Consider the following 54,528-nt stretch of genomic DNA (forward strand, 5'->3'; position numbering starts at 1 on the left):
CTGATGGACGAGCAGGTCCCCTCCTCCGATCCGCGCTTCGACGTCGGGGCGACGGCGGTCGCCGTCCAGAACGGCACCGGGCGCATCCTCACGATGGTGCAGAACAAGCGCTACAGCCAGGACCCGGACGTGATCGCGAGCGGGCCGGAGTTCTCGGCGATCAACCTCAACGTCGACGCGTCCGCGGGCGGCGGCAACGGCTTCCAGACCGGCTCCGCCTACAAGGTGTTCACGCTCGCCGAGTGGCTCGACCGCGGGCACACCCTGCTCGAGCAGTTCGACTCGAAGCAGAAGAACTGGACCGGCTTCGCCGACAGCTGCGAGGGCACCTGGGACTACGACTCCTACAACCCCAAGAACGCCGGCGACGGCGGTTACACCGACACCCAGACGGCGCTGTACTCGACGATCTACTCGCTGAACACGGGCTTCACCGGGATGTCGCACCTGCTCGACCAGTGCGAGATCCGCAAGCAGGCCGAGGCCTTCGGAGTGCACCGCGCGGACGGGACCGCGCTCGTGCAGTCGCCGGGAGCGGTCCTCGGCACCAATGAGATCGCACCGCTCACCATGGCGACCGCCTATTCCGGCATCGCCGCGAACGGCACGACCTGCACCCCCGTCGCGATCACGGCGATCGTCGGAGCCGACGGCCGCGAGATCGAGCCGGTGGAGACGACCTGCAGCCGGGCGGTGTCGTCGAGGGTCGCCTCGGCGATGCAGTACACGATGCTCAAGGTGACCGCCGAGGGCACGGGTGTCGAGGACGATCCGAAGAACGGCATCCAGCACATCACCAAGACGGGCACCACCGACAACTCCGCCGACACCTGGGCCATCGGCGCCTCGACCGAGACCTCCCTCGCGGTCTGGGTCGGCAGCATCTCGGCACGCGCGGACGGCTCGAGGGTGAACCTCGACTCGATCGACTTCGACAGCGGCTGGGCGCCCTCGGCACGCCACCGGATCTGGAAGCCGTTGATGACGGCGATCGACTCCCGCTACGGCGGCTCCGACTTCCCGCAGGCCGACCAGTCGCTCATCGCGGCGCCGCAGGTCACCGTGCCGGACCTGTCGGGCCGGACCAGCGACTCCGCCGCGCAGGCGCTGATTGCCGCAGGGCTCACTCCCGGAGCGACGTCGCAGGTCGACTCGACGCAGCCGATGAACACCGTGGCCGGCACAGGTCCGGCCGCGGGCACCCGCGTGGACAAGGGCTCGGTGGTGGGCGTGCAGCTGAGCACGGGGAAGGCGCCGCCCGCTCCCGCTCCGGGCGGCTGACACCGCAGGTCAGCGACGTCGCCGGTCGGCGAGGATCTGCGACGGGAACGGGTCAGGGGGAACGGGTCAGGGAAGCCGGCTCAGGGCCCGACGGCGCCGGCGGGGAGCAGCCCGAACTCGACGAGCTCGTCGTCGGTGAGCAGTCGGCTGCGGATCATGAAGCGCTTTCCCTCGGGGGCTTCGACGCTGAATCCGCTGCCCCGTCCGTCGACGAGGTCGACGGTGAGGTGGGTGTGCTTCCAGTACTCGAACTGGGAGCGGGACATCCAGAAGTCGATCGGGTCCAGGCCGTCGAGCCGGAGCGATTCGACGAGCACGTCCGAGGCGCCGGTGCGGAACATCCCGGCGGGGAAGCACATCGGGGAGCTGCCGTCGCAGCATCCGCCCGACTGGTGGAACATGAGCGGCCCGTGCAGCGCCGTCATCCGGCGGAGCATGCTTGCCGCCTCCGCAGTGACGTCGACCCTCGTGGAGGTCATGGGTGGTGCTCCTTCGCTCGTGGTGCGGAATGTCTGTGTGCGCCCGACCGCTGACGGCGGACGCTCCTCCGGGCGGCGTCTCGATACGCCGCAGCGCGGACTACTCGATCAACATGAGGGGGCGCCCCCTCGTCCGATGCCTCGCCCGAAGAGCCGAGCACCGTTCTCCCGCGCGCCACCAGGTACCTCGCCCACAGGGCCGAGCACCGTTCTCCCGCGCGTCGTCAGGTGCCTCGCCCGCAGGGCCGAGCACCGTCCTTCCGCGCGCCGCCAGGTGCCTCGCCCGCAGGGCCGAGCACCGAACGGCGGATCCGCGTGCCAGCGGATCCGTCTCGGTGCGGACGCTCCCCGCTCCTCCCCACCCGGCCACGTCGGCGAGCCGACCGCGGCACGGGCGACGAGGAACGAGGAGCCCGTGCGAACCAGCACCGAACGGCGGATCCGCGTGCCAGCGGATCCGTCTCGGTGCGAACGCTCCCCGCTCCTCCCCACCCGGCCACGTCGGCGAGCCGACCGCGGCACGGGCGACGAGGAACGAGGAGCCCGTGCCAACCAGCTCAGAAGAAGCCCATCGGTCCTTCCGCGTAGGAGACGAGGAGGTTCTTCGTCTGCTGGTAGTGGTCGAGCATCACCTTGTGGTTCTCGCGTCCGATGCCCGACTGCTTGTAGCCGCCGAACGCCGCGTGCGCAGGGTACTGGTGGTAGGTGTTCGACCAGACGCGGCCGGCTTCGATGGCCCGGCCGGCGCGGTAGAGCTGGGCGCCGTTGCGGCTCCACACTCCGGCGCCGAGGCCGTAGAGGGTGTCGTTGGCGATGCCGATCGCGTCGTCGAAGTCGTCGAAGGAGGTGAGGGCGAGGACGGGGCCGAAGATCTCCTCCTGGAAGATGCGCATCGAGTTGCGGCCCTCGAACACGGTCGGGTTGACGTAGTACCCGCCGCTGAGCTCGCCGCCGAGGTCGGCGCGGTCGCCGCCGATGAGCAGCTTCGCTCCCTCCTGCTTGCCGATGTCCATGTAGGAGAGGATCTTCTCGAGCTGGTCGTTCGAGGCCTGGGCGCCGATCATCGTGGCGGTGTCGAGCGGGTTGCCCTGTTTGATCCGCTTGACCCGCTCGAGGCCGTCACCGACGAAGTCGTCGTAGATCGAGCGCTGCACGAGCGCCCGCGACGGGCAGGTGCAGACCTCGCCCTGGTTGAGGGCGAAGAACGAGAAGCCCTCGAGCGCCTTGTCGTAGAAGGAGTCGCGTTCCGCGGCGACGTCGGCGAAGAACACGTTGGGGCTCTTGCCGCCCAGCTCCAGCGTCACCGGGATGAGGTTCTCGCTGGCGTACTGCATGATCAGGCGGCCGGTGGTCGTCTCGCCGGTGAAGGCGATCTTGCGGATGCGCGGGTGGGAGGCGAGCGGTGCGCCCGCTTCGAACCCGAATCCGTTGACGACGTTGAGCACGCCGGCGGGGATGAGGTCGCCGATCAGGTCGAGCAGCACGTGGATGGACGCCGGCGTCTGCTCGGCCGGCTTCAGCACCACGCAGTTGCCCGCGGCGAGCGCCGGCGCGAGCTTCCACACGGCCATCAGGATCGGGAAGTTCCAGGGGATGATCTGCCCGACCACGCCCAGCGGCTCGTGGAAGTGGTACGCGATCGTGTCGTGGTCGATCTCGGAGACGCCTCCCTCCTGCGCGCGGATCGCTCCGGCGAAGTAGCGGAAGTGGTCGATGGCGAGGGGGATGTCGGCGGCGAGGGTCTCGCGCACGGGCTTGCCGTTCTCCCATGTCTCGGCGACGGCGAGCAGCTCGAGGTTCGCCTCCATGCGGTCGGCGATCTTCAGGAGCACGTTCGAGCGCTCGGCGGGGCTGGTCTTCCCCCAGCTCGCGAACGCCTTCCAGCCCGCCTCGACGGCGCGGTCGACGTCGGCGGCGGTGCCGCGGGCGATCTCGCAGAAGGGCTTCCCGGTGATCGGGGTGATGTTCTCGAAGTACTGGCCGCTCGCGGGGGCGACGTACTCGCCTCCGATGTAGTGGTCGTAGCGCGAGCGGAAGGAGGCGACGGATCCCTCCGTGCCTGGATTCGCGTAGACCGTGGAACCCGGCTCCTGCGGTGCCTGCTCGGCGACCTGGTCGGCGTACAGCGTCATGTGGACCTCCATCGACGTCGTTGTCGTGGGCGCGGGGTGGGCGCCCGGTCCTGACGCTACGTCGCGGGGGGTTGCACGACGTTGCACGGGTCGACGCACCGGCGGGAGCGGCGAGGACGGAGACCGGACCGGCCGGGCGGAGACGCGGCCGCCCGAGGAGGAGGGCCCCGCGGCCCGGACCTCAGACGCTCGCGAGCAGGCGCTGGGCGATCCGGCTCATGTAGACGCCGTAGGTCATCGTGGCCGCTGCGGCTCCCGCGCCGACCCAGGACCACACCTGCGGCCAGGCGGAACCGTCGACGAGGACCACGACGACTCCGATCGCTCCGACCAGCGTCGTCCAGGTGGCGAGCCAGAGGTCGAGGGTCCGGCCGAAGATCCTCGCCATCGGGTAGAAGTGCAGGCCCACGATCACGGCGATGGCCGGCACGAGGAACCGCTCGAGCCCGGTGCCGGTGAGGACACCCACCGCGACACCGATCAGCACGCCCTCCGCGGCGAAGACCGCTCCGAACAGCAGACCGTTCGGCTTCGCCGCGTGGTCGGCGTCGGTGAGCTCCACCGCCATCCTCCGCCGGGCGACGAGGAGGCGGACGGCCTGCACGGCGAAGACCACGGCCGCGAGCGCGCAGAGGGTCACGGCGGTCGTCGCCGCCGGTGCCGGCCAGCCGACCGTGGTGTCGCTCGCCCACCACATCGTGAAGACCGCCATCAGGAGCAGGCCCCCCGCGACTCCGCTCGCGAGGGCCCGGGGAGGTGGTGCGAGGGTGCTCATGCGTCGAGGCTAGCGAGGCGGCTCCGCGGCCGGACGGCTCCGGCGGCACTCCCGGGAGCGACCGGAACGGCTCAGCGCTGCTCCGCCTCGATCGTCTCGAGGTGCGCGGCGACACCGGCACGCCGGGGCGAGCGGGGCGGGAGGACGCGCAGGAGCTCCCGCCACACCTCCGCGTCGTCGCGGCCGTCAGGGCCCTCCGCCCAGGCGAGGAGGGTCGCGGGCGCCGCATCGGCGAGGACGCTCGCCCGCACCCGCAGGCGCAGCTCGCCGGCGATCGCCCGGATCCCCGGCGCCTCGGACGAGGGCAGCGGCGCGCCCCGGTAGGCGTCCAGGGCGAGGCGGTGGGAGCCGCGGTCGAGCAGGCCCAGCACCTGGCGGGCGTCGAGGTCGACCGGGCTCGCCAGGCGGTAGGGGCGCGAGAGGGGCACCAGGCGCGGGAGGGTCGGCTCGAGCGCGCGGCGCAGCCGCACCATCTCGGCGCGGACGGTGACCACCGCGTCGTCCCGGCCGTGGAGCAGGAGGGCGAGCTGCTCGGCCGAGAGCCCGGCCCGGTGCCAGGCGAGCAGGGTCAGGATCTCGGCGTGCCGGGTGCTCAGCTCGAGCGTCGCTCCGGCGGCCGTCACCAGGCCCGTCTCGCGCCCGAGGACACGCAGGCTCGGCGCCCGGGCCGCCGCCGTGCTCCGTGCGGCGGGCCGCCGCGGGCGGAGGAGCCGCTGCACCATCAGCTCGCTCTCGACGGCGGCGGCGGTCGCCTCCATCAGCGGGAGGGTCTGCGGGGCGACGACGTCGGCGCCGCCGGTGATGTCGATCACTCCGAGGATCTCGTGCGTCTCGGGGTCGTGCACGGGGACGGCGGTGCAGCTCCACGGGTGCACGAGCGAGGCGAAGTGCTCGGCGCCGTGGATCTGCACGCCGTGATCGAGCACGAGGGCCGTCCCCGGCGCGGACGTCCCGACGTCGGGCTCGGCCCACGCCGCGCCCTCGACGAACGACATCCCCTCGGCGAGGCTCTTGAGGTGCTGGTCCCCGTCGATCCAGAGCAGCCGCCCGAGCGCGTCGCCCACCGCGACGAGCACGCCGCTGTCCTCGTCGGCGTCGCGCACCAGCAGGCGGCGGATGACAGGGAGGACCGAGGCGAGCGGATGCCCGGTGCGGTACTCGCGGAGGTCGTCTCCCGAGAACGAGAGCGGTGCCGTCAGCCGGTCCGGATCGAGGCGCCGCCGCCGTGCGCGCTCCCACGACTCCTCGACCAGCGCGCGCCGCCGACCGCTGCCAGGGCGGGCCAGCCACGGGTTGGTCATGCGCTCCGCCTCGTCGTCGGGTCGGTGGGAGTCGACGCTACTCCGCGGAGCGCGGCGGCGCCTCTCTCCGCGCACCGGAGCGGCCGCGCCCCCGCACCGCCAGCAGCAGCACCGCCGCCACCAGCACCGCGACGCCCAGGACGGCTCCAGCGGTCAGCCGCTCCCCCAGCACCGCCACGCCGAGGAGAGTCGCGGTCGCCGGCTCCAGGAGGGTGAGCGTCGAGACGGTCGCCGCGGGAAGCGCTCGCAGGCCGCGCGCGAAGAAGGTGTAGGCCACGGCGACCGTCACCACTCCGAGCCAGAGCGCGGCCGGGATCGAGCCGGAGAGCCGCGACGGATCGCCCAGCAGCAGGAACGGGAGCGCGAGCAGCGCCGCGGCTCCGAACTGGGCTCCCATGGCGGCGACGGGGCTGAGCCCGCGCTCGAGCAGCAGCTTGCCGCAGACGGCGTAGAGCGCGTAGGAGGCGCCGGCGCCGGCCGAGGCGGCGAGGCCGGGGAGCGTCACGCCGCCGGATCCGCCGCCGCTGAGGAGCACCACGCCGACCGCGGCGAGCGCGGTCGAGGCGAACCAGCGCGGGCTCGGCGTCGTCCGCAGGACGAGCCACTCCAGCAGGCCGGTGAAGGCGGGAGCGGAGCCGAGGGCGACGATCGTGCCGACCGCGACTCCGTTCTGCGCGGTGCCGGTGAAGAAGGCGGGCTGGTACGCGGCGACGCCGACCGCTCCGAGCACGACGAGCAGCACGACGGCGCGGGTCGGGCGGGAGCGGCTCCGCCGGCGCAGAGCCTCCACGCCGAGGAGAGCGGCCAGCAGGGCGCCGCCGAGGACGATGCGCGCCGCCCCGAGGAGGAGCGGATCCACGCCCGCCGCTCCGAGGGCCTGGGCGGTCCCCGTCGTGCCGAAGCAGACGGCGGCGAGGAGGACGGCGCCGATCGCCGAGGTCCGGGCCCCGCTCATCCCGCCCCGCTCCCCCGGCCGCCTGATGACCGGCTCCCAGTGTCCCAGGGATGGGCGCGTGCTCTTCCGCCTCTCGCACCGGGGGCCCAGGATGGAGGGACCGGACTAGCGGAGGAGCACGACGTGGGCATCGCGGAACCGTTCGACCTCGAGGACCACCACCGCAGCGCGCACGGCGCCCTGCGCGAGCACTTCTCGGTGCGCGAGTTCGAGGAGGTGCCGCTGGACCGCGAGGCCATCGTCGCCACCGCGTACCTGCGGGCGATCGAGCACGCCACCGTGGCCCGGGTGCTCCCCCTCGCGCGCGCCCACCCCGACGAGCAGGTCCGCGCGTTCGCGTCCGTCTGGGCCGCCGAGCGGCACCGGATCGCCGACGCCCTGGGCGACGTGCTCGCGGCCTCGCCGCAGATCCGCGGCATCGACATCCGCCCGCCGGAGCCGACGGTGAGGTCGCGCCCGCTCCTCGACCGCGCCGCGGCCTCCCTCGCCGGCCCCGTCGCGCTGGCCCTCGCGGTGGACGCCCGGGTCGCGGTGCACGGCTACCGCCGGCTCGCCCGGCTCTCGCTGCACCCCGAGATGGAGCGCCTCGCCGAGACGGTCACGGGCATCCTCGAGCGGCAGGCCGACTTCTTCACGGTGCACGCGGCGGGACGCCTCGGACGCCCGCTGCCGCGCCGGGTGCAGGCGGCCGGCCTGCTCGCCGTGCTGCGCCTCCCGATCGGCGAGGCCGACCTGCCGGAGGCTCTCGCCCGCGAGGGTCGGGAGCTCGTCTTCGGCCGGGACGACGGCGGACTCGACGGGATCGACGCGGGCGTCGTCGCGGCGTTCGCGCTGCCCTGCACGGCGGCCCGGCGGCTCGTGCACCCGTACCGGCCGGTGTCGATCCGTGCCGCGCACCGCCTCGGACGGCTCGCAGCCGACACCCGCGCCGCCGTCACGACCCTGCTGGAGCAGGTGCGCGAGTAGCGGCGGCGCTCAGCCCAGCAGCTCGCGCACGTCCTCGGCGGTGATCCCGCCGGTGGCCGCCGCGCCGTCGTCCGACATGACCGCGGCGAAGAGCGCGGCCTTCGCCTCCTTGAGGGCCATCACCTTCTCCTCGATCGTGTCCTTCGCGACCAGGCGGTAGACCATGACCGAGCGGGTCTGCCCGATGCGGTGCGCACGGTCGACCGCCTGCGACTCGGTGGCGGGGTTCCACCACGGGTCGAGCAGGATGCAGTAGTCGGCCTCGGTGAGGTTGAGCCCGAAGCCGCCGGCCTTGAGCGAGATCAGGAACACGCCCGCCGCGCCCGAGCGGAACCGCTCGATGACCTCGTCGCGCTTCTTCGTCGCTCCGTCGAGGTAGGCGTACTCGATGCCCGCCGCGTCCAGCCGGCCGCGGACCCGGCCGAGGAACCGCGTGAACTGGCTGAACACCAGCACGCGGTGCCCCTCGCCGAGGGCGTCGCCCAGCAGCTCGTCGAGCAGGTCGAGCTTGGTCGAGGGCACGCTCTCGTGCGCCTCGTCGACCAGTGCCGCGTCGAGCGCGACCTGGCGCAGCACGGTCAGCGCGCGGAAGATCGCGAAGCGGTTCTTCTCGAAGTCGCCGATCAGGCCCAGCACGCGCTGCCGCTCCCGCGCCAGGTACGTGTCGTAGACCTTCCGCTGCTTCGGGCCGAGCTCGACCTCGAGGGTCTGCTCCTGCTTGGGCGGCAGCTCCTTGGCGACGAGCTCCTTGGTGCGCCGCAGCATCAGCGGGCGGATGCGCCGCCGCAGCTGCGAGAGCTTCTCGCTGTCGGCCTCGCGCTCGATCGGCTTCTGGTAGAACTCGACGAACCCGGCGGGCGAGGGGAACAGGCCCGGAGCGACGATCGACAGCAGCGACCAGAGCTCCATCACGTTGTTCTCCATCGGCGTTCCCGTGATGGCGAGCTTGAAGGGCACGTCGAGCCGGCGCGCGAGCTGGTGCGTCGCCGACTGGCGGTTCTTGACGAACTGCGCCTCGTCGAGGAGGAGCCCCGACCACTGGATGCCCGAGTACGACTCGTAGTCGAGCCGGAACAGGGCGTAGGAGGTGACGACCAGCTCGGCCTCGCCGATGACGCTGGAGAGCGCCTTCCGCTTCTTCTTCGACGTCTCGTCGATCCCGACGACGCGGAGGTCCGGGGCGAAGCGCTTGGCCTCGCCGACCCAGTTGGGCACCACGCTGGTGGGAGCGACGACGAGGAACGGGCGCGGCGAGGTGCCCGCCTCCGCGGCCGCGGCGCGCTGCTCCTGCATCACCCGGGTGACCAGGGCGAGGGACTGCACGGTCTTGCCCAGGCCCATGTCGTCGGCGAGCACGCCGCCGAGCTGGTTGTCGTAGAGGAACGAGAGCCAGTCGTAGCCGAGCTGCTGGTAGGGCCGCAGCTCCACGGCGAAGCCCTCGGGCAGGACCCGCGACTCCAGCGCACCGGTCGCGGTGAAGCCGGAGAGCCCCTCCACGGAGCGGCGCCACGCGGCGGCCTGCGCCTCCACGACGCCCAGCTCGACCAGCTCGTCCCAGAGGGAGGACTGGAACCGGCTGATCCGCAGGGTCTCGCCGGGGTCGTCCGAGAGCTCGCGGGCCTCGGCGATCAGCTCGCGGAGGCGGCCGAACCGCTCGTCGTCGAGGGCGAAGTAGACGCCGCTGGGCAGCACCATGTACTCGTCGCCGCGGGCGAGCGCGAGGAAGATCTCGGCCAGCGGGACCGCCTCGTCGTTGACGGTGACGGAGATCTCGAGGTTGAACCAGTCGCGGCTGTCGGGCTGGGCGACGGTCTGCACGGCGACCACGGGCGCGGTCTGCGCCTCGCGGTACTCGACGCGCTCGCCGATCTCCTCGATCTCGACGGTGCCGAGCTCCCGGAGCCGCTCGACCTCGCCGGTGAGGAAGCCGACGGTCTGCATGCCGCGCAGGTCGAAGGTGGGGCGCAGGCGCCTGCTCGACGGGGACACCAGGGCGGGCGTCGACTCCGGGTCGAGACCCGCTCCGACGAGGGAGTCGAGGATCCGCTGCTCGGCCTCGGGGTCGCGGTAGCCGGCGTCCTCGCCGACCCGCAGCGGGAGCCGCTCGGCGTCCACGCCGCCACGCGCTCCCTCCACTCCGTAGCGCCACCACCACGAGCCGCGCAGGCCCGCGCCGTCGGTGTGCTCGAGGGTGAGGCCGAGGCGCGGCTCGGGCACCGCCGGCGCCTCGAAGGAGCCGTCGCGGGAGACGATGTCGAACAGCCGGTGCAGCCGCTGGTAGTGCTCGGTGAGGAACGCCGACTCCTCGGCCACCGGGATGCGGATGGCCTCGCGGCTCCAGAGGAACGTGCGCGCGGAGGACAGCAGCGGCGCGGCGAACGGGATGAGCGTGACAGGGCGGGCGCGCATCTCGTCGCCGCCCTCCCACGTGTAGAGGCCGACGGCCGGGTCGCCGATGAAGCCGAACTCCTCGGGCGCCGGGTGGTCGCCGATCGCGACGAGCGAGCGCAGCTCGAGGCCGGCGGCGGTGCGCGTGACGTCGATGGAGGCGGTGGCCGTCGTGTCGAGGATCTTCAGCGGCGTCTGGTCGCGGTCGCCCATCACCAGGCCGATGCCCGCGCGGACGGCGCCGTGCAGTGCCGCCCAGATCGCCTCGCTCCGGCACTGGTCGAGGTAGAGCCAGGTGTCGGGCGAGTGGTAGCTGGAGGCGCTGTGCCCGGAGAGCAGGCCCTGCATCTCGCGGATCACGTCGATCTGGCGCTCGTCGTAGTCGTGGCTGTAGTGCAGGTAGCCGAGGTCACGCCAGCTGGTGCCGGTGCGGACCCAGCGATCGCGGTCGCCCATCCGCACCGGGCGCACGCCCAGGCGCGGGCGCGGCTCGGGCGGCGGCCGGTAGGAGTTGTAGCGGCCGGGCGGGCGACGCACGGGCTCGCCGGGCAGCAGCTCGAACTGCAGGCCGAGCGGGATGCCGGTGTGCGAGCGCTCCGCGCCGGCGAGGAGCGGGGCGAGCGCGCTGCGCCACTCGGGGACGGCGTCGACAGCGGCCTCGCCCGGGAAGGGACCGGCCACTCCGCCCTCGCGCTCGCGGCGCAGGGCCTCGATCAGGACGGCGGCAACGTGCTTGCACTCGTGCTTGACCGGGCAGCTGCAGGCGCCGCCGAGGAGGGTCCAGTGCTCGCCCTCGTCGCGGAGCTGCACGCTCACGGCGTACGGCGAGCGCCCGGATCCGCGGACCTGGCCGAAGAGGCGGGTGCGGCCGCCGAACCACTGCAGCTCGCGCACGCGGCCCTCGTCCGCGTACGCGGTGCCCTTCTCGACGGCGGCGGTTCCGACGAGGGCGCGGATGTCCTGCTCGGAGAAGGGCTCGTGGCCGGCGGTCACCGGCCCGGGTGCGGCCGACGGCAGCACCTCACCGGGGGGACTCTGGCGGGCCATGGACCTCACGCTCTCCGCGCTCGAACGAGCGCATCCGTCTATTCAACCCGATTCCGGAGGCGCTGCGAGCCGCGGGCCGGGATCCGTGGAGGACGCACGGCCGTCCCTACGATGGAGGGATGCCCCGTCTGGCCGTCGTCTCGGCGCACACCTCCCCGCTCGAGCAGCCGTCGACGGGCGACGCGGGCGGGATGAACGTGTACCTCGCGGCGGTGCTCCCGGAGCTGGCGGCGCTCGGCTGGGAGATCGAGGTGCTGACCCGCGGTGAGGGCGTCCGGATGCTCGCGCCGGGTGTGCGAGTGGTCGGCGTGCCGGTGCCGGCGGGCGACAAGTACGCGCTGGCGGCCGCGGCGCCGGACTTCGCGCGCGCCGCGGAGGGGGCCGACGTCGTGCACTCCCACTACTGGGTGTCGGGCCTCGCGGGGGCGCTCACCGGCAGGCCGCACGTGCACTCGATGCACTCGGGCTCGCTCGCGAAGAACGCCCGGCTCGCCCCGGGCGACGTCGCGGAGCCGCAGCAGCGGATCGACGCGGAGCGCTCCGTGCTCGCCTCCGCCGACGCGATCGTGGTGGCGGGCGCCTCGGAGCGGGAGGACGTCGTCAGCGGGTACGGCGCGGATCCGGACCGGGTCGTCGTGGTGCCGCCCGGAGTCGACGCGCGGTTCCGCCCGGGCGGCGGCGAGCGCTCCGGAGTCGTCCTGGTCGGCCGGGTGCAGCCGCTCAAGGGCCAGCTGCTGGCGGTCGAGGCGCTCGCGAGAATCGCGCCGGCGGAGCGGCCGGTGCTGCGGCTGGTGGGCGGGGCGGCACCGGGCCGGGAGTCGTACCTCGACGCGGTGCGCGCCGCGGCGGCTCCGCTGAGAGACCGCGTGCTGATCGAGGGGGCAGCCGACCGCGACCAGGTGGCGGAGCGGCTCCGGAGCGCGCAGCTGGCGCTCGTGCCCTCGGCGGCCGAGACCTTCGGGCTCATCGCGCTCGAGGCGGCCGGCAGCGGCACTCCCGTGCTCGCGCGCAGGACGACCGGCCTGGTGGACGCGGTGCGCGACGGCGGGAGCGGCGTGCTGCTCGACTCCGACTCCCCCGCGGCGTGGGCCGAGGCGATCCTGACCCTGCTGGGCTCGCGCGGTGAGCTGGCGCGTCTCGGCCGCGGCGGCGTCGACTGGGCGGCCGCCCACTCCTGGCCGGCCGCCGCCGCCCGGCTGGACGCCGTCTACCGCGGCCTGACGGCCCGCTGAGGGAACCGCGGACCCTCGATGAACCCAGCGCCTTCGGAATGCCACGACGGGTCGGGATTCCCTCGGTGCAGGGACGGGTGTCAATCGGCGATGGCGGGGGCCCCGGGGTCGAGGCGGGCGCCGCGGGTGGAGCGGTACCAGGGCGCGAGGCGGTCGGGCGAGACCGCGACCATCGCGGCGCCCGTGAATCCGGCGTCGTTGCCGAAGCGGGCGGGGACGATCTCGGTGCCGATGTCGAGGAAGCGGGCGAACTCGTCGAAGACGTGCGCCGCCGCGCCGCCGATCACGAACAGCTGCGGCGAGAGCAGCATCTCGAGGTGCCGGTAGTAGACGCTGAGGCGACCCGCCCACTCCTCGAGGGTGATGCCCTCGCGGCGGACGGCCGAGAAGCCGACCTGCGGCTCGAAGTCGGGACCGTCGATGTGCAGGTGCCCGAGCTCGGAGTTGGGGATCACCACGCCCTCGTGGACGAGCGCCGTCCCGATGCCGGTGCCGAGGGTGGTCAGCAGGAGGAGGCCCTCGCGTCCGCGCATCGCGCCGAACTCGCGCTCGGCGACCCCTGCCGCGTCCGCGTCGTTGACGACGACGACGTCGACCCCGGTCGCCTCCGAGAGGAGGGCCTGCGCGTCGAGCCCGACCCAGCGCTGCGAGACGTGGGTGGTCTGGCGGACGACGCCGCCGCGGACGATCCCGGGGAAGCCGACGCCCACGGGCGTGCCCGCGATCGGCGAGACGTCCCGGACGATTCCGGCGATCGCCTCGGCGAAGTCCTCGGGCTCCTTGCCCAGCGGGTTCGCGACCGCGAAGCGCCGAGCCGCCCGCTCGCCGGTGGTGACGTCGACGAGGGACGCCTTGATCGACGTCCCCCCGATGTCGACGCCGACGGCGAAGCGCGGGAGGAGGCCGTCGTGGGGCTGGGTCACGGATGCTCCGTCTGCAGTGGTGGGCGAGTGCGGGGACTCGCGAAAACGGTCGGCCCGTCGGATCCGGGATCGCGACGAGCCGAAGGCGATTCTACGAGCCGTCAGGTGCGCGCGGGCTCCGAGAGGGCGCGGAGGACGAAGTCGATCACCGGCTCGTAGAGGTGGACGGCCAGCCCGTCGTCGATCGGGACGACCACCTCGATCGAGCCCTGCGCCTCGGCGACGAACACCGCCGGGTCGTTGCAGTCGGCGATCGCGATGACCGGCAGCCCCCGCCGGCCGGCCGCGCCCGCGAAGCCGTGGTCGGCGACGACCAGGTCGGGGCGGATGCCGAGCTCGTCGAGGCGGTCGAGCAGCGCGTCCATCGGCTCCGGCGAGTGCGTGTGCTGCAGCCCTCCCCCGCGGTAGACGCAGGTGACCCCGCCGGTGCACCACAGGGCCTGGTGCTCGTCCGCGAGAGGAACGCGGATGCCGTCGGGGGCGGCGAACGGGAGCGCGTTCACGTCGATCACGCGAGCGCCCCGCTCCGTCGCGGCAGCAGCGAAGCGGCGGTAGACGTCCATCAGGGTCGCGGGGTGCGCGGTGGCGAACAGGAGGAGCGCCCCCTCGCGGACAGCGGCGGCGAACCGGTCGCGGTAGCGGGCGAGCCCCGCGACCGTCAGGCGGGCGTCGATCCGGTCCTGCCCGCTCTCGAAGGAGGGGTCGGTGCTGATCCCCACGCGCTCCCTCATCAGGGCGAGCAGGCTCTCGAGCGTCCAGTGCTCGGCCACGTCCACCCCGTAGAGGTGCGCGGGCTCGCGGGCGGCGAGCCGGCGGAGGTTGCCGAGGTTGCTCGCGCGGCCGGTGAGGACGTCCCCGGCGAGGAGGGAGGAGTCGAGGTACGCCTCGAGCTCGGAGTCGGGACGCGGCATGCGGGACCTCTCGATCGACGGGGAGCTCCCAGGCTACGGGCAGTTCAGGTGTTGACATCCGATCCGTCACCGATATATCGTTACTGCATCGCCGACAGATCGGGAGCAGCCGCTCCCGACGGGCGACCGGATCCGATCGAAAGGGATCCCCTCACGACAGAGAGCAGCACACCCATGAACTCCAGGACCTTCTTCTCCGACGACCGCCGCGACTCGTGCGACGGCGACCACTCCTCCCGCCACGAGCACCCCGGCCGCGGACAGCGCCGCGGACCCGGCGGTCACGGCCGCGGCTTCGGGCCCGGCTTCGGCTTCGGCCCGGGCTTCGGCCCCGGCTTCGGCGGCCCCTTCGGCCGCGGCGGAGGACGCGCCCGACGCGGTGACGTCCGCGCGGCCCTCCTCTCCCTCCTCTCCGAGAAGTCCTCGAACGGCTACGGCCTGATCAAGGCCATCGCCGAGAAGACGAACGGATCGTGGCGTCCCAGCCCCGGCTCCGTCTACCCCACCCTCCAGCAGCTCGTCGACGAGGGCCTCATCACGGCCGTCGGCGAGGGCCGCGGCACCGAGTACCAGCTCACGGACGCGGGCGGCACCTACGTGCGCGAGCACGCCGACGAGCTCGACGCGGCCTGGGAGGCCACCCCCGGCGCGAGCGACGCCGATCGCGCCTTCATGGAGAACGTCGGCAAGCTGATGGGCGTCGTGCAGCAGTTCCGCGGAGCGACCGAGGCGCAGCGCGCCGCCGCCTCCGCCAAGCTCGACGAGACCCGTCGCGCGCTGTACCTCATCCTCGCCGACTGACCTCGGCTCCCCTCCCGCGATCCGTCGCGGGAGCCCCGGACGGACGGGACCCCCTCGCCTCGGCGACAGGGTCCCGTCCGTTCCGTCGTCTCCGGACCCGGCGCCTCAGCGGGCGGCGGACAGGCGCGCCAGACCCTCGTCGAGGGTGACCGACGGGCTCCACTGCAGATCGGCGCGCGTGCGGCGCTGGTCGAACCAGTGCGCGGTCGAGAGCTGCTCGGCGAGGAAGCGGGTCATCGGCGGCTCATCGGCGCCGGGCCGCACGGCCCACACGCGCTCGACGAGCGAGCCCGCAGCGCGGGCGACGGAGGCGGGGACGGACCAGCGCGGCGGCTCGACGCCCGAGGCGCGGCAGATCCCGGCGAGCAGCTCGGCGACCGGGCGCGGCTCGCCGTTGGTGACGACGTAGGAGCGGCCGTGCACCTCCTCCGCCCGCCCGAGAGCGGCGACGATCGCCGAGGCGGCGTTGTCGATGTAGGTGGAGTCGATCAGCGCCTGGCCGTGCCCGAGGAGCGGCAGCCGGCCGGCGCGCGCCCGCTCGACGATGCGGGCGACGAGCTGGGTGTCGCCCGGACCCCAGACCAGGTGCGGGCGCACGGCGACCACCGCGAAGCCGGGGGCGTCGGCCGCGAGGGCCAGCAGCTCGGCCCGGGCCTTGGTGCGCGCGTAGTCGCCGCGGGCCCGGTCCGGATCGGCGGGCTCGGCGTCGTCGCCGGTGATCGAGGAGCCGGAGTGGGCGACGGAGGGCGACGAGATCTGGACGAAGCGGCTCACGCCGGCGCGGGCGGCGGCGGCGAGCAGACGCCGGGTGCCGTCGATGTTCACGCGGTCGAAGTCGCCAGGATCGCCGGCGAGCGAGACCTTCGCGGCGAGGTGCACGACGCCCTCGGCCGCGTCGACGGCCTCCTCGACCGCGCGCGGATCGGTCAGGGAGCCCCGCGCCTCCTCGACGCCCGCGACCCCGGAGGGCCGACGCTGGAAGGTGCGGACCTCGTGCCCCTGGGCGACGAGGCCCGCGGCCACCGCACCGCCGAGCAGGCCGCTCGCGCCGGTGACCAGGACCCTCACGGAGCCACCATCGGGCCGCCGGCGAGCACGCCCTCGGCCCAGCGCGAGAGCGCGGCCCGGTCGATCTTGGAGTTGTGGCGGATGTCGGTGGGCAGCGCCGGGACGACGAGCACCGCGGCGACGGGCCGGCCGACGGCCGCGCGCACCTCAGCGGCGAGGGCCTCCTCGGCCAGCACCACGCGGCGCGCGCCCGAGCGCAGCTCGACCACGGCGACCAGCTGCGCGACTCCGCGCGGGCCGGCTCCGACGATCGCGGCGCGGGCGACCGAGGCCACGCGCGCCTCGATCCGCTGCTCCGGTCCGACCGGCGTGACCACGCCGTCGGGAGTGACGACGACGTGCGGCATGCGGCCCTCGACCCAGAGGCGGCCGGCGGAGTCGATCCGCCCGACGTCCCCGGTGCGGTGCCAGCGCTCGCCCGGGACGGCGCCGACGCGGGCGGCACGGTCGGTGAGCCAGAGGCGCTCGTAGTGGTCCTCGACGTGACCTGCCGAGACGACGATCTCGCCGGTCGTGCCGGTGATCTCCTCCGGCTCGTCCGTGGCGCGGCCGTCGGCGTCGAGCGGGGCGATCCGCAGCCGGACGCCCGCGGCGGGCACGCCCACGCAGACGCCTCCGCGCGGATCGTCGTCGGACGCGGCCTCGCGGATGCCCTCCAGCGACGCGTCGGTGAGCAGCAGCCCCTCGGTCATGCCGTAGGGAGTGCGGGCGGAGGCGTTCGGCATGAGGGCCTGCGCCTCGCCGAGCAGTCCCGCCGAGACGGGGGCGCCGGCCGAGAGGAAGGTGCGCACGCCGGCGAGGGCCCGGTGGTCGTCGGCGTCGAGCGCGCCGGCGGTGGCCACGACGTTGGCCAGTGCGGCCGGCGAGAGGAACAGCACGGTCGCGTCGACCCGTGCGGCGGCCGCGGCGACGGCGGCCGCGGTGAGCGTCCGGGGCGCGGTGACGTCCATGTCCGGGGTGGCGGAGCGCGTGCCCAGCGCGGGACCGAGCAGGGCGAACGGCGCGAAGCCCGCGACGAGGCCGGTGCCCGGTCCGATCCCGTACTGGCGGGCGAGCGCGTCGCGGACGCCGGCGAGCTGGCGGTGCGTGTAGACGACGCCCTTGGCGGGGCCGGTCGAGCCGGAGGTGAACAGGATCGCGGCCACGGCGTCGGCGGCGGGCGCCTCGCCCAGCGCCTCCGGGTCGGCGGCCAGCTCGGCGCGGCCGAGCTCGATCAGCTGCCCGAGCGAGGTGTCGACCCCGAGGGCCGAGGCGGAGGCGCGGGGCAGGGTCTGCGTCGAGACCCGGCCGCCGGGCCAGCGGAGGGCCCGCGCGACGGTGAGGCCGGGCAGGGCGCCGACCACTAGATCCGGCCAGGCGCCGCGGACCGCGCGGGTGAGACCGCGCAGGCCCAGGCCCGCGTCGGCGACGACCACGACGGCTCCGATGCGCAGGCACGCGTAGAGCAGCGCCGTCAGGTCGGCGCCGGGCGGCACGAGGAGCGAGACGCGGTCGCCCGGGGAGACGCCGGAGGCGCGGAGCCCGGCGGCGAGCTCGCGGACCCGCTGCGAGAGCAGGCGCCACGAGACCGAGCGGGGCCCGCCGCCTCCGGGAGGCGCCATCTCGACCAGGGCGAGCGAGTCGTCCTGCGCGTTGCGGTCGAGGTGCGCCCAGAGCGGCTCGACCGGCGCGGTCGGGCGTCGGACGTCGGGGGCGGGGTCGCCGCCGAACGGCTCCTCGCCGTCGGAGAGGTCGCCCAGCCAGGTGAGGACGGCGGACGCGTAGTCGACGTCCTCGGCCACCAGGTGGCCCGCTCCCTCGTAGCGGTGGACCTGCGCGTGCGGGAGGCGGTCGACGAGGTCGTCGAGGTAGCGGTCGGAGAAGATCGGGTCCAGCGGGCCCCAGAGCATCAGGGCCGGCGTCGTCAGGGCGCTGACGCCCTCGGCGATGCGCTGCAGCTCTGGGTCGCTCGGGTGCGCGGAGTCGACCGGGATGTCGGCGACGAAGCCGCCCACTCCGCCGCGGCGCGACGCGGACCGGTAGGGCGCGCGGTACCCCTCCTTCACCGCGGAGGGCAGCGCGGGGTGCCCCAGCGCGAGGGTCGTCTCGAGGAAGGCCGGCGTACCGACCGTCGAGGCGCCGAGCACACCCGAGGCGAGCGCGAGCCGGAGCGGGGCCGGGATCGGCTCGTCGGCGCTCTGGTGAATCGCGGTGTTCAGGAGCATCGTGGCGCGCAGCTGCTCCGGATGGTCGACCGCCCAGCCCAGCGAGACGACTCCGCCCCAGTCGTGGCCGAGGGTGACCACGTCGTCGAGGCCGAGCACGTCGGTGAGGTTGGAGAGCTCGCGCACGCGGTCGGCGAGCGTGTGCAGGGCGCCGGTCCGCTCGGAGAAGCCCATCTCGAGCTGGTCGACAGCGACCACCCGCCAGGCGGGGCCTCCGTGGCGGGCCGACTCGAGCGTGGCGGCCGCGAGGCGGCGCCAGAGGTAGGACCAGGTGGGGTTGCCGTGCACGCAGAGGACGGTGCCGACGGGCTCCGTGCCGAGGGCCTCACCCGTGTCGAGCAGGTGCCAGCGGCGCGGAACGCCCTGGGCATCCGGAGCGTCGATGAGGCGCGACCACGCGGGATCGAGCCCGTCGAGCCCGGCCGGGGGCCGCTGCGCCGCGGCCGTGGAGCCGAGCGCTCCGCGGATCCGCTCGGCCGGGTGGGGCGCGGTCACCAGGCGATCTCGAGCATCGCGGTGTTGATGCCCGAGCCCACTCCGATGAGCAGCACCCGGTTGCCGGGCTGCAGGGTCTCGGCCTCCTGGGCCAGGGTGATCGGGATCGACGCCGGGCCGACGTTGCCGAGGGTGGGGTAGGTCGTGGGGACGCGGCTGCGGTCGATGCCGACGGCCTTCACCAGGGCGTCGGTGTGCACGTCCGACACCTGGTGCGTGATGTAGCGGTCCATCCCGCTCCAGTTCCAGTCGCGGGTGGCCTCCTTCCACGCCGAGAGGACGAGCTCCATGCCGCCCTTGAGCAGCGCCTTCGCGTCCGTGAACATGCCGTCGACGCTGCCGACGCAGAGCTCGTTGAACTGCGTGGCCGCGCGGGTGATGCCGCCGAGGATGCGGTGGCCCTTGGGGTGCTCGTCGGCCGGGCCGAGGACGGCCGCGGCCGCGCCGGAGCCGAGGGTCAGGCTCGCGAACTCGCTCATGAAGTCCTTGCGCTTGACGCCCTCGCGGCTCAAGCGCTCGATGGTGTTGACCTGGATCTCGTCGGCGTCCTCGCCGTCGATGATGAGCGCGTAGCGGATCTGACCGGAGTCGATCAGCTGCGCGGCGAGGGTCATGCCGTTGACGAAGCCGAGGCACGCGTTCGCGATGTCGAAGTTGATGGCCGATGAGGGCAGGCCGAGCCCGTGGTGCAGGCGCACGGCGACCGAGGGCTCGAGGTGCTTGCGGGTCACCGACGTGTTGATGATCAGGCCGATCTGGTCGGCGCGGACGCCGGCCTCGGCGAGAGCGCGCTTGCCCGCGTCGATCGCCGCTCCGTCGAAGCCCTGCTCGGAGCCCCAGTTGCGGCGCTCGTGCACTCCGGCGACGCGCTGGAGGAGCCCGGTGGGGAGCCGCAGGCGCTTGAGCGCCGGAGCGAGCCGCGCCTCGATCTCGGCCGAGGTGGTCACGCGCGGAGCCAGCGTGGTCGCGACGGACAGCAATGCGACGTTGCGGTGCGTGGTCGTTGCGTTTCCGTCCAACGGAACTCCCTGTCGAGTTGTCGATCCTGGCATGTGCCTCCGTGATTTTACGCTGTCGTTCAGGCTGCGCTTCCTGGACGCCCGCTGGGCGGTCGCGCAACGCGTCCTCGGCGGCCCGGCGGAGGCTCCTCCCCCGGAACGACGGGCGAGGAGCCGCCGAGGCCACACGCGACGCGCGGTGTCAACCCACCCGCCGGGGCGTCAGGTCCCCATCGCCCACGGCTCGCGATCGCCGCGGAGGCGGGCGGCGAGCGCCATCGCCTGCTCGTCGGTCAGGGTCGCGACGTAGTCGACCACACCGCGCCCCCGGCCGAGCCGCTGCAGCGCGGCCGGGTCGGAGGTCGGCCGGCCGCGCTCGTCCGCCGGGAGCCAGTCGGGGTGGTCGGCGCGCAGGCGGAAGTAGCCGTCGGTCGCGAGCTCGATCAGGTCGAGCAGCTTCTGCGGAGCCCGCGAGCCGTCGCGCGGGTCCTCGAGCCAGGCGTCGAGGTGGGTCACCAGCGTCTCGAGCACCTGCGACTGGCCGCGCTGGTAGGTGGCGAAGTCCGGCCGGTCGATCACGAAGCGCGTGTGCACGAACTTCAGCACGGCCACGTCGTGCCAGGCGTCGGGGAGGAGGGAGAGGTGGCCCGAGCGGACGTTCGGCTCGGCGAGCACCACCACGGAGCGCTGCAGGCGGCCGATCCAGGAGGAGACGAAGGCCTCGATCGCGCGCTCGGTGCGCGTCGATCCGTCGAACGGGAGCGCGAGGAGCCCCTCGACCAGCTCGGTCGACACCCGCTCCACGGAGGCGCGGAAGTGCTCGTCGCTCGCGATCCACGGGTCGCGGGCCACGAGCCTCCGGCGGAGCATCTCGAGCGAGTGCCCGGGGGCGCGCGCCCACAGCTCCTCGGCGTCGAGGGCGGCGAGCGCGTTCTGCTCGCGGAGGAACGCGCGGAACTCCACGGCGACGGCCGCCTGCTGCAGCACTCCCGCGCGGTAGAAGTCGTCGAGGTCGTGCAGCGAGTAGGCGATGTCGTCGGCGACATCCATGACCGAGCACTCGAGGGTCTGCTGCCAGGGGGCGATCGCGGCGAAGCCGGAGCGGGCGTCGAGCAGGTCGTCGAGGTCGAGGGTGTACGCCGAGAACTTCGGCGGCGCGGTCTCCCACCGGCTGGCGGTCGAGCCGCGGGGCAGCTCGGTCGGGTCGGCGGAGTCGATGCCGGGGCGGTGGACCGTCCGCCCCCACGGGTACTTGAGCACGGCGGCACGGGAGGCGGCGGTGAGGTTCAGCCCCACCTCCACCGTCTCGCAGACGTCGAGCTCGGAGAGGATCCGGAACGACTGCGCGTTGCCCTCGAAGCCCTCCGCGAGCCCCAGGCGCTCGCGCGCGAGGCGGTCGAGCGCCTGCTCGCCGAGGTGGCCGAACGGAGGGTGGCCGAGGTCGTGCGCGCTGGCCGCGGCCTGCACGACCACCGGGTCGCAGCCGCCGAGCCGCTCGACCAGCTCGCGCTGGGCGGGATCGGTGGTGGTCAGCTGCATCGCGATCGCGCGGGCGACCGCGGTGACCTTGATCGAGTGCGTGAGCCGGTTGTGCACGACCTGGCCGACGCCGGAGGGCGAGATGACCTGGGTCACCGCGGAGAGTCGGGCGAAGTAGGGCGAGAAGCGGATCCGCTCCAGGTCGACGCGGTACTCGGGGTACTCCTCGCCGGTGGCGAACCGGTCGACCGGCTCGGGGATGCGCCGGTCGCGGCGGTGGTCGTGCGGGGCCGAGGCCCGCGGGGCCGTCGTCTCGGGGAGTGCCGGCTCGCTCATGGCTTCACCCTAATCAGGGGCGCGGGGGCGGAGGGACCGCGCCGCTCCGGCGGTCGGCGTCGCTCCTGCGGTCGGCGTCGCTCCTGCGGCGAGACACCGCGTCCGCCGGCGAGGCACCGCGGGGACGGCGGCGCCTCGGGGAGCGCACGAACACCTCGGCGGTCCGGTGGGCGAGGCCGGCGCCTCGGCGGACGCCGGGACGCCCCGCGGCAGCCCGGCCGACGGGCGAACAGAAGACGGGGGGGGCGCGGCCTCCCGTCAGGCGGACTGCTCGCGCGGAGCGACGGCGAGGTGCACGGCCGCGGCGACGACCGCGCCGAGGACGTAGGCCGCGATGTCGAGCCAGGAGAAGGTGGTGCCGACGACGAGGCGGAGCGGCGCCCACAGCTCGACCAGGCGCGCTGCGACTCCGATCGCCTGCAGCTGCTCCATCGCGATCGACCAGGCCAGCGCGATCCCGGCAGCCGTCTCGCCCGGGATGCGCGGCAGGAGCACCGCGATCAGCAGCGCCACCAGGACGACGTAGGCCACTCCGCCGGCGAGGTCGGCGAGCAGCCCCGTGAGCACGAACCGCAGCGCCAGGCCCAGGCCGAGCACGGCGACGGCCGCGAGGGCGAAGCGGAGCCGCGCCTTCACCGGGCACGCTCCTCGAGGGCGCGCTGGAGGCGGTCGAGAGCGAGGAGGAACGTGCGGTCGTCGGCCACGCGCCAGCCGAGGGCGGCCGGGGCGGCGACGACCAGGGGCACGAGGACGGTGCGCGGGCGCCGCCTCGCCGCACGCAGGACGGCGGAGGCGGGCGGCGGGGCGAGGACCGCCAGGACCAGTGCGCGGACCCGGTGAGCACCCGAGGGCGAGGTGCCGACGCCCACCGAGACGATCCGATCCCACTCGGCGATGCGCAGGGCGTCCGCGCGCTCGGCGGCGAGCTCGAGTCCGTCGCGGCCGACGGCCAGCACTGCGGCGGCGGCGGCGGCCGGAGCGGCGGAGGCGGGTGCCGCGATCCGGCGCAGCGCCCGGGCGAGCTCGGGAGTGCGCAGGACGGCGAACCCCTCGGTGACCGCGGCGAGCGCCGCCAGCCGGCGCTGCCGCTCCGGGGCGGCCTGGCGGACCCGGGCCCGGACGGCGGCCGGGGCGGGCAGGGGCGCGGCGAGCAGCGCCGTCGGCTCGAACCGCGTGCGCGGGGGCAGCGGGACCGCCGGCGGCGTGCGCGGCGGGGGCTCGCCCCAGTGCGGCGTCGATGCGGGATCCATGCGCCCCTCCCTCCTCGCGCGGCTCCGAGCCGCCCCTGAGATCATCCCTCCTCCGCCCTCCCGCCTTGCCGAGAGGGCTCGCTGGGCTTACGATGGAGTACCCCCCGGGGGTATGCCGCGACCGGCGTGCCGACCGGACGCCCACCGGGCCGATCGACCGGATCGGACCGGACGCACCACACAGGAGGACCCATGAGCACCAGGATCGACCTCGGCCTGACCGCGAGCGGATCGACGGGAGGGTGCGGCTGCGGCGGAGGCGGCGCCTGTGCGTGCGGCGGCCACGGCGACGCCGGCCGCTCCGATGCCGGACACGCGGCGCAGGGCTCCCTGTCGGCCGCGTCCGTGCAGAGCTTCGGCGTCGCGGGCATGACCTGCGAGCACTGCGTCCGCAGCGTCACCGAGGAGCTCGCCGCCTACCCCGAGGTCTCGGCGGTCGACGTGTCCCTCGCCCCCGACGGGGTCTCGACCGTCACGGTCGGCTCCTCCCGGCCGCTCGGCCGCGAGGAGATCGCCGCCGCCGTCGCCGACGCGGGCTACCGCCTCGCTCCCCTGAGCTGACGTGGCCGAGACCACCGGCACCCCGCTCGAGCTCGCCATCGGAGGGATGACCTGCGCCTCCTGCGTCGCGCGGGTCGAGAAGCGCCTCGACGCGCTCCCCGGAGTCCACGCGACCGTCAACCTCGCCCTCGAGCGCGCGACGCTGACCCTCCCGCCCGGCACGACTCCCGCCGACGCGATCGCCGCCGTCGAGGCCGCGGGCTACAGCGCGACGGTCCCCTCCATCGGCGAGGCGGCTCCCGCGGAGGAGCAGGAGGAGCAGAGCGACGACGACCGGGAGCGGCGCGCCCTGCGCACCCGGCTCCGCGTCTCCGCCCTGCTCGCCGTGCCGGTGGTCCTGCTCTCGATGATCCCGCCGCTGCAGTTCGCGAACTGGCAGTGGCTGTGCCTCGCCCTCGCCTCACCGGTCGCGGTCTGGGGCGCGCTGCCCTTCCACCGCAACGCCTGGCGGGCGCTGCGGCACGGCTCCACCACCATGGACACCCTGATCAGCCTCGGGGTCAGCGCCTCCTTCGCCTGGTCGGTCTGGGCTCTGTTCCTCGGCGACGCCGGGCGGCCCGGCATGAGCATGCCGTTCGAGCTGCTGGGCAGCCGGTCCGGCCACGACGAGATCTACCTCGAGGTCGCCGCCGCCGTCCCTGTCCTCGTGCTGGCCGGCCGCTACCTGGAGGCGCGGTCGAAGCGCGACGCCGGTGCGGCGCTCCGGGCGCTCCTCCGCCTGGGCGCGAAGGACGCCGTGCGCGTCGCCGCCGACGGACAGGAGGAGCGCGTGCCCGCGTCCTCGCTCGCCGTCGGCGACGTCCTCCGCGTGCGCCCCGGCGAGACCGTCGCCGCCGACGGCACCGTGCTCGAGGGCTCGAGCGCGATCGACGCGAGCATGCTCACCGGCGAGAGCGTGCCGATCGAGGTCGGCCCGGGCTCGACCGTGACCGGCGGAGTGCTCAACGCGCACGGCCTGCTCACCGTCCGCGTCGACCGCGTCGGCTCCGAGACCACGCTCGCGCGGATGGGCCGCCTCGTCTCGGACGCGCAGGCCGGCAAGGCGCGCGTCCAGCGGCTCGCCGACCGCGTCTCCTCCGTCTTCGTGCCGGTCGTGGTGGTGCTCGCCCTGGCCACCCTCGCCGGCTGGCTGATCGCCGGCGCCGACCTCGCCGCCGCCGTCTCTCCCGCCGTCGCCGTCCTCGTCGTCGCCTGCCCGTGCGCGCTGGGCCTGGCCACCCCGACCGCCGTCCTCGTCGGCACCGGCCGCGGCTCCCAGCTCGGGATCCTCCTCCGCGGGCCGGAGGTGCTCGAGGCCGGGCGGCGGATCGACACGGTCGTGCTCGACAAGACCGGCACGCTCACCACCGGCGCGTTCCAGGTCGTCGAGTCCAGCGACGACGAGAGCCTGCGGATGCTCGCCGCCGTCGAGCGCGGGTCGGAGCATCCGCTCGCCGCGGCGATCGTGGCCGGGGCCGCGCACCTCGACGTCCCCGAGGCGACCGGATTCCGCTCCAGCACCGGGTTCGGCGTGCGCGCCCGGGTCGAGGGCCGCCTGGTCGTCGCCGGCCGGCTGCGCTGGCTGGAGGAGCAGTGGGGCTTCGCGCCGGGCGGTCTCGCCGAGCGCGCCGAGCGAGCGACCGCCGAGGGCGGCACCGTCGTCGGCGTCGGCTGGGAGGGGGCGCTGCGCGGCTTCGCGGTCCTCCGCGACGAGCCGAGGCCGGAGGCGTCCCGCACCGTCCGCGCCCTGCGCGAGCGGGGCCTGCGGGTGATGGTGCTGACCGGCGACAACCCGCGGGCGGCGCAGGCCGTCGCCTCGGCCGTCGGCATCGACGAGGTCGTCGCCGAGGTGCTGCCGGAGGAGAAGCTCGCGGTGATCGAGCGCCTCCGTGCGGAGGGCCGCCACGTCGCCTTCGTCGGCGACGGTGTGAACGACGCCGCCGCGCTGGCCGCCGCGGACGTGGGGATCGCGATGGGCGCCGGATCGGACGCGGCGATCGAGGCGAGCGACATCACCCTCGTCGGCGACGACCTCGGCCGGGTGCCCGACGCCCTGCGCCTCGGGCGCCGCACCCTCGCGGTCATCCGGGGCAACCTCTTCTGGGCCTTCGCCTACAACGTGGCCGCGATCCCGCTCGCGATGGCCGGACTCCTGGGGCCGCTCGTGGCCGGCGCCGCGATGGCGTTCTCGAGCGTCTTCGTCGTGCTGAACAGCCTGCGGCTGCGGTCGTTCCGCTGAGTCCCGGCGGGCCGTCCGGAGTTCCCTCGCGGAGCTCTTGACGGCCCGCCCGCAGCTGGCGAGGGTGAGCGCATGAGCCTCTTCATCACCTGCCCGGTCGACGACGTCGAGCGCGCCACCGCCTTCTACACCGCGCTGGGCTGGACCCTGAACGCCGAGATGTCCCGCGAGGACGTCTCCTGCTTCGCGATCGGTCCCGGCACGTCCGTCATGCTCGCGAGCCGCGCGATGTACGAGAGCGTCGGCGCCACCGAGGAGCTGATCGGCGCCCCCGGCACCCCCTCGAAGGTGACCGTCTCGTTCGACCTCGACAGCCGCGCGGCCGTCGACGAGCTCGTCGAGCGGGCCGCCGCCGCGGGCGGCCGGATCGGCGACACCGACGACTACCCCTTCATGTACCAGCGCCAGTTCGACGACCTCGACGGCTACCACTACTCCCCGTTCTGGATGAAGCCGGGCGGCGACGCGGCGGAGTGACGGGGCCGCGCGGACTCACTCCGCGTGCCGCAGGCGGTGCCGCCGGACCGCGGCCCGGTTCGCGCAGCGGACGGAGCAGTACCGCTGCCGGCCGTTCCGCGTCACGTCGACGACGACGTTCCTGCAGTGGTCGCCCGACGCCCGACCGGCCTCGCACCGCAGGAGGCGGCTCATCCCCCGGGTCGTCAGGTGCAGCGCCGTGCCCACCGCGATGACGGCGTGGAGGACGTGCGCCAGGGACTGGTCCTGGTCGCGGTAGTGCAGGTGCCAGCCCTCGTCGTCGTGGTCGGTCAGGCGCGGATACGCGGCGATCGCGGCCATCTGGCGGTTCAGCGACGTCGCCCGGTCGCTCGGAGTCGGCGCGTCGACCACTTCCAGCCACTCGTCGATCACGTCGCGTGTCCTGGCGTGGTCGTCCGGGCCGGACTCGAAGGCCATCGTCATGCCGAACTCGCGCGTGCGCGCCTCGATGCCCGCGCGGTCGGACGGCCAGTCGTTCGCGAGGGAGGCGGCGAGCAGGACCGCGTACTCGCCGTAAGGGTTGAGCTGCATAAGACCATGACAGCACAGTGGCTCCCATGCGCACCTCCACACCCTCCCCGCACCCCTCCGAGCCGCTCGCCCCCGCCGTCGATCCGCACGAGCACGGCTGGACGACCGAGTCGGCCCACCGGACCAGCGAGGGCGTCGTCGTGTACGTCCGCTGCGACACCTGCGGGACGCGGCGCGTGGACGTGCGGACCGGACGCCAGGATCCCCCTGCCGCTCTCAGCCGCGTCCTGCCCGCCTCCGACCACCGCTCCCGCCGTGGAGCAGAGGGAGGATGAGGGCATGATCGCCGACCTGACCCTCCCCTGCGACGCCGGCCCCGGGGAGAGGAGCCTCCTCCTCCGGCGTGCGGTGCTCGACGACCTCCCCGCGATCGTCCGGCTCCTCTCCGACGACCCGATCAGCGCCGGGCGCGGAGACGTCGCCGCCGAGGAGGACGGGGCCGCCTACGAGGCCGCCTTCCGGAGCATCGCGCAGGACCCGGGCAACGATCTCGTGGTCGCGGTGGACGGCGCCGGAGCCGTGGTCGGCACGCTGCAGCTGACCGTGATCCCCGGGATGGCGCGCCGCGGCAGCTCCCGCCTGCTCATCGAAGCGGTCCGGGTGGCGAGCGCCGAGCGGTCGGCGGGGATCGGCACGGCCCTGATGCGCTGGGTGCTGGACGTCGCTGCGATCGAGCTCCGCACGCCGCTCGTCCAGCTGACCTCGGACGCCGCCCGAACCGACGCCCACCGCTTCTACCTGCGCCTGGGCTTCGTCGACTCGCACGTGGGCTTCAAGCGCCGCGTCGAGCTGCCGGGCTCGTAGCGGCGGTGCGGGCCGCCCGTCCGGACGCCCGATCGGCTGTCCCCGCGAGCACGGCCGGCCCAGGAATGGACGATCCGAGCGGAGGCCCGGACGGCACTGCTCGCCTCTCCCCGGCCGACGTGATTGGCTGGCCCGATGAGAACCGAGACCCGTCAGGGCGTCCCCCTCCTGCTCGTCGACGACGACGGAGGCGCGCTCTCGACCCCGGACGACGCGATCGCGCTGATCGGCGAGACCTACGGCGGCGACGTCGAGACGATCGTGGTGCCCGTCGGCCGGCTCGACCCCGAGTTCCTCCGCCTGCGCTCCGGCATCGCCGGCGAGTTCGTGCAGAAGTTCGTCTCGTACGGCAAGCGGCTGGTGATCCTCGGCGACGTCAGCGGGCCGGTGGCGGAGTCGAGCGCGCTGCAGGCCTTCGTCATCGAGTCGAACCGCGGCGACCACCTCTGGTTCGCCGCCGACCTCGAGGCGCTCGACGCCCGCCTCCGCAGCTCCGGGACCGCGAACGAGCCCGGCGCCGACGGCGGAGTGGAGCCGACGCCCGGCCCCGCCCGCTGATGCCCCTGCTCCAGCCCGGCCCCGACGGCTCTCCACCCGAGGTCGACGGTCCGGTCCGCCTCCTCCTTCTCGCCGACACGCACCTACCGAAGCGGGCGAAGGCCCTCCCGGACGAGGTGTGGCGCGCGGTCGACGAGGTCGACCTGGTCGTGCACGCGGGCGACTGGGTCGACGAGGCGACGCTGAACGCGCTGGAGGAGCGGGCGGCGCTCCTGCTGGCCGTGTGGGGCAACAACGATCCGGAGCCGCTGCGCGCCCGCCTGCCCGAGGTCGCGCGCGCCCGCGTCGCCGGCCTCGACGTCCGCGTGGTGCACGAGACCGGAGCGGCGACCGGCCGCGAGACCCGCGCCGACGCCGCCCATCCGGGTGCCGACGTGCTCGTCTTCGGGCACAGCCACATCCCCTGGGACACCGTCTCCCCGGCGGGTCTCCGCCTGCTCAATCCGGGCTCCCCGACGGATCGGAGGCGCCAGCCGGCCTGCACCTTCCTGACGGCCATCGCCGACGACGGAGTGCTCCGCGACGTGCACCTGACCGCCCTGCCGCTCCGGGCACGAACCATTCCCGGCGGCGGCGCAAGGGGGTCACAGAGCATTTAGGTCGGCCTAAGCTCACCTGGATGAGCAGCTCACACGACCACCCCGACTCCGCGCACCTGCGCCCGGAGGGTCTCGACGACGCCACCGTGGCGGCGCTCGGGAAGCTCTCGGAGGCGCTCGAGACGGTCGAGCACGCCCGCGGTCTGCTCTACGGCTTCCACCGGCTCACCGGCGCGGCCGACCTCGCTCTGGGCGAGGCCGTCGACGCGCTGCGCGAGGCCGGCCACGCCGCGACCGCCGAGCGGATCGAGGCCGAGCTCGTCGGCCGCAACGTCATCGAGGGGCGCTGGACCTTCCAGATCGTCGAGGACTACGACGACACCTACTACGCCGCGTTCCGGGAGCAGGAGCGCGCCGCGCGCGACGAGCTCGCCGGCGGACGCCGCCACCTCTTCGAGTCCGAGATGAAGGAGGACCGCCGCTCCGGCGGCCGCCGCCATCACGAGTCGCGCCCGGAGGCGGGCTCGTGAACGCCGTCATCCGGATGCACGCCTCGTCGCTGCGGGTCAAGGCGGTCACGCCCGGCCGCGGTGGACGCGGCACGCCTCCCGAGCCCGAGGCGACGATGCGGCGCACCACGCTCAGCATCGACGGCCGTCGCTTCCTCCTCGCCGTCTCCCTCGACACCGAGGAGCTCGAGAAGCGCCTGGTCGAGGCCGTGCGCAACCGCGGCGACATGGTGAGCTTCACGGTCGCCGGCGAGCGCGAGGTCTGCGTGCTGGTCTCCCCGGGCGTCGCGGTCATCCTCGAGCACGAGGACGTCCCGGTCGAGGATCCGGACGCCGAGGACGCGCCGATCCTGTACGACGACGTCGAGTACCTGACCTGATCCGTCGGCGACCGGTCCCGGCCGCCGGTCCGGGCGCGGCCTCTCGACTCGGGTCGTCCACCCGCTCAGACCGCTCCGGTGCTCGCCCACAGGTGGAACGCCGCGTGCGCCCGGTGCGGCCGCCACGCCTGCGACGCCGCCTCCGCCTCCGCCGTGCTCACCCGGCCGAGCGCCTTCCGCAGCACCAGGTCGCCGGCGGGGAAGGCGTCCGGATCGCCGAGGAACCGGAGCGCGAGGTAGTCGGCCGTCCACGGCCCGATGCCCGGGATCGCGAGGAGCGCGCGCCGCTGCTCCGGCAGGTCGCCCGCGCGGTCGAGCACGGGTCCGGCGGCGAAGGCCTCGGCGACGGCCCGGACCGTCCGCGCCCGGGCGTTGGTGATCCCGATCGCCGAGCGCAGCGCCTCGAACTCCGGCGCGAGCAGGGCGGCGGGTGCCGGGAACGCCAGCAGACCTTGCTCTCCCGGGGCGCCGAAGGCCGCGGCGGTCCGTCCGCCGAAGGTCCGGGCCGCGGCGACGGACACCTGCTGGCCGAGGACCGCCATCACCGCCGCCTCGAACGCCTCCGGGTACTGCGTCGCGCGCAGCCCCGGTCGGGCCGCGACGGAGCGGGCGAGCAGCGGGTCCCGCGAGAGCTCGGCGCCGATCGCCACGACGTCGGAGTCGAGGTCGAACCAGGCACGGACGACCGCGGCCGCCGGCGTCAGCACGTCCGGCTCCGCCTCCACCCGCAGCCCGGTCTCCGTCACCTCGAGCACGATCGGCCGCGGCGCCCCGTCGAGGGTGAGCAGGCGCTCCAGGCGCCGGCCGTCGGCCGAGACCCGCTCCACTCCGGGGAGGGCGTGGTTGCGGAGGAGGCTCGCGGCGCCGGCGGAGTCGAAGGGCCCGAGGGCCGGCAGGTCGAGGGAGGACGTCTCGTTCAGGGGAGCAGGACCGTCTTGCCGCGCGCGCGGCCCGACTCGACGAGGGCGAGCGCGGCGGCCGCCTCGGTCAGCGGGAAGGAGGGCCCGAGCACGACCTCGAGCTCCCCGCGACCGGCGCGGTCGAGCAGGCCCGGCCGGGCGGCGTCGCGGAGCGCGGTGCCGGGATCGGCTCCCGGTCCGCCGCCGAGCATCAGGATCCCGCCGAGGCGGGCGGCGTGCTCGAAGCCGGCGACGGTGGCGATGCGCGAGCGGTCGGCGACCAGAGCCACCGAGGCGTCCAGCGCCTCGTCGGTGCCCGCCGTGTCCAGCGCGACGTCGACGCCGCCGGGGGCCAGGACGCGCACGCGCTCCTCCAGCCCGGCGCCGTAGCGGACCGGCTCCGCGCCGAAGCGGCGGACGACCTCCTCGCCGCGCTCGCTCGTGGTGCCCAGCACCCGTGCTCCGCGGGCGACCGCGAGCTGCACAGCGAGCGAGCCGACGGCTCCGCTCGCCCCGTGCACCAGGACGGTGACCCCGGAGGAGACGCGGGTGGCCTCGACGAGGTGCTCGGCGGTCGTCCCGGCCAGCAGCAGGCCCGCGGCCGCCGCCCAGCCGAGCCCGGCGGGCTTGGGCAGGACCGCGCTCGCGGGCGCGACCAGCTCGGCGGAGTAGCCGCCGGAGACCCGGAACGCCACGACCTCGTCGCCCACCCGGATCGGGCCGAGCGGCCCCTCGGCCCCCTCGCCGACCGCGGTCACGACTCCGGAGACCTCGCTGCCCGGCCGGACCGGCACCCGTCCGCGCCCGAACATCCCGCGCAGGAGCTTCGCGTCGGCCGGGTTCACGCCCGCTGCGCGCACCGCGATCCGCACCCTGCCGGGCGCCGGCTCCCCTGGATCGACCTCGACGGCGCGCAGCGCCTCCGGTCCGTCGAATCCCTCGGCCTGCATCGCGACGACCATGCGTCCGCCTCCCGTTCCCGGGCGCCCGCGCACCCGAGCGCGACGCTAGCAGCAGCGTCCGACCCCCGGATCCCCTGCGGAGAGCGCGGCAGCCGACCGAGAACGCCCGTTCTGGTACCGCCTACCATGGAGGGATGTCCCCGATCCTCGACGAGCGCCCTCCCCGCGAGGCGATCCTCGCGGCCGCCGACCGGCTCTACTACGAGCGCGGCATCCAGTCCGTCGGGATGGACGAGCTCCGCACGGCCGCGGGCGTCTCGTTGAAGCGCCTCTACTCGGAGTTCCCGAGCAAGGAGTCGGTGGTGGTCGCCGTCCTGCACGGCCGGCACGAGCAGTGGACCCTCGGCGTGACCACCCGGGTCGCCGCGGCGGACGGACCGCGCGGCAAGCTGCTCGCGATCTACGACTTCCTCTTCGACTGGTTCTCCGAGGACTCGTTCCGCGGCTGCGGCTTCATCAACGCCTTCGGGGAGCTCGGCTCGTCGAACCCGATGGTCGCCGAGATGGCGCGCGACCACAAGGAGACGTTCCAGCGCTTCCTCGCGACCCTCGCCGAGGAGGCGGGAGGCGGCGCCGAGCTCGCCGCGCAGCTCGCGATCCTCGCCGAGGGCGCCCAGACCACCGCGGCCATCGCCGGAACCCCGGAGGCCGCCCTGCACGCGCGTCGCGCCGCCGAGATCCTCATCGACGCGGAGACGCGCCCCGTCTGAGGCACGCCGCGCGCGGGATCAGGCCTCGCCGCCCCCGGGCGGGCCGACCACCAGCAGCGCCGCGAAGACGACGGCGACCAGAGCCAGGACCAGCGCCCCGGCGAGCACGGGCCGCGCGAGCGCCCAGCGGAGGAGCCGGCTCGTCACGCGCCGGTCGCGCGGGTCGTCCGTGGCGTGCGTCCGCCACGGGCCCTCCAGCAGGCCGCGGCGCTCGAAGCCGCGCTCCAGCGGGACCGTCGCATAGGGCACGACCGCGCTGACGACCGCGAGCGCCGTCGCGCCCGCCGACCACCGCTGGTTCACCGCGAGCACCAGGGCCGCGGCTCCGTAGGCGAGGAACGCGAACCCGTGGATCGGCCCGGCGACGCTCACCGGCCAGTCGCCGGCTCCGGCCGCGTACTTCAGCAGCATCCCGACGATCAGGAGAGTCCAGGTCACCGCCTCGACGATCGACAGCAGGCGGAAGAGGCGGCGCGGGCTCATGGGATCGGCTCCGTTCGGTCCGCGGCGACGCGGCTCGGGGTCGGTCGAGGGTCGCCCGGAGCCTACGGGAGCACGCTCGCGAGGAACCTGAGCGGACGGGGACCGCTCGGGGCGCTCAGCCCAGCCAGCCGGTGAGCGAGAGGGCCGTCACCGCGCCGACCAGGCCCGCGGCGACGAGGGCGACCGTGCCCGTGACTCCGCTGCGGGAGGGGGCTGCGGCGGGGCCGCCGGCCAGGCGCGCCCAGAGCCGGCGTGCCACCTCCTCGGCGGAGGGGCGGTCGGCCGGATCGAGAGCGGTCATCGCGGTCAGCAACTCGCGCCACTCCGCCGGGACCGACTCCGGGACGACAGGCGCGTGGTGGAGGCGCTGGATCGAGATCTCGAGCGTCGTGCCGGTGTAGGCCCTGCGGCCCGAGACGGCCTCGAGCAGGACCAGCCCGAGCGAGTAGACGTCGGACGCCGGTCCGACCGGGCCGGAGCCGAGGCTCTCGGGGCTGAGGTACGCGGCGGTGCCCACCAGCACGTCGGAGCGGGTGAGCCGGGCGTCGTCGACCGAGCGGGCGATCCCGAAGTCGCTGAGCTTGGCCTCGTGCGCGGAGAAGCCGGATGCGGTGGCGCGCGAGCGGACGAGGACGTTCTCGGGCTTCACGTCGCGGTGGAGGACGCCCTGCGCGTGCAGGTGCGCGAGAGCATCGGCCACCTGAGCGCCGACCTCCGCGATGAGCCGCGGATCGCCGGAGCCGAACCAGTCGGCCGCCAGGTCGCTGCGGTCGAAGTACTCGAGGACGAGGAACGCGAGGTCGCCCTCCTCGCCGAGGATCTCGCCCTGGTCGAGGACGTCCACCACGGAGGCGTGACGCGAGTCGATCAGGAAGCGGATCTCGCGCTCGCGACGCGCCCGCTCGTTGGGGGTGTCCGGGACGTCGCGGTGGACCTTGACCGCGACCTGGCGGGCGAGGCGGAGGTCGCGGGCGCGGTAGACGACGGCGCTGCCGCCCTCCCCCACCCGCTCGAGCACGAGGTAGCGACAGGCGAGGGTGGAGCCGACCAGCGGATCCACGACGTCGGCGGGGAGCGGCTGCAGGCGGTCGAGTTCGTCCAGCACGGGCAGCTCCCTTCGCTAATGAGTCACTAGATCGTCTAACTAGTAGTCCCTTCGTAGTGGTCGCCGCCCTTCCAGGCAAGCACCTCGGGGGAGGTTGGCTTGTCTAGATCTTCTTGCTACGAGACTGTCTAGACTGTCCGGCATGGATGAGGTCACGCTGAAGCGACCCGGGGCCTTCTGGTTCTCGGGTGAGGCGACCGAGCCCGGAGCGGTGGAGGTCCTCGCCGCGATGCGCGCCTTCCGCACGGCGGAGGCCGCGATGCGCCGCCGGACCCGCGGATCCATGGGCATGGGCGAGAACGACCTGTTGGCCGTGCAGTTCCTCATGCGCCGCCAGCAGAAGGGCCTGCACGTCAGCCCGAAGGACCTGGCCTCCTACCTCGGCATCTCCTCCGCCTCCACGACCGTGCTGATCGACCGGCTGGTCAAGAGCGGGCACGTGGTCCGGGAGCCGCACCCGAGCGACCGCCGGGCCATCCGCATCGTCGCCACCCCCACCTCCCACCGCGAGGTGCGCGAGACGCTCGACGAGATGCACCGCCGCATGCTCGAGGCGGCCGAGACGCTCAACCCCTCCGAGGCCGGGACCGTCATCCGCTTCCTGCAGACGATGCGCGACATCGTCGAGCGCCCGGCCGACTCCGAGACGGTCGACGCCGCCCAGGAGCTCGCGGGCGAGCCGATCGGCGAGTACGCCGACGGCGTGCTGGAGCAGCGCCGCGCCTGACCGGCGTCCACTCGGCCGCGACCGCGTGTCCCCGGGAGTTCACTCCGAGGGTCTTCTGCCGCGCCCCGGATCCGTCGGAGAATCGAGGCGTCCGGCGGCGATGGACAGAAAACGCAGTCCGCGACGTAAGTAGCTAGCTCAACTAGTAGGAAGTCTTTCTAGCGATATAGAGTGACGGACGTCAGCCACTCGCACGTCAGATCGGAGCACACCATGGGCAACATCCTGTACGGCACTCCCCCCGCCGCCATCGAGGTCGAGGACCGCGCCCTCGCCCACCTCCAGATCGTCATCATCAACAAGTTCCGCCGCGATGAGCGCTTCCTGCTCACCCTCGACGCGAGCCCCCAGGCCGGCACCGGCCGCCGCGGCGTGTGGATGCACCCGACCATCCCGATCCAGTTCGAGTTCAAGGGCAGCCGCCAGCCCACGATCAACCCGGAGTGGGTCGAGGCCCTCATGGAGCGCGCCAACAGCGGCGCCGGCCTCCGCATCGTGCCCGAGCCGACGAGCAACGCCGCCGTCCCGCTGCGCCGCGCCGAGCCCGCCGCCTGACCCTCCGCGCCGGAGCCGCTCCCGATCAGGCTCCGCCGCCGCACACCGACACGACCCGCCTTCCCGCCCGGGAGGCGGGTTCCGTCGTCTCCGGGCCTGAGAACCCCGGGAGCGCGCTCGCAAGTGGTTGACATTCCGCGCCACGGTCAGGGTCGCAGTCCTACACTGCTCCTGCGGCACGGGGTCGTTCCGGCGGGCTCGTCCCTGCTGTCGCACGCATGACCGGCCGCCGGCCGCTCGGGCCCCCCTCTCGAGCGACCGGCGGACGGCTGCGCGGCGCACCCGAAGCGCCGTCCGCGAGGTCCGCCGGAACCAGGAGCGGCCAGATGACCCACGGAACGAACAGCCTCACCACCACCGTCGACGAGGTGCGCCCGGGCGACCTCTTCTGCGCCGTCGTCGCCCACGAGACCGAGCAGTGGCGCGTCGTCGCCGTCCTCGGCATCCGCGTCCTCGCCGAGCGGGTCTCCGGAGGAGACCGCCGCAGCTTCACGCTCCGCTTCGTGCGCCACCAGCTCTCGCCGGACGTGCTCATCGCGAGGGGCGCCGCAGCGACGGCCTCTCCGGACTCCCGCCGCTAGAGCGCCGCCGTCGCCACGGCGGGCCGCGCCAGGCGGGCGAAGAGGCGGTCGAACACGACCCGCCGATCGAACTGCAGGGCGTACTCCCGGGCGGCCGCCGCTCGGCGTGCGCGATCGTCGGCGCTGAGCTCGAGGACGGCGTGGTCGAGGAGCGCGGCGATCGTGTCCGGGCTGTCGACCGGGGTCACGAAGGCGTGCTCGCCGATCGCCTCGCCGATGCCGCCGGTCAGCGTGGTGATGATCGGCCCGCCCCCGGCGAGCATCTTCTCGGCCAGCGCGATGCCGAAGGTCTCGACGAACTCGGGCCGCGGCTTGCTCGGGAGCACGAACGCCGCGCAGCCCGCCATCAGGAAGGGCTTCTCCGCGTCGCCGACGTCGTCGAGGAAGCGGATGCGGTGCGCCAGCGGCGACGCCGCCGCGATCCGGCGCAGCTCCGCCTCCTGCGGACCGCGACCCGCGATGACGAGCTCGTGGCGCTCGTGGACGGCACTGCGCTCGTAACCCGTGATGAGGTCCTCCACGCCCTTCGCCTCGGTCAGGCGCGAGAGGAAGAGGACGTAGCCGTCGGTCCGGAGTCCGCGGGCCCGCACGACCTCCTCGACGACGCCGGGGTCGAGGTCGAGGTAGGCGTCCGCGTCGATCGCCGGGTAGGACACGGCGATGCGCTCCCGGCACTGCGGAGCGAAGCGCGTCCCGTGCGCGGCGTCGACGCGCTCCGCCTCCTCGATGATCAGGTCGCGCGTGTACTCCGACACCGCGACGCAGTGATCCTGCGAGAGGTAGGAGGAGAGGATGTGCGCGGCGGCGCCCAGCCGGCCCTCCTCCACCGCCCGGCGGACCACGTTGGTGACGTCGGAGCCGACGGCCTCGGCGATCGTGGTGACCTCGACGGGGAGTCCGGTGCTCCAGGCGGCGCGGAGGGCGTCGGCCACGACGAGCGTGTGCGGGCTCAGGTAGAGCGAGAGGCAGACGGTCGGGACGCCGTCGGTGAACAGCTCGATCAGGCGTCCGGTCATCCCGGCCAGCCAGCGGCCGTCCGGGACCTTGTAGTCGCCCACGGGTCCCGGCCGCTCCACGACGATGCCGTCGCTGTAGGGCAGCACGGCGTCGAGCGGCTTGAGCGGGAGGCCCGCGGCCTCGAGCCGGTCGATCGGCCAGGTGACGATCCGGACCTCGTCGAATCCGCGCTCCCGGGCGGTCTCGGCGAGATTGCGCGCTTCGACGGAGTGCCCGCAGATCACCGGATCGGCGCGGACGACGATGACGAGTCTGTTCTGCACGGTGTTCGCGTGCGTGCTCTGGTCCATGGGTCTCCTTCAGGGGTCGTCGGTCGGGTGCGGCGGCGGAGGCCGGGCGCGCGGGGTCGGTGGTGGCGGGGGTGACGGCGAGCGGGGGTCAGTGCCGGCGCGCCGGCCACGAGGGCGGCCGGTGCTCGGGCAGGGTCCCCCAGTCGGAGGGCTCCGGACCGAGGTGCAGGAGCAGCTCGCCGCCGCGATGGAGCGCGGCCGCGGTCAGGACGCTCGTCAGGAGGGGCGCGCCGTCGAACTCGGCCGACTGCACGTACTGGACCGGCCCACCCGGCTCGGGCTCGACGAAGCCGGTGGTCCGGATCTCGAGGTCGGCCCCTCCGATCGCCACCGACGCGCGCGCGAAGCTCGGCGCGTTGACCAGCACCAGGCCCTGCCCGGCGACGGGGAACAGCCCGAGGCTCGCCCACACGTACCAGGAGCTGAGGCCGCCGGAGTCGTCGTTCCCCGGCAGGCCTCCCCGGCCCGCTCCGAACCGCTGGTGCAGCACGCCGTGCACGATCTCGGCGGTCCGGTCGGGCCGTCCCGCGTAGTGGTACGCCCACGGCGAGTCCATGTCGGGCTCGTTGTTGAGCCCCTCGAAGCGTCCGAGCTCGGCTCCCGCGAGCATCTCGCTCCGCTCGGGGCGCAGCCCGGGCTGGACGACCGGCTCGGCTCCGTAGCCGAAGAACTCGTCCAGCTGGGCGACGAAGCCCTCGTCCCCTCCGCTGAGGGCGATGCGCCCGGCCATGTCGTGCAGCAGGCGGAAGGAGTAGTTGTGGCGGGTGCCCTCGTAGTACGTCGAGTCCTTGAGCAGGCCGGAGCGGAGGTCGAACGCGTTCACCCACTGCGCGGCGCGCTCCTCGAGCTGCTCGGCGAGCTCGAGATCGCCGACGTGGCGGGCCACGACCGCTGTGCACCAGTAGCCGTGCGCCAGGTCGAGCGTGTGGCTGATCGGGTGAGCCTCCCCCGCGGCGAGGAACTCCTCGCCGTACATCCGCTTGAGGTCCTCGCTCATGTGCACGAGAGCGGCGTCCCAGTCGACGCCGGGCAGCCCCAGCCGGCAGAGGTCGGCGAGGAAGGTGTGCGCGAGGGCACTGCCCTGGCGCGAGAACCGGTCGCTGCCCTTGGCCATCCGGTAGCCGATCGGGAAGTTGCCCTCCTCCTCGCAGATGGTGAGGAGCGCAGCCGCGATCTCGACCGCCCGCTCGGGCAGCAGCGTCGTGAGCAGCGGGAGCTGAGTGCGGTAGATGTCCCACATCGTGCTGATGTCGAAGACGAAGGGTCCGTCCGTCGGCCAGAACGGGCTCTCGGAGGGGGCGAGGCACGGCTTGATCAGCGAGTGGTAGAGCGCGGTCGAGAAGACCGTCTCGCGCTCGGCGGACGGGGTGTCGACGGCGATCGTGCGCAGGCGCTTCCGCCACGTCTTGCGGGTGCGATCACGGCGCTGGTCGAACCCGGTGCCCGCAGGAGGGACGTCGCGATGCAGGTTCTCGCGGGCGCGGTCGGTGCCCCGCAGCGAGAAGCCCATCCGGAGCTCGACGGTCTGCCCGGCCGTGCTGGGTCCCGCCCACATCAGCCCGAAGGGGCGCAGCGTGGTGGGACGGATGTGGTCGAAGTCGAGCCGGGTCCCGCCGGGCATCAGCCGGCGGTCGTACCAGAGCATCTGCCGCCACTGCAGGGCGTCGCACTCCAGGTGCACCGCGAGCGGCGCCCCCTCCATCACGACCTCGCCGGCCGCGACGCCGGGCGAGATCGAGTGCAGCTGCGCGCGCAGCGGCACCGTCGCTCCGCTCGGGATCGCCAGACCCCCGAGGGAGAGGTCGACCACCACGCGGGCGCTGCGGTGCTCGGGGAAGGTGTAGCGGTGCACCACGGAGGCGGGCCCGACGGTGAGCTCGGCCCGCACGCCGGAGGAGAGGGTCGCCGCGTAGTAGCCGGGCTCCGCCACCTCGTCCTCGAGGGCCCAGCTGCGCCCGAGCTCGTCGAGCGGCTCGAGCATCGGCGTGACCCGCAGGTAGTTGTAGTACTTGCGGATCGCGCCGGTGCCCGACTGCTGGAAGTGGGTGAATCCGCTCGCCTCGAGGCCGTCGTGGAGCGTCGGCGGGACCCCCTCGAGCGCGAGGTCGTAGCGGCCGTAGCCCGTCGGATAGGCGCCGGAGTAGGAGCACGCGGACACCATGCCGAGGGGGTAGGTGGCTCCGGGGTGCGTGTTCCCGATCTGCGGCTTCGGCGACCACCACGTCGCTGCGAGCCCCGTCGGCTCCGCGAGCGCGGTCGCCTCCGTGCCCAGGAACGGGTCCACCCGCTCGATCATCCGCTCGCCGCCATGCCGTGACGCTAGGCACGGCGGGGAGACGAGGGGTGTCGACGGGGTGTCCGGCGGACGACGGAGCGGCGACGGATGAGGGCCGACGGGCTAGGGGATCAGGCGCTCCGCGCGGTAGCGGTCGAAGAGCGCCGTGAACGAGTCGACCGTCCGGTGGAACGCCGTGAAGCCGGCGAGGCGGCACTTGCCGATGTCGGTGACGACCTCGAGGTTCCGGCCGAGGTCGGCGTCCGTGTGCCACCAGGAGGCGACGCGGGAGAGGTCGGGCTCGATCAGCCCGTGCTCGTCGACGAGACGCCGCCAGACGGGCTCGGCATCGGCCATCTGCTGCTCGAGCGGCTGCGGCTCCTCCCCCGGGCCGACCGGCTCGACGCCGAAGTGCTCAGCGATCCGGCTCCACATCCAGCGCCAGCGGAAGACGTCGCCGTTGACCACGTTGAAGGCCTGGTCGCGGCCCGCCTCCGACGTCGACGCCCAGAGCATCTGCTCGGCGAGGATCGTCGCGTCGGTCATGTCGGTGAGTCCGTTCCACTGCGTGAGCGAGCCGGGGAACACGAACGGGGTGCCCTCGGCACGGTGGATCGACGCCGCGACCGCGAGGGTCAGCCCCATGTTCATCGCGTTGCCGACGGCGTGCCCGATGACCGTGTGCGAACGGTGCACCGACCAGGTGAACCCGGCGCGCCCGGCCGCGGCGAAGAGCTCGTCCTCCTGCGCGTAGTAGAAGTTCGGGGCGTCGAGGCGCTCCTCCTCCTCGTGGAACGGGGTGTCGGGCATCGCGCCCTGCCCGTACGCCTCGAACGGGCCCAGGTAGTGCTTGAGGCCGGTCACCAGCGCGACGTGCTCGACGGGAGCGTGCGCGAGCGCGGCGAGGAGGTCGCGGACCATGCCGCCGTTGACCGCGATGTTCTCCTCCTCCGTCGCCTGGCGCGACCAGGCGGTGAAGAAGACGTGCGTGGGGCGCTGGTCGGCGAGCACGCGGGCCAGGTCCTCGGCGGAGCGCAGGTCGGCGGCGAGCGGAGTGACGCCGGGGCGCGCGTCGATCGGGCGGCGCGAGAGGGCGGTAACCGGCCAGCCCTGCTCGGTGAGCAGGTCGACGAGGGCGGAGCCGCCGATGCCGGTCGCACCGACGACGAGGGCGCTGCGGGGGTCGGACGGGGGGACGGGAGTGGTGGAGGACATCCCCTGGGCCAACAGCCCCGGGGACGAGGCATTCCCCGATCCGGGCGTCACGGAGGGACACCGGAGGTCACGGAGGGACACCGGGCGTCACGGGCGGACCGCGGACCGGGCTCCTCCCCTACCGTCGAGCACGAGCCGCCCGGGGTGGGCGCAGCGGAACAGGAGCCGACGATGACCGCGACCGACGTGCGGGCCGTGCCCGAGGTGGACTACGAGGAGCTGGCGGGGCGGTTCCGGCCGCTGTTCGCCGAGATCGCGGCGGGGGCGGCGGCGCGCGAGAGCGCGCGCCAGCTGCCGGTCGCGCAGATCCGAGCGCTCGCGGAGGCCGGGTTCGGCGCGGTGCGCGTGCCGCTGGAGTCCGGCGGGGCCGGCGCGAGCCTCCCCCAGCTGTTCCGCCTGCTGACGGAGCTGGCCGCCGCCGACTCCAACCTGCCCCAGGCGCTCCGCGGCCACTTCGCCCTGGTCGAGGACCGACTGCTCGCGACCGACGGGACCCGCGAGCGCTGGCTCCGGCGCTTCGCCGACGGCGAGCTCGGCGGCAACGCCTGGACCGAGGTCGGCACGGTCGCGATCGGCGACGTGCAGACGAAGGTCGCTCCGGTCGAGGGCGACCCGACGCGGTTCACGGTGACCGGCACGAAGTACTACTCCACCGGCAGCGTCTTCGCCGACTGGATCGACACCTTCGCCCAGCGCACCGACACCGGGCAGAAGGTGATCGCGATCGTCGACGCTCGCCAGGCGGGCGTCGAGCACGCCGACGACTGGGACGGCTTCGGCCAGCGCACCACAGGCTCGGGGACGAGCACCTTCACGGAGGCGGTGGTCGCGGCCGAGGACGTGATCGACTTCGAGACCCGGTTCCGCTACCAGACCGCGTTCTACCAGGCGGTGCTGCTGGCCGTGCTGGCGGGCTCGATCGCGGGGGCCGAGCGCGAGATCGCAGCCGAGGTGCGGGCGCGGACCCGGATCTTCTCGCACGGGAACGCCGAGTCGTTCGCGGCGGATCCGCAGATCCTGCAGGTGGTGGGACAGGTCTCGGCCGCCGCCTATGCGGGAGCGGCGATCGTGGAGCGCGCGGCGGTCGCGCTGCAGCGGGCGCACGACGCGGCCCTCGACGGCGACCCGCTCGAGGACGAGCGGCAGAACGACCTCGCCGAGCTCGAGACCGCGCAGGCCCAGATCGTCCTGACGCAGCTGGCCACCCGGGCGACCTCCGACCTCTTCGACGCGCTGGGCGCCTCCGGGGTGAGCACCCGCAGGAACCTCGACCGGCACTGGCGCAACGCGCGCACGGCCGCGAGCCACAATCCCTGGGTGTTCAAGGCGCGGATCGTCGGCGACCACGCGGTCAACGGCACCGTGCCGCCGCGGGTCTGGGCGATCGGCGCGGGGCCGAAGCGGTAGTCGCCCCCGGCGCCGGCCGGGGGCGGTGGACAGCCGACAAGGGCGGAGGAGAGGATCGAGGGGGCGGCGACGCGGCCGCCGCGGACGAGGGGGCTCGCGATGATCCGGACGACGACCGCGAGGGGCGCCGGTGTGCTGCTCGCCTGCGCGGCGGGGCTGCTCGCGCTGAGCGGCTGCACGGGGAGCGCCGACGAGGGGACGGCCCCGACGACCGCTCCACCGCTGGTCTCGAGCGCACCGACGACGAGCAGTGCCGTGCCGACCGCGAGCGCCGGCAGCACGACTCCGCTGCCCACCGCGACCCCGGCCACCGCCCTGCTCCCCTGCGAGGACCTGCTCACCGCCGACGAGGAGGGGTCGCTCGCCGAGGACGGTCTCGCCCTCTCACCCGAGGTGACGGTCTACGACGTCGACTACCCCGTCGTGCAGGAGATCGCCGAGGACGGGGTGCTCTGCCGGTGGAGCGGCCAGGGCGACGTGTCGGTCGTGGTCGGGCAGCTGGCGGTCCCGGACGCGGAGTGGCCTGACCGGAGCGCCGTGCTCCTCGCCGAGGGGTTCACCGCCGACGACACCGCGGCTCCGGGCTTCCTCGACGGGCCCGACGGACCGGACGAGAGCTACCCCGGCCGCGGCGTCCTCCACCGCGACGGCGTCCTCTACTACGTGAGCTACTCCGGGATCGTCGGCTCGATCGTGCCGCTCTCCGGCTGAGGCGGCGGATCGAGAGCCCAGGGCGGGCGCCCGTGGACGGCACTGCTCCCCGTGGTCAACTGCTCGCCGTGGTGGTCGAACGACAGCGGGGCTCCCGCCTCGGCGCACTCACGGCCGATCAGGTCCATGGCGTTCCAGAAGTACTCGCTCGCTCGTCGATCCCCGGAGATCGCGGAGAGCAGATTGCTCGTGGCGAGACGAGCAGCGTCGGACGCGATCGAGTTCGAGGAGCTCTCGTCGAAGCCCTCGAGGGCTTCGCGAAACGGTGGACGCAGAACGGGATCGAGTTCCGGCGCGTAGTCGTTCCACGTGCGCTCGAGCGGGACACAGGGAGCGGCCTCCTGATCGCCTCCCGGCTCGGTGCAGCCCACGAGGAGCAGCACGGATACGAGTACCGCCGACGAGGCGGTCGTGCGGTCCACCATCGTTCATCGCTCGATGTGCATCGTCCCCGTCGTGACCCAGACCGCGCAGGCCTTCTTGCGATGTTCCGGGGCACTGGTCTCGACGATGTGATCGCAGGTCGAGACGCCGGTGTACCACTTCACGCACCCCCCTTGAAACTCGTCCTCGCAGTTCTTGTTCGGCTGAATCGGAGCGGCCGAGGCCACCTGCGCCCCGAGAACCGACGTCAGCGCCAGCGCGACGACAGCGAGACCGGACCCGAAACACATAGAACTCTTCATGACGTCTCCTCATTCGCCGGCAGATCCATCGGGTCCTGGGACAGCATCCATCGCGGAGAGGGTGTCGGACGGTCGGCGCGAACTCGACACATCGAGGCGCGGGCCGGGCCCTCGAGAAGGGGTAGCGTCGACAGGTGCGATTCCCGTGGCGTTCCCGAGACAGCGAGCGACTGCCGCGGGACGTGCTCGTGCTGGGGGTCGTCGCCTTCTTCGTGATGCTGGGGTTCGGCGTCGTCGTGCCGGTGCTGCCGACCTACGTGCGCAGCTTCGGCGTCGACTACACGGCGGTCGGCGCGGTCGTCTCGGCGTTCGCGCTGATGCGGCTGGTCGCGAATCCGTTCGTGGGGCCGCTCGTCGACCGGTTCGGCGAGCGGGTCGTGCTCGCCGTCGGCATCGGCATCGTCGCGCTCTCCTCGGCGCTGGTCGGCTTCGCCTCCGACTACCCGCACCTCCTCCTGCTGCGCGGAGTCGGCGGCATCGGCTCCGCGATGTTCTCCGTCGCGGCGATGACGCTCCTCCTGCGCACCGCGAGCCCGGAGCGGCGCGGCCGCTCGATCGGCTTCTACCAGGGCGGTTTCCTGCTCGGCGGCATGGCGGGCCCCGCGGTGGGCGGCGTGCTCACGGCGATCTCGCTCACCGCCCCCTTCTTCTTCTACGCCGGCACGCTCGCGATCGCGGGGCTCGTCGGGCTGATCCTGCTGCAGCGGCCGGAGCGCGACGCGGCACCGTCCGCCGCGGCGAGGACGAAGCCCCTGCGCGAGGTCGCCCGCGACCGCCGGTACCAGAGCGCGGTGCTGGCGAACTTCGCCCTCGGCTGGTCGGCGATGGGAGTCCGCGCGACGCTCGTCCCCGTGCTCGTCGTCGAGGGGCTCGGCGGGCAGCCCGCCTGGACCGGCATCGCGTTCGCGATCGCCGCGGTGGTGCAGACGATCGCGCTAGCGCCCGCCGGCCGCTTCGTCGACACGGTCGGCCGGCGCCCGGCGCTGATCGGCGGATTCTCCGTCGCGGCGGTGGCGATGCTGGCGATGCCGTTCGTCTCGGAGCTGTGGCTGCTCGTCGTGCTGCTCTGCGTCTACGGAGCGGCGGCCGCCTTCATGGGCACGGCCCCGGGTGCGCTGGTCGGTGACGCCGCGGGCGAGCGCGGCGGCAAGCCGGTCTCGGTGTTCCAGGCCGCGTCCGACCTGGGCGGCGTGATCGGGCCGCTGCTCGCAGGCGCTCTCGCCGACGCCGCATCGCCGACCGCGGCCTTCGCCTCCGCCTTCGTGCTGCTGGCGGCGAGCGCGCTGCTCGGCCTGCGGATCCCGCGCTCGCGGATCGCCTAGCTGTTCCGCCCGCGGGCGTCGACGGGCCAGACGGCGCCGCCGCCGTCGCGGAGGAGGACGCGGTACTCGTCGGCCAGGTTCACCGCGACGCAGACGTGGTTCGGCGCGATCCGCACCCGCGTCCCCACGGGCAGGTCGACACCGGTGATCGTCGCATGGTGCTCCGAGAGCACCGGGATGCGCGCCTCCGGGTGCTCCGGGAGGCGGCCGAAGCCGCTCGAGGCCGCGCCACGATCGGAGGAGAGCACCTTGCTGCCCGCGTCGGCGATCAGGTGGTCGCCGCGGCGGGACACGATCGTGGCGAGGACGGTGACGGCGATGTCCTCGGGCGTCATCGTGCCGATCTCCCACTGCTGGGCGTCGCCGAGGGCCGAGACCCCGGGGCGCAGCTCCGTGAGCACCGAGGAGTCGGCGAACGCGGCCGAGGGGGTCGAGCCTCCGCTGACCACGCGGGCCTCGACTCCGGACGCCGCGAGCGACGCGACCGCCTCGGCGAGCGCGCGCGCCTCGTCGCGGGCGGCCGCCGCTCCGTTGCCGGCCGCGTAGCTGTGGCCGGGGAAGGTGAAGACGCCGGCGACGTCGAGCCCGGCCGAGACGGCGGCCGCGGCGATCGCGCCGGCTTCGGCGGGGAGCACGCCGCTGCGGTGGTGGCCGGAGTCGATCTCGACGACGACCTCGAGCCCCTCGCGCTCGGGCAGGGCCGCGGCCAGGCGCTCGGCCGACTCCGCCGAGTCGACGCCGACCCGCACACGGGCGCTCGCGAGGACGTGGCGGAGCCGCCCGGCGCGCTCGGCGTCGAGCCAGAGCGGGTAGGCGATGAAGAGGTCGCGGATCCCTCCCGCGGCGAAGACCTCGGCCTCCGAGACGGTCGCGACGGTGAGCCCGACGGCCCCCGCGGCGAGCTGGCGCCGGGCGATCTCGAGCGACTTGTGGGTCTTCGCGTGGGGGCGGAGCGCCAGACCCCGCTCGCGGGCAGCCGCGGCGACGGCGGCGATGTCGCGGTCGAGCACCGCCTCGTCGAGCACCAGCGCCGGAGTGGCGAGAGCGTCGAGCACGGCGGAGCGGGCGGAGGAGTCGGCGGCGGCGGCGGTATCGACGGTCACGCGCCGAGCCTAGGCCGCACCACCGGCCCGCGTCCCGCCGTGAGGGTGGCCTCGGGCCGGTCCGCCGCCCGGTCGTCGAGCCCCGCGGAAGGCCCCGTCGAGCACGACACCTCGTCGACCTCGGAGGCGGCCGCGCCGCTCCGCTCCATCGCCGGCCTCCGGATCGCCCACCTCTCCGCCGGGACGCTCGCGACGACGCTTCCGGGCTTCGGCGTGGTCGGGCTGAGCACTCTCGTCCACTGACCGTTCATCCTCCGCGGGATGCGGGGAGGACCCCGGCGCTGCCAGGCTGAGCGGATGACTCCGCAGTCCTCCCGCCTCCGGCCCTTCGGCCCGTCCGGCGCCACCGTCACCCGGCTGACCCTCGGCACCTCCTGGCGCCCCGAGCGCGTCGCCGACCTCGACCGGGTGCCGGCCCTCGAGCGCGTCCTCGACTCCGACGCCGCCACCCGCGCCGTCTCCGTCGTCGACACCTCGAACGAGTACGCCGGCGGCCACAGCGAGCGCCTGATCGGCGAGGCCCTGCAGGCCCGCGGCGGCGTCCCCGAGGGGATCACCGTGGTCACCAAGCTCGACCGCGACCCGAGCACCGGCAGCTACTCGGCCGAGCGGATGCGCCGCAGCCTCGACGAGAGCCGCGAGCGCCTCGGGATGGACGTCCTCCCCCTCCTCTACCTGCACGACCCGGAGCGCATCTCGTACGACGAGGCCTTCGCCGAGGACGGCTCGGTCCGCGCGCTCGTCGCGATGAAGGAGGCGGGCGTCGCCCTCTCGATCGGGATCTCCGGCGGACCCGCGCCGATGCTGCGCCACTACGTCGACACCGGCCTGTTCGACGCCGTGATCACCCACAACCGCTTCACGCTCGTCGACCGCTCCTCCGAGGAGCTGATCGACGCGTCCGTCGACCGCGGCGTGATCGTGGTCAACGCGGCGGTCTACGGCGGAGGCGCCCTCGCACGCTGGCCGGAGCCGGTCGCCTCCTACGCCTACCAGCCGGCGCCGCGCGAGATCGTCGACGCCGTCGCGGCGATGGGAGCGGCCTGCGACCGGGCGGGCGTGCCGCTCGCCGCCGCCGCGCTGCAGTTCTCGACGCGCGACCCCCGCGTGACGACGACGGTCGTCGGCGCCACCTCCGCCGAGCACTACGACTCCTTCGTGGCCGACGACGCGCTCGAGATCCCCGACGCGCTGTTCGAGGAGCTGGAGTCGCTCGCTCCGCCGAGCACCGTCTGGCAGGACGCGCCCGGGTCGACCTGGCCGCGCTGATCCGGGCATAGCCGGGCTCTCCTCCCGGTTGGAGCACGTGACCCCCTCCGCGAGATGCCGCCGCCGTACGCCCTCATCGGCGTATCGCCTGCCGAAGCGGCGTTCCGCGGAGAAGCACGACAGGAGAGACATGACCGACACCGCCTTGTTCCAGCCGCTGACGCTCCGCTCGAGGACCGCGCGCAACCGCCTCTGGGCGGCACCGATGTGCCAGTACTCGGTGGAGGCGCAGGACGGCGTGCCCACCTCGTGGCACCTCGTGCACCTCGGCGGGCTCGCGCGCGGCGGATCGGGCGTCGTCATCGCGGAGGCCACCGCCGTCGTCCCCGAGGGGCGGATCAGCCCCTGGGACACCGGGCTGTGGAACGACGAGCAGCGCGACGCCTGGGCTCCGATCGTCGAGTTCGTGCACGGGCAGGGCGCGCTCGCCGGCGTGCAGCTCGCCCACGCGGGCCGGAAGGCGTCGACCTACCGCGAATGGAGCGGACGCGGATCCGTGCCGCTGGAGGACGGCGGCTGGCCGACCGTCGCTCCCTCGGCCGTCGCGTTCGAGGGCTACGCGGAGCCGCGCGAGCTGGCGGCGGACGAGCTGCCCGGCCTCGTCGAGGCGTTCCGCGCCTCCGCCCGCCGCGCCGCGGACGCCGGCTTCGACGTGATCGAGCTGCACGCCGCGCACGGGTACCTGCTCCACCAGTTCCTGTCGCCGCTCTCGAACACGCGCGAGGACTCCTACGGCGGCTCCCTCGAGAACCGGGCGCGCCTGCTGCTCGAGGTCGTCCGCGCGGTCCGCGCCGAGATCGGGGAGCTCGTTCTGCTCGTCCGCTTCTCCGCGACCGACTGGGCCGAGGGCGGCTGGACGCTGGAGGAGACGATCACCGTCTCGGAGTGGGCGCGCGCCGAGGGCGTGGACCTCTTCGACGTGTCGACCGGCGGACTCGTGCACGCCAGCATCCCGGTGGCGCCCCTCTACCAGGTGCCGTTCGCGCGCGACCTGCGGAAGGCGACCGGTGCGCTGGTCGGCGCCGTGGGACTCATCACCACGGCGGAGCAGGCGGAGGGCGTGGTCGCGAACGGCGACGCCGACGTCGTGCTGCTCGCCCGCGAGCTGCTGCGCGACCCGAACGCTCCGGTGCGGATGGCGCACGAGCTCGGCGCGGACCTGCCGGTGCCGCCGCAGTACACCCGGGCCTGGCGCTGAGCCGTCAACCGCGAGATGCCACCTGTGCGCGCGCCTCGCGGCGTGTCATGTGCACAAGTGGCATCTCGCGGAGGAGAGCGGTCGGGCTCCCCGGAGGAGAGCGTCAGCTCTCGGAGGGCTCCTCGGGAGCGTCCTCCTCGGGGTTGAAGTGCGAGTCTCCGGAGACCCCCACCGCCAGCCCGTCCTCGGACTGCGGGATGGTCTCGTCGTCGCCGAGACCGTTCGCCTTCTTCTCGCCCTCGGACGAGGTGGCTGCGTCGGTCACGGCTCAGGCCTCGACGTCGCCGCGCCAGGCACCGTCGGGGGTGCCCTGCTTCTCGATGTACTCCTTGAAGTTGTTCAGGTCCTTCTTCACGGCATGGCTGCCGGCGCCGACGAGCGAGCCGAGCGTCTCGAGGAAGCCCTTGGGCTCCCAGTCGAGCTGCACGGTGACGCGGGTCTCGGTGTCGGAGAGCTTGTGGAAGGTGACGACGCCCGCGTGGTCGGTCTCGCCGCCGGTGCTGTTCCACGCGACGCGCTCGTCGGGGTGCTGCTCGGTGATGTTCGCCTCGAACTCGCGCTCGACGGGGCCGACCTTCACCTTCCAGACGGTGAGGGTGTCGGTGACCTGCTGGATCGACTCGACCTCGTCGAGGAAGCGCGGGAACTCCTCGAACTGGGTCCACTGGTTGTAGGCGACGGACACGGGGACGTTGACGTCGACGGTCTCGATGATCTGCGGCACGGTGGTGCTCCTTGCTGTCTCACTCGGTGTGCGGCGTTCCGCTGCTGCGGTCGTCACGCTCGACGTTAGGCGGGAGCCGCCTGGGAGCGCACCGGGTTGCGGACTGACCCGAACGTGGTAAGCGGAGGCGGTGCTGCGGTGCGCGCGCCGGGACGGCTCCGTCGGGCGCCCGAGACGCCGCCGCGCACGCCGGGACGTCCGCGGGCGGGCGGCGTCCGGACGGCACGGCGGCGTCTCGGGAGCGGCAGGACGGAGCAGGCCGTGGTCAGCGGTCCTGCGGGTCCCCGCCGAGCTGGCCGATGGCGGGGAGGGGGCCGCCGTCGTCGGCGCCGGTGCGGCGCCAGCGGGCGATGGCGTTGCCCAGGTGGTAGATCACGAGGGCGGCGCCGGCGCCGAGGACGATGCCGCCGAGCTCGAAGCCGCCGGAGGAGAACGAGAAGCCGGCGATCGCGATCACGAGGGAGACCGCGGCGGTGTACTGGTTGACCGGGCGCGAGAAGTCGACGCGGTTGTCGATCCAGATCTTGATGCCGATCACGCCGATCAGGCCGTAGAGCGCGGTGGTCGCGCCGCCCAGGACTCCGGCCGGGATCGAGTTGAAGACGGCGCCGACCTTGGGCGAGAGGCTGAGCAGGATCGCGGTGACGCCGGCGACCCAGTAGGCGGCCGTCGAGTACACGCGGGTGGCCGCCATCACTCCGATGTTCTCGCCGTAGGTCGTGGTGCCGGAGCCGCCGAAGGCGCCGGAGAGGGTGGTCGCCACACCGTCCGCGATCAGGGCCCGGCCGGTGCTGGCGTTGGCGGAGGCGTCGGTCATCGTCGCGACGCCGCGGACGTGTCCGACGTTCTCGGCGATGAGGACGAGCACGACCGGCAGGAACATCGCGATGCCCGACCACGTGGATCCGGAGGCGAAGTCGGGGAAGGTGAACGGCGGCAGGCCGAACCAGTCGGCCGCACCGACCGCGGAGTAGTCGATCTCGTTCCGCAGCAGGGCGACGACGTAGCCGATGACCACGCCGAGGAAGATCGAGACGCGGCCGAGGAAGCCGCGGAGGAACACGCTCGAGAGGATGATCGCGGCGAGCGTGATCGTCCCGGTGATCGGCGCCTGCTTGAAGCTGAGGTACGCGGTCGGAGCCAGGTTGAACCCGATCAGGGCCACGATCGCGCCGGCGACGACCGGCGGCATCAGCCTGTCGATCCAGCCGAGGCCGACGACCTGCACGAGGACGCCGACGGCGGCCAGGAGGAGGCCCACGGCGACGACTCCGGCGAGCGCCGACCCCGTCCCTCCGACGGCGGTCGCGGCCGTGACGGGCGCGATGAAGGCGAAGCTCGAGCCGAGGTAGCTGGGGAGCCGGTTGCGCGTGATCAGGAGGAACAGCAGCGTCCCGAGTCCGGAGAAGAGCAGGGTCGTGGCGACCGGGAACCCGGTGAGCACGGGCACGAGGAACGTCGCTCCGAACATGGCGACGACGTGCTGGATTCCGATGGCGATCGTCGCCGGCCAGGCGAGCCGCTCGCCGGGGGCGACGACGGCGCCGGGCTCGACGGTGCGGCCGTCTCCGTGCAGGGTCCAGATGGGCATGGGGCTCCTCGGCGGGGAAGGGAGGCGGGGGTCGACGTTCACAGTAGCGAGGGGTCTGGCCGTGCCGAGGCACCCGACCTACGATCGGGCCATGGACGGAGCGCGGCGTCTCGGCGAGGAGGAGTTCTCCGCGCACCTCGCCGAGCGGGTCGCGCGGATCCGCGGGTCGTTCGGCGACCTCCCGCTCTGGGCGGTCTCGGGCTGGAGCGGTCCGCGGCTGCTGGCGGAGTGGACGCTGACGGGCGGCCCGCGGGGGCTCTCGTTCCTCGCCGACGACGCGGTCCCGGGCGGGCCGGGGCCCTCCGTCGAGATCCGCACGACCCTCGGCGATCCGCGGCACGACGTCGCGCTGCTCTGCTGCCGCGAGGAGGCGCCCGTCTCGTTCGTGCAGCCGGAGGCGCTGCCCGCTCCCACGCGGATCGCGGAGATCCCGGTCGACGGGGCTCCGGAGCCCTTCGAGGTGTGGGAGGGAGCCGGGGCCGTGCGCGCGGCCGCGTGGGTGCGCGGGCACGTCCTCACGCTGGAGTGCCGCGGAGTCGATCTGGACGCTCTCGCGCTGGACGAGGTGGACGACATCGAGCCGTTCGTGGCCGGCTGGCTGGAGTTCGTCGGCGCCTCGCGGCGCTGAGCGCCGACCCGCGCTCTTGCGCTGCTGGGAGAGCGCGGAGTCCCGCCCGGCGCGCCGGTGAAAGATGTGCGCCGATCCCGGACAGGAGGGAGCATGAGGCACATGCCAGCTCCCCTCGCGGGTCCCGACCGGTTCGCCGCGGTCGCCGCCGCGGTCGCCGATCCCGTCCGCCGCTACCTCTGGCGGCGCACCGACTCCGCCACCGCCGACGACGTGCTCGCCGCGACGCTCTCGGTGCTCTGGCGCCGCAGCGCCGACGTGCCCGAGGACGACCCGGTGCCGTGGGCGATCGGCGTCGCCCGGCTCCAGCTGCAGAACGCCCGGCGGATGCAGCGCCGCCAGGTCATGCTCGCCCAGCGGATCGCGGTCGTCGATCCGCCCCAGGTGCAGATCGACGAGGGCGAGGCGTCGGGCGCGGAGGAGACCGTGCGCCTCGTGCTCGCCCGGATGCGCGAGCAGGACGCCGAGCTGCTGCGCCTCTGGGCGTGGGAGGAGCTCGACGTCCGCGGGATCGCCGCGGTCCTCGGAGTCACGGCGAACGCCGTCTCGATCCGCCTCCATCGCGCGCGGCGCCGCTTCGCCGAGCTCTACGACTCCACCGACCCGCACGCGCCCGAAGGGGGACTCCGATGACCGGAACCGACGACGAGGACGTCCGCCGCCTCCTCCGCACGGTCGACCCCGCGCGGAGCCTCCCCGCGCTCGACCGCGACGAGCTCGCCGAGCAGATCGCCGCCGCGACGGGCGAGGGCACGCGGACGGTGCACTCCCGCCGCCGCTCCCCCTGGCTGATCGTGGGAGTCGGCGCGCTGAGCGCCGGGGCCGCCGCCTCCCTCCTGCTGCCCTTCGCGCTCGGCGTGGGCGGGGGCAGCACCTCGACGCTGATCCTGCCGAGCACGGGCGGGCCGCTGGCCACGTGCTCGCCGGTGACGGCCGCCGCGCTGGCCCCCGCTCAGCTCGCGTTCCGGGCCGAGGTCCGCTCGATCGACGGGAGCACCGTCACCCTGCACGTGCTCGAGCGCTACGCGGGCGAGGTCGGCGACGGCGTCACAGTCACCCAGGGCAGGGAGACGGCGGTGGACGGGGCCCCCATCGTCTTCGAGACCGGGGTCGACTACCTGGTCGCGGCTGACGGCGACACGATCCTGACCTGCGGCCTCAGCGGCGAGAGCTCCCCCGAGCTCGCGGCGCTGTACCAGGAGGCGTTCTCGCGGCAGTAGGCGGAGGCGGGTAGCGGCCCGCGCGGGTGGTGGCAAGGGCCTCCCCGATCGGGGGGAGCGGCGCGCAGGCTGAGGCATGGGCCACTCGGCCCTCCCCCTCCGGTCGCCCGGCGGCGCCCGCGGGCCCTCGGCGACACCGCCCCGCCCGCCCCGCAGGAGGCCCGCATGCCGGTGTTCCGGCTCCTCGAACCGCTCCACGCCGCCGGTGTCGCGCTCGCCGACCTCGCGAGCGATCGGCTCCGCCTCCACGGCGACGGCTCCGACGTCCGCATCACTGCGGTGACCGTCGCGCACACCGAGGCGGGCCCCGGCGCCCTCTTCGCCGCGCTCCCCGGAGGGAGGAGCCACGGGGCCCGGTTCGCGGCCGACGCTGCGGCGGCAGGAGCGGTCGCCGTGCTCACCGACGCGGGCGGGCTCGACGAGGCCCGCGCCTCCGGACTGCCCGTCCTCCTCAGCGACGACCCCCGCGCCGCCCTCGGCCCGGTCGCCGCGCAGGTGTACGGCACGAGGAGCGGACCGGTGCTCCTCGGCGTGACCGGCACCAACGGCAAGACCAGCACCGTGCACCTCCTCGACGCGGTGCTCCGGCAGCTGGGCGTCGTCTCCGGGCTGAGCTCCACCGCCGAGCGCCGCAGCGCCGACCACGTCGTCGCCAGCCGCCTCACCACGCCCGAGGCCTCCGAGCTGCACGCGCTCCTCGCCCGGATGGCGGAGGACGGCGTCGAGGCGGCGGCGATCGAGGTCAGCGCCCAGGCGCTCGTGCGCTCGCGGGTCGAGGGGATCGTGCTCGACGTCGCCGGCTTCACCAACCTCAGCCACGACCACCTCGACGACTTCGGCGACCTGGACGAGTACCTCCGCGCCAAGCAGCGGCTGTTCACGCCCGAGCGGAGCCGCCGCGGCGTCGTGGTCGTCGACACGGAGGCGGGGCGCCGGGTCGCCCGCGAGGCCTCCGTCCCGGTCGTCACGCTCTCGGCCGGGGACGGAGCCGACTGGAGGATCGACGTGCTCGAGACCGCGGTCGACCGCACCCGCTTCCGGCTCACCGCCCGGGACGGCTGGTCGACGATCACCTCCGTCCCGCTCCTCGGACGCCACATGGCCTCGAACGCGGCCCTCGCGCTGGTGATGCTGATCGAGGCGGGCCAGGCGCGCGACCGGGTGGCCGCGGCGGTCGGCTCCGGGATCGACGTCACCGTTCCCGGGCGGACGCTGCTCGTGTCCGGTGCCGACGGGCCGCGGGTGTTCCTCGACTTCTCGCACACGCCCGACTCGGTCGCGCGCACCGTCGACGCCCTCCGCGAGGTGACGCCCGGCCGCGTGCTCGTCCTCCTCGGCGCCGACGGCGACCGCGACCCGAGCAAGCGCGCGCCGATGGGCCGAGCCGCCGCCGAGCGCGCCGACCTGGTGATCGTCACCGACCACCACCCGCGCTTCGAGGACCCCGCGCGGATCCGCCGCGCCCTGGTCGACGGCGCCCGCCGCGTCGAGCGCTGCGAGGTGCTCGAGATCGCGGAGCCGGCCGACGCCGTCCGCGCCGCGCTGCACCGGGCCGGCCCCTCCGACTCCGTCCTCTGGGTCGGCCCCGGCGACACCGACTACCGCGTGGTCGGCGCCGACGACCTCCCCTACTCCCCCCGCGCCGACACGGCCCGCGCGTTGGCCGAGGCCGGCTGGAGCGTCGACCTGCTTGACTGACCGGGTGTTCTCGACCCTCCCGGTGCGCCGCGTGCAGGCCCGACCCGAGCACCCCGCCGACCTCGCGCGCTGGCCCGCGACGCTCGCGCCCGTGCGGCAGGTGCTGGCCGAGGGCTGGGATCTCGGCCAGGTGACGGTGATCACCGGCGAGAACGGCTCGGGCAAGTCGACGCTGCTCGAGGCGGTCGCCCTCGCCTACGGGCTGAACGCGGAGGGCGGATCCACGGGTGCGATGCACTCCTCCCGCGCCTCGGAGTCGGACCTGGCCGAGCACCTCCAGCTGGTCCGCGGGGCCGGGGCGTCCAAGCGCGGCTTCTTCCTCCGCGCCGAGACGATGCACGGCTTCTTCAGCTACCTGGAGGAGGTGGGGATCGACGGCGGGTACCACGAGCGGAGCCACGGCGAGTCGTTCCTCGACATCGTGGCGAACCGCTCCCGGATCAGCGGGCTGTGGCTCCTCGACGAGCCGGAGTCGGCCCTCTCGGTGTCGGGCTGCCTCGCCCTGATCGGGCAGCTGCGCGACCTGGTCGCCG

56 protein-coding genes (2 of these 56 cut by a window edge) are annotated in these 54,528 nt (G+C 74.1%); 28 read left to right on the forward strand and 28 right to left on the reverse strand.

Features of this window, described 5'->3' with window-relative positions; genetic code table 11:
- Nucleotides 1-1,281: the 3' portion of a transglycosylase domain-containing protein gene (locus tag C5D50_RS00640; RefSeq protein WP_104282443.1), read on the forward strand. 1,038 nt of this gene lie to the left of the window's left edge; the window shows 1,281 of its 2,319 coding nt (coding positions 1,039-2,319); its start codon lies off the left edge, out of view; its stop codon occupies nt 1,279-1,281.
- 80 nt (nt 1,282-1,361) lie between these two features.
- Here the strand turns inward: C5D50_RS00640 and C5D50_RS00645 are convergent, their stop codons facing one another.
- The 5 genes from C5D50_RS00645 to C5D50_RS00665 form a co-directional block, all read right to left on the reverse strand.
- A complete protein-coding gene (locus tag C5D50_RS00645; protein WP_104233437.1) occupies nt 1,362-1,760 on the reverse strand; it encodes a DUF779 domain-containing protein in 399 nt (132 codons plus the stop codon).
- A 557-nt stretch (nt 1,761-2,317) separates the two neighbouring features.
- On the reverse strand, nt 2,318-3,892 hold the full coding sequence (locus C5D50_RS00650) for an aldehyde dehydrogenase family protein (RefSeq protein WP_104282469.1): 1,575 nt from the start codon (nt 3,890-3,892) through the stop codon (nt 2,318-2,320).
- A gap of 181 nt (nt 3,893-4,073) precedes the next feature.
- Nucleotides 4,074-4,667, reverse strand: a complete 594-nt coding sequence (locus C5D50_RS00655) for a hypothetical protein (protein ID WP_104282444.1) — start codon at nt 4,665-4,667, stop codon at nt 4,074-4,076.
- Nucleotides 4,668-4,738: 71 nt separating this feature from the next.
- Nucleotides 4,739-5,968 carry a GAF domain-containing protein gene (locus C5D50_RS00660; protein ID WP_104224191.1) on the reverse strand — a complete coding sequence of 410 codons (1,230 nt, stop codon included), beginning with the start codon at nt 5,966-5,968 and terminating at the stop codon, nt 4,739-4,741.
- A 37-nt stretch (nt 5,969-6,005) separates the two neighbouring features.
- Nucleotides 6,006-6,923 (reverse strand): EamA family transporter, encoded by a 918-nt coding sequence (locus C5D50_RS00665; RefSeq protein WP_104282445.1) that lies wholly within the window; start codon nt 6,921-6,923, stop codon nt 6,006-6,008.
- 123 nt (nt 6,924-7,046) lie between these two features.
- Here C5D50_RS00665 and C5D50_RS00670 point away from each other — a divergent pair, with 123 nt between their 5' ends.
- Nucleotides 7,047-7,889, forward strand: a complete 843-nt coding sequence (locus C5D50_RS00670; protein WP_104225933.1) for a hypothetical protein — start codon at nt 7,047-7,049, stop codon at nt 7,887-7,889.
- Nucleotides 7,890-7,898: 9 nt separating this feature from the next.
- On the opposite strand, the gene C5D50_RS00675 is transcribed toward C5D50_RS00670, so the two are convergent.
- Nucleotides 7,899-11,324 (reverse strand): DEAD/DEAH box helicase, encoded by a 3,426-nt coding sequence (locus tag C5D50_RS00675; RefSeq protein ID WP_104282446.1) that lies wholly within the window; start codon nt 11,322-11,324, stop codon nt 7,899-7,901.
- A 119-nt stretch (nt 11,325-11,443) separates the two neighbouring features.
- Between C5D50_RS00675 and C5D50_RS00680 the strand changes: the two genes are divergently transcribed.
- Nucleotides 11,444-12,556, forward strand: a complete 1,113-nt coding sequence (locus C5D50_RS00680) for a glycosyltransferase (protein WP_104282447.1) — start codon at nt 11,444-11,446, stop codon at nt 12,554-12,556.
- Nucleotides 12,557-12,636: 80 nt separating this feature from the next.
- On the opposite strand, the gene C5D50_RS00685 is transcribed toward C5D50_RS00680, so the two are convergent.
- Complete coding sequence (locus C5D50_RS00685) at nt 12,637-13,479, reverse strand: ROK family protein (RefSeq protein WP_244229583.1); 843 nt, start codon at nt 13,477-13,479, stop codon at nt 12,637-12,639.
- Between the two features lie 101 nt (nt 13,480-13,580).
- The gene (locus C5D50_RS00690) at nt 13,581-14,390 is read right to left on the reverse strand and encodes a phosphatase (protein ID WP_104282448.1); all 810 of its coding nucleotides are present in this window, start codon (nt 14,388-14,390) and stop codon (nt 13,581-13,583) included.
- A gap of 174 nt (nt 14,391-14,564) precedes the next feature.
- Here C5D50_RS00690 and C5D50_RS00695 point away from each other — a divergent pair, with 174 nt between their 5' ends.
- The gene (locus C5D50_RS00695) at nt 14,565-15,191 is read left to right on the forward strand and encodes a PadR family transcriptional regulator (RefSeq protein ID WP_104224185.1); all 627 of its coding nucleotides are present in this window, start codon (nt 14,565-14,567) and stop codon (nt 15,189-15,191) included.
- 105 nt (nt 15,192-15,296) lie between these two features.
- On the opposite strand, the gene C5D50_RS00700 is transcribed toward C5D50_RS00695, so the two are convergent.
- The 6 genes from C5D50_RS00700 to C5D50_RS16410 form a co-directional block, all read right to left on the reverse strand.
- On the reverse strand, nt 15,297-16,259 hold the full coding sequence (locus C5D50_RS00700; RefSeq protein ID WP_104224184.1) for an NAD(P)-dependent oxidoreductase: 963 nt from the start codon (nt 16,257-16,259) through the stop codon (nt 15,297-15,299).
- Nucleotides 16,256-18,958: an alpha/beta fold hydrolase gene (locus C5D50_RS00705; protein ID WP_258069509.1), complete on the reverse strand. Its 2,703-nt coding sequence runs from the start codon at nt 18,956-18,958 to the stop codon at nt 16,256-16,258. The genes C5D50_RS00700 and C5D50_RS00705 overlap by 4 nt, the downstream gene beginning before the upstream one ends.
- A complete protein-coding gene (locus tag C5D50_RS00710) occupies nt 18,955-20,010 on the reverse strand; it encodes a 3-oxoacyl-ACP synthase III (protein WP_104224183.1) in 1,056 nt (351 codons plus the stop codon). Before C5D50_RS00710 ends, C5D50_RS00705 begins: the two co-directional genes overlap by 4 nt.
- A gap of 168 nt (nt 20,011-20,178) precedes the next feature.
- A complete protein-coding gene (locus tag C5D50_RS00715; RefSeq protein WP_104233447.1) occupies nt 20,179-21,771 on the reverse strand; it encodes a deoxyguanosinetriphosphate triphosphohydrolase family protein in 1,593 nt (530 codons plus the stop codon).
- 258 nt (nt 21,772-22,029) lie between these two features.
- Entirely contained in the window at nt 22,030-22,407 is a 378-nt protein-coding gene (locus C5D50_RS16405) for a DUF2809 domain-containing protein (RefSeq protein ID WP_181137256.1), read from the reverse strand.
- Nucleotides 22,404-23,021, reverse strand: a complete 618-nt coding sequence (locus tag C5D50_RS16410; protein WP_181137257.1) for a hypothetical protein — start codon at nt 23,019-23,021, stop codon at nt 22,404-22,406. Before C5D50_RS16410 ends, C5D50_RS16405 begins: the two co-directional genes overlap by 4 nt.
- A 192-nt stretch (nt 23,022-23,213) precedes the next feature.
- Between C5D50_RS16410 and C5D50_RS16755 the strand changes: the two genes are divergently transcribed.
- The 3 genes from C5D50_RS16755 to C5D50_RS00735 all read left to right on the forward strand — a co-directional run bounded on the left by C5D50_RS16755 (nt 23,214) and on the right by C5D50_RS00735 (nt 26,277).
- Complete coding sequence (locus tag C5D50_RS16755; protein ID WP_104224180.1) at nt 23,214-23,582, forward strand: heavy-metal-associated domain-containing protein; 369 nt, start codon at nt 23,214-23,216, stop codon at nt 23,580-23,582.
- Between the two features lies 1 nt (nt 23,583).
- Nucleotides 23,584-25,800, forward strand: coding sequence for a cation-translocating P-type ATPase (locus C5D50_RS00730; RefSeq protein WP_258069510.1), 2,217 nt, complete (start codon nt 23,584-23,586; stop codon nt 25,798-25,800).
- A gap of 72 nt (nt 25,801-25,872) precedes the next feature.
- A complete protein-coding gene (locus C5D50_RS00735) occupies nt 25,873-26,277 on the forward strand; it encodes a VOC family protein (protein ID WP_104225941.1) in 405 nt (134 codons plus the stop codon).
- A 15-nt stretch (nt 26,278-26,292) separates the two neighbouring features.
- On the opposite strand, the gene C5D50_RS00740 is transcribed toward C5D50_RS00735, so the two are convergent.
- The gene (locus tag C5D50_RS00740; protein WP_104282450.1) at nt 26,293-26,829 is read right to left on the reverse strand and encodes a CGNR zinc finger domain-containing protein; all 537 of its coding nucleotides are present in this window, start codon (nt 26,827-26,829) and stop codon (nt 26,293-26,295) included.
- A 26-nt stretch (nt 26,830-26,855) separates the two neighbouring features.
- Between C5D50_RS00740 and C5D50_RS00745 the strand changes: the two genes are divergently transcribed.
- From C5D50_RS00745 to C5D50_RS16415, 6 genes are all read left to right on the forward strand, one after another.
- Nucleotides 26,856-27,104 (forward strand): hypothetical protein, encoded by a 249-nt coding sequence (locus tag C5D50_RS00745; RefSeq protein ID WP_104282451.1) that lies wholly within the window; start codon nt 26,856-26,858, stop codon nt 27,102-27,104.
- 4 nt (nt 27,105-27,108) lie between these two features.
- Nucleotides 27,109-27,633: a GNAT family N-acetyltransferase gene (locus tag C5D50_RS00750; protein ID WP_104261049.1), complete on the forward strand. Its 525-nt coding sequence runs from the start codon at nt 27,109-27,111 to the stop codon at nt 27,631-27,633.
- A gap of 135 nt (nt 27,634-27,768) precedes the next feature.
- Nucleotides 27,769-28,191 (forward strand): DUF4180 domain-containing protein, encoded by a 423-nt coding sequence (locus C5D50_RS00755; RefSeq protein ID WP_104282452.1) that lies wholly within the window; start codon nt 27,769-27,771, stop codon nt 28,189-28,191.
- Nucleotides 28,191-28,790 (forward strand): metallophosphoesterase, encoded by a 600-nt coding sequence (locus C5D50_RS00760; protein ID WP_104282453.1) that lies wholly within the window; start codon nt 28,191-28,193, stop codon nt 28,788-28,790. Before C5D50_RS00755 ends, C5D50_RS00760 begins: the two co-directional genes overlap by 1 nt.
- Nucleotides 28,791-28,810: 20 nt before the next feature.
- The gene (locus tag C5D50_RS00765; protein ID WP_104224173.1) at nt 28,811-29,260 is read left to right on the forward strand and encodes a hypothetical protein; all 450 of its coding nucleotides are present in this window, start codon (nt 28,811-28,813) and stop codon (nt 29,258-29,260) included.
- Nucleotides 29,257-29,619, forward strand: coding sequence for a hypothetical protein (locus C5D50_RS16415; protein WP_104224172.1), 363 nt, complete (start codon nt 29,257-29,259; stop codon nt 29,617-29,619). The genes C5D50_RS00765 and C5D50_RS16415 overlap by 4 nt, the downstream gene beginning before the upstream one ends.
- A 65-nt stretch (nt 29,620-29,684) precedes the next feature.
- On the opposite strand, the gene C5D50_RS00775 is transcribed toward C5D50_RS16415, so the two are convergent.
- Both C5D50_RS00775 and C5D50_RS00780 read right to left on the reverse strand, forming a co-directional pair.
- Nucleotides 29,685-30,539: an AlkA N-terminal domain-containing protein gene (locus tag C5D50_RS00775; protein ID WP_308471084.1), complete on the reverse strand. Its 855-nt coding sequence runs from the start codon at nt 30,537-30,539 to the stop codon at nt 29,685-29,687.
- Nucleotides 30,536-31,480: an NADP-dependent oxidoreductase gene (locus C5D50_RS00780; RefSeq protein ID WP_258069511.1), complete on the reverse strand. Its 945-nt coding sequence runs from the start codon at nt 31,478-31,480 to the stop codon at nt 30,536-30,538. Before C5D50_RS00780 ends, C5D50_RS00775 begins: the two co-directional genes overlap by 4 nt.
- A gap of 134 nt (nt 31,481-31,614) precedes the next feature.
- Here C5D50_RS00780 and C5D50_RS00785 point away from each other — a divergent pair, with 134 nt between their 5' ends.
- The gene (locus C5D50_RS00785) at nt 31,615-32,190 is read left to right on the forward strand and encodes a TetR/AcrR family transcriptional regulator (protein ID WP_104224170.1); all 576 of its coding nucleotides are present in this window, start codon (nt 31,615-31,617) and stop codon (nt 32,188-32,190) included.
- A gap of 18 nt (nt 32,191-32,208) precedes the next feature.
- Here C5D50_RS00785 and C5D50_RS00790 read toward each other — a convergent pair whose 3' ends face one another.
- Together C5D50_RS00790 and C5D50_RS00795 are read right to left on the reverse strand one after the other, a co-directional pair.
- On the reverse strand, nt 32,209-32,673 hold the full coding sequence (locus tag C5D50_RS00790; RefSeq protein WP_104225947.1) for a DUF3817 domain-containing protein: 465 nt from the start codon (nt 32,671-32,673) through the stop codon (nt 32,209-32,211).
- A gap of 115 nt (nt 32,674-32,788) precedes the next feature.
- Nucleotides 32,789-33,778: a serine/threonine-protein kinase gene (locus C5D50_RS00795; protein ID WP_181137258.1), complete on the reverse strand. Its 990-nt coding sequence runs from the start codon at nt 33,776-33,778 to the stop codon at nt 32,789-32,791.
- A gap of 142 nt (nt 33,779-33,920) precedes the next feature.
- Here C5D50_RS00795 and C5D50_RS00800 point away from each other — a divergent pair, with 142 nt between their 5' ends.
- From C5D50_RS00800 to C5D50_RS00810, 3 genes are all read left to right on the forward strand, one after another.
- Nucleotides 33,921-34,505, forward strand: a complete 585-nt coding sequence (locus tag C5D50_RS00800; protein ID WP_104282456.1) for a MarR family winged helix-turn-helix transcriptional regulator — start codon at nt 33,921-33,923, stop codon at nt 34,503-34,505.
- A 213-nt stretch (nt 34,506-34,718) separates the two neighbouring features.
- Entirely contained in the window at nt 34,719-35,060 is a 342-nt protein-coding gene (locus tag C5D50_RS00805) for an ATP-dependent DNA ligase (protein ID WP_104224199.1), read from the forward strand.
- A 326-nt stretch (nt 35,061-35,386) separates the two neighbouring features.
- Nucleotides 35,387-35,641: a hypothetical protein gene (locus tag C5D50_RS00810; protein WP_104246999.1), complete on the forward strand. Its 255-nt coding sequence runs from the start codon at nt 35,387-35,389 to the stop codon at nt 35,639-35,641.
- On the opposite strand, the gene C5D50_RS00815 is transcribed toward C5D50_RS00810, so the two are convergent.
- From C5D50_RS00815 to C5D50_RS00825, 3 genes are all read right to left on the reverse strand, one after another.
- A complete protein-coding gene (locus tag C5D50_RS00815) occupies nt 35,638-36,948 on the reverse strand; it encodes a glycosyltransferase (RefSeq protein WP_104249746.1) in 1,311 nt (436 codons plus the stop codon). The two genes, C5D50_RS00810 and C5D50_RS00815, sit on opposite strands and share 4 nt — an antisense overlap.
- Nucleotides 36,949-37,036: 88 nt before the next feature.
- Nucleotides 37,037-39,232 carry a glycoside hydrolase domain-containing protein gene (locus C5D50_RS00820; protein WP_258069512.1) on the reverse strand — a complete coding sequence of 732 codons (2,196 nt, stop codon included), beginning with the start codon at nt 39,230-39,232 and terminating at the stop codon, nt 37,037-37,039.
- Between the two features lie 114 nt (nt 39,233-39,346).
- Nucleotides 39,347-40,438, reverse strand: a complete 1,092-nt coding sequence (locus C5D50_RS00825; protein ID WP_104282458.1) for an SDR family oxidoreductase — start codon at nt 40,436-40,438, stop codon at nt 39,347-39,349.
- Nucleotides 40,439-40,609: 171 nt separating this feature from the next.
- Between C5D50_RS00825 and C5D50_RS00830 the strand changes: the two genes are divergently transcribed.
- Entirely contained in the window at nt 40,610-41,845 is a 1,236-nt protein-coding gene (locus tag C5D50_RS00830; RefSeq protein WP_104282459.1) for an acyl-CoA dehydrogenase family protein, read from the forward strand.
- 99 nt (nt 41,846-41,944) lie between these two features.
- Complete coding sequence (locus C5D50_RS00835) at nt 41,945-42,556, forward strand: hypothetical protein (RefSeq protein WP_104282460.1); 612 nt, start codon at nt 41,945-41,947, stop codon at nt 42,554-42,556.
- Here the strand turns inward: C5D50_RS00835 and C5D50_RS00840 are convergent.
- Together C5D50_RS00840 and C5D50_RS00845 are read right to left on the reverse strand one after the other, a co-directional pair.
- Entirely contained in the window at nt 42,514-42,981 is a 468-nt protein-coding gene (locus C5D50_RS00840; protein ID WP_104282461.1) for a hypothetical protein, read from the reverse strand. The genes C5D50_RS00835 and C5D50_RS00840 overlap by 43 nt on opposite strands.
- 3 nt (nt 42,982-42,984) lie before the next feature.
- Nucleotides 42,985-43,242 carry a hypothetical protein gene (locus C5D50_RS00845; RefSeq protein WP_104282462.1) on the reverse strand — a complete coding sequence of 86 codons (258 nt, stop codon included), beginning with the start codon at nt 43,240-43,242 and terminating at the stop codon, nt 42,985-42,987.
- A 134-nt stretch (nt 43,243-43,376) separates the two neighbouring features.
- Between C5D50_RS00845 and C5D50_RS00850 the strand changes: the two genes are divergently transcribed.
- The gene (locus C5D50_RS00850; protein ID WP_244229579.1) at nt 43,377-44,564 is read left to right on the forward strand and encodes an MFS transporter; all 1,188 of its coding nucleotides are present in this window, start codon (nt 43,377-43,379) and stop codon (nt 44,562-44,564) included.
- On the opposite strand, the gene C5D50_RS00855 is transcribed toward C5D50_RS00850, so the two are convergent.
- Nucleotides 44,561-45,667 carry an alanine racemase gene (locus tag C5D50_RS00855; protein ID WP_258069513.1) on the reverse strand — a complete coding sequence of 369 codons (1,107 nt, stop codon included), beginning with the start codon at nt 45,665-45,667 and terminating at the stop codon, nt 44,561-44,563. The genes C5D50_RS00850 and C5D50_RS00855 overlap by 4 nt on opposite strands.
- A gap of 39 nt (nt 45,668-45,706) precedes the next feature.
- Between C5D50_RS00855 and C5D50_RS00860 the strand changes: the two genes are divergently transcribed.
- The 3 genes from C5D50_RS00860 to C5D50_RS00870 all read left to right on the forward strand — a co-directional run bounded on the left by C5D50_RS00860 (nt 45,707) and on the right by C5D50_RS00870 (nt 48,134).
- Nucleotides 45,707-45,910 carry a hypothetical protein gene (locus C5D50_RS00860; RefSeq protein WP_104282463.1) on the forward strand — a complete coding sequence of 68 codons (204 nt, stop codon included), beginning with the start codon at nt 45,707-45,709 and terminating at the stop codon, nt 45,908-45,910.
- Between the two features lie 54 nt (nt 45,911-45,964).
- Nucleotides 45,965-46,936: an aldo/keto reductase gene (locus tag C5D50_RS00865; RefSeq protein WP_181137259.1), complete on the forward strand. Its 972-nt coding sequence runs from the start codon at nt 45,965-45,967 to the stop codon at nt 46,934-46,936.
- A gap of 130 nt (nt 46,937-47,066) precedes the next feature.
- On the forward strand, nt 47,067-48,134 hold the full coding sequence (locus tag C5D50_RS00870) for an NADH:flavin oxidoreductase/NADH oxidase (protein WP_104282465.1): 1,068 nt from the start codon (nt 47,067-47,069) through the stop codon (nt 48,132-48,134).
- A 103-nt stretch (nt 48,135-48,237) separates the two neighbouring features.
- Here C5D50_RS00870 and C5D50_RS16420 read toward each other — a convergent pair whose 3' ends face one another.
- From C5D50_RS16420 to C5D50_RS00880, 3 genes are all read right to left on the reverse strand, one after another.
- Nucleotides 48,238-48,399, reverse strand: a complete 162-nt coding sequence (locus tag C5D50_RS16420; RefSeq protein WP_181136495.1) for a hypothetical protein — start codon at nt 48,397-48,399, stop codon at nt 48,238-48,240.
- Nucleotides 48,400-48,402: 3 nt separating this feature from the next.
- Nucleotides 48,403-48,858 carry an SRPBCC family protein gene (locus C5D50_RS00875; protein WP_104224157.1) on the reverse strand — a complete coding sequence of 152 codons (456 nt, stop codon included), beginning with the start codon at nt 48,856-48,858 and terminating at the stop codon, nt 48,403-48,405.
- A gap of 265 nt (nt 48,859-49,123) precedes the next feature.
- Nucleotides 49,124-50,449, reverse strand: a complete 1,326-nt coding sequence (locus C5D50_RS00880) for a uracil-xanthine permease family protein (RefSeq protein WP_104282466.1) — start codon at nt 50,447-50,449, stop codon at nt 49,124-49,126.
- A gap of 91 nt (nt 50,450-50,540) precedes the next feature.
- Here C5D50_RS00880 and C5D50_RS00885 point away from each other — a divergent pair, with 91 nt between their 5' ends.
- The 5 genes from C5D50_RS00885 to C5D50_RS00905 form a co-directional block, all read left to right on the forward strand.
- Nucleotides 50,541-51,077 (forward strand): hypothetical protein, encoded by a 537-nt coding sequence (locus tag C5D50_RS00885; protein ID WP_104246989.1) that lies wholly within the window; start codon nt 50,541-50,543, stop codon nt 51,075-51,077.
- A gap of 102 nt (nt 51,078-51,179) precedes the next feature.
- Nucleotides 51,180-51,710 (forward strand): RNA polymerase sigma factor, encoded by a 531-nt coding sequence (locus C5D50_RS00890; RefSeq protein ID WP_160033683.1) that lies wholly within the window; start codon nt 51,180-51,182, stop codon nt 51,708-51,710.
- Nucleotides 51,707-52,297, forward strand: coding sequence for a hypothetical protein (locus C5D50_RS00895; RefSeq protein WP_104282467.1), 591 nt, complete (start codon nt 51,707-51,709; stop codon nt 52,295-52,297). The genes C5D50_RS00890 and C5D50_RS00895 overlap by 4 nt, the downstream gene beginning before the upstream one ends.
- A gap of 165 nt (nt 52,298-52,462) precedes the next feature.
- Nucleotides 52,463-53,995, forward strand: a complete 1,533-nt coding sequence (locus C5D50_RS00900; protein ID WP_104282478.1) for a Mur ligase family protein — start codon at nt 52,463-52,465, stop codon at nt 53,993-53,995.
- Nucleotides 53,996-53,999: 4 nt separating this feature from the next.
- Nucleotides 54,000-54,528 carry the 5' portion of an AAA family ATPase gene (locus C5D50_RS00905; RefSeq protein WP_258069514.1) on the forward strand. It continues 179 nt past the right edge of the window, so 529 of the gene's 708 nt are visible here — the first part of the coding sequence; it begins with the start codon at nt 54,000-54,002; its stop codon lies beyond the right edge, outside the window.

Origin of the sequence: Rathayibacter sp. RFBD1, assembly GCF_002932915.1 — a bacterium.
Lineage (GTDB): Bacteria > Actinomycetota > Actinomycetes > Actinomycetales > Microbacteriaceae > Rathayibacter.

Excerpts from the sequence above, each read along its gene's own strand:
- C5D50_RS00890 (WP_160033683.1), top strand. The coding sequence starts at position 51,180 with ATGCCAGCTCCCCTCGCGGGTCCCGACCGGTTCGCCGCGGTCGCCGCC.
- C5D50_RS00735 (WP_104225941.1), top strand. The coding sequence starts at position 25,873 with ATGAGCCTCTTCATCACCTGCCCGGTCGACGACGTCGAGCGCGCCACC.
- C5D50_RS00900 (WP_104282478.1), top strand. The coding sequence starts at position 52,463 with ATGCCGGTGTTCCGGCTCCTCGAACCGCTCCACGCCGCCGGTGTCGCG.
- C5D50_RS00665 (WP_104282445.1), bottom strand. The coding sequence starts at position 6,923 with ATGAGCGGGGCCCGGACCTCGGCGATCGGCGCCGTCCTCCTCGCCGCC.
- C5D50_RS00745 (WP_104282451.1), top strand. The coding sequence starts at position 26,856 with ATGCGCACCTCCACACCCTCCCCGCACCCCTCCGAGCCGCTCGCCCCC.
- C5D50_RS00885 (WP_104246989.1), top strand. The coding sequence starts at position 50,541 with ATGGACGGAGCGCGGCGTCTCGGCGAGGAGGAGTTCTCCGCGCACCTC.
- C5D50_RS00660 (WP_104224191.1), bottom strand. The coding sequence starts at position 5,968 with ATGACCAACCCGTGGCTGGCCCGCCCTGGCAGCGGTCGGCGGCGCGCG.
- C5D50_RS00690 (WP_104282448.1), bottom strand. The coding sequence starts at position 14,390 with ATGCCGCGTCCCGACTCCGAGCTCGAGGCGTACCTCGACTCCTCCCTC.
- C5D50_RS00840 (WP_104282461.1), bottom strand. The coding sequence starts at position 42,981 with ATGGTGGACCGCACGACCGCCTCGTCGGCGGTACTCGTATCCGTGCTG.
- C5D50_RS00750 (WP_104261049.1), top strand. The coding sequence starts at position 27,109 with ATGATCGCCGACCTGACCCTCCCCTGCGACGCCGGCCCCGGGGAGAGG.
- C5D50_RS00695 (WP_104224185.1), top strand. The coding sequence starts at position 14,565 with ATGAACTCCAGGACCTTCTTCTCCGACGACCGCCGCGACTCGTGCGAC.
- C5D50_RS00865 (WP_181137259.1), top strand. The coding sequence starts at position 45,965 with ATGACTCCGCAGTCCTCCCGCCTCCGGCCCTTCGGCCCGTCCGGCGCC.
- C5D50_RS00760 (WP_104282453.1), top strand. The coding sequence starts at position 28,191 with ATGCCCCTGCTCCAGCCCGGCCCCGACGGCTCTCCACCCGAGGTCGAC.
- C5D50_RS00895 (WP_104282467.1), top strand. The coding sequence starts at position 51,707 with ATGACCGGAACCGACGACGAGGACGTCCGCCGCCTCCTCCGCACGGTC.
- C5D50_RS00680 (WP_104282447.1), top strand. The coding sequence starts at position 11,444 with ATGCCCCGTCTGGCCGTCGTCTCGGCGCACACCTCCCCGCTCGAGCAG.
- C5D50_RS00650 (WP_104282469.1), bottom strand. The coding sequence starts at position 3,892 with ATGACGCTGTACGCCGACCAGGTCGCCGAGCAGGCACCGCAGGAGCCG.
- C5D50_RS00870 (WP_104282465.1), top strand. The coding sequence starts at position 47,067 with ATGACCGACACCGCCTTGTTCCAGCCGCTGACGCTCCGCTCGAGGACC.
- C5D50_RS00710 (WP_104224183.1), bottom strand. The coding sequence starts at position 20,010 with ATGCCAGGATCGACAACTCGACAGGGAGTTCCGTTGGACGGAAACGCA.
- C5D50_RS00880 (WP_104282466.1), bottom strand. The coding sequence starts at position 50,449 with ATGCCCATCTGGACCCTGCACGGAGACGGCCGCACCGTCGAGCCCGGC.
- C5D50_RS00790 (WP_104225947.1), bottom strand. The coding sequence starts at position 32,673 with ATGAGCCCGCGCCGCCTCTTCCGCCTGCTGTCGATCGTCGAGGCGGTG.
- C5D50_RS00785 (WP_104224170.1), top strand. The coding sequence starts at position 31,615 with ATGTCCCCGATCCTCGACGAGCGCCCTCCCCGCGAGGCGATCCTCGCG.
- C5D50_RS00835 (WP_104282460.1), top strand. The coding sequence starts at position 41,945 with ATGATCCGGACGACGACCGCGAGGGGCGCCGGTGTGCTGCTCGCCTGC.
- C5D50_RS00830 (WP_104282459.1), top strand. The coding sequence starts at position 40,610 with ATGACCGCGACCGACGTGCGGGCCGTGCCCGAGGTGGACTACGAGGAG.
- C5D50_RS00675 (WP_104282446.1), bottom strand. The coding sequence starts at position 11,324 with ATGGCCCGCCAGAGTCCCCCCGGTGAGGTGCTGCCGTCGGCCGCACCC.
- C5D50_RS16755 (WP_104224180.1), top strand. The coding sequence starts at position 23,214 with ATGAGCACCAGGATCGACCTCGGCCTGACCGCGAGCGGATCGACGGGA.
- C5D50_RS00765 (WP_104224173.1), top strand. The coding sequence starts at position 28,811 with ATGAGCAGCTCACACGACCACCCCGACTCCGCGCACCTGCGCCCGGAG.
- C5D50_RS00800 (WP_104282456.1), top strand. The coding sequence starts at position 33,921 with ATGGATGAGGTCACGCTGAAGCGACCCGGGGCCTTCTGGTTCTCGGGT.
- C5D50_RS00810 (WP_104246999.1), top strand. The coding sequence starts at position 35,387 with ATGACCCACGGAACGAACAGCCTCACCACCACCGTCGACGAGGTGCGC.
- C5D50_RS00780 (WP_258069511.1), bottom strand. The coding sequence starts at position 31,480 with ATGGTCGTCGCGATGCAGGCCGAGGGATTCGACGGACCGGAGGCGCTG.
- C5D50_RS00740 (WP_104282450.1), bottom strand. The coding sequence starts at position 26,829 with ATGCAGCTCAACCCTTACGGCGAGTACGCGGTCCTGCTCGCCGCCTCC.
- C5D50_RS00825 (WP_104282458.1), bottom strand. The coding sequence starts at position 40,438 with ATGTCCTCCACCACTCCCGTCCCCCCGTCCGACCCCCGCAGCGCCCTC.
- C5D50_RS00845 (WP_104282462.1), bottom strand. The coding sequence starts at position 43,242 with ATGAAGAGTTCTATGTGTTTCGGGTCCGGTCTCGCTGTCGTCGCGCTG.
- C5D50_RS00805 (WP_104224199.1), top strand. The coding sequence starts at position 34,719 with ATGGGCAACATCCTGTACGGCACTCCCCCCGCCGCCATCGAGGTCGAG.
- C5D50_RS00755 (WP_104282452.1), top strand. The coding sequence starts at position 27,769 with ATGAGAACCGAGACCCGTCAGGGCGTCCCCCTCCTGCTCGTCGACGAC.
- C5D50_RS00815 (WP_104249746.1), bottom strand. The coding sequence starts at position 36,948 with ATGGACCAGAGCACGCACGCGAACACCGTGCAGAACAGACTCGTCATC.
- C5D50_RS00645 (WP_104233437.1), bottom strand. The coding sequence starts at position 1,760 with ATGACCTCCACGAGGGTCGACGTCACTGCGGAGGCGGCAAGCATGCTC.
- C5D50_RS00715 (WP_104233447.1), bottom strand. The coding sequence starts at position 21,771 with ATGAGCGAGCCGGCACTCCCCGAGACGACGGCCCCGCGGGCCTCGGCC.
- C5D50_RS16410 (WP_181137257.1), bottom strand. The coding sequence starts at position 23,021 with ATGGATCCCGCATCGACGCCGCACTGGGGCGAGCCCCCGCCGCGCACG.
- C5D50_RS00655 (WP_104282444.1), bottom strand. The coding sequence starts at position 4,667 with ATGAGCACCCTCGCACCACCTCCCCGGGCCCTCGCGAGCGGAGTCGCG.